This window comes from Pontibacillus litoralis JSM 072002, from assembly GCF_000775615.1.
Classification (GTDB): domain Bacteria; phylum Bacillota; class Bacilli; order Bacillales; family BH030062; genus Pontibacillus; species Pontibacillus litoralis.
The window spans coordinates 173,014-230,684 of the sequence record NZ_AVPG01000002.1 but is presented as its reverse complement, the minus strand read 5'-3'; the positions used below and the strand labels follow the sequence as shown (position 1 = coordinate 230,684).

Genomic DNA, 57,671 nt, shown 5'->3' with positions numbered 1-57,671 from the left:
TAAAACGCTAATATAAATATAAGAAAGTCTGTTTTGAACGGAGGGGATTAACGTGTCATCTGAAGTAGCGATTGATCATCGCCATCAAGCATATGCCCTTCTTAAGGCCGATGCAGAGAAAATTGCAAGACTGATTCGAGTTCAGATGGATAATTTAACTATGCCGCAATGCCCTCTATATGAAGAAGTTCTTGATACTCAGATGTTTGGGTTATCTAGGGAGATTGACTTTGCGGTACGTTTAAACCTTGTTAATGAAGAGGATGGGAAGAAACTTCTAGAAGATTTAGAGCATGAAATGAATGCTTTGCATGAGGCGGCTTCTAATCAATCTTAATGTGTAAACTCAAATTACGCCAATTGGTGATAATTTGAGTTTTTTTACGTACAGGAACACTTTTTGTTTGTTAAAATAGGAGAAGTAACTTATTTCATCTACGTTTTTAAAATAGTAAAATAATAAAGAATCATTATATTTTTTATAGGAAGCAGGAATATGTTACTTTTGTGTAGTAAAGTGATAGAAGTAAGATTTCTTAAATGGAGCTCTATAATCTTACATAAGGATGGACAATATGAAGAAATTTTTTAAAGACTATGATTTTACGTTAATATTTATACCATTGATGTTAACCGCTTTCGGGGTTATGATGATTTATAGTGCATCGATGGTATCAGCCGTCGTTTTGTACGATGTACCGAGCAACTATTTTATGCTTCGGCAAGCGATGTGGTTTGGTTTAGGAATTGTGGCATTTGTGTTAACAATGCTATTTCCATATCAAAAGTATCAAAAATTAGTCCCGCTTATGATACTATTTACTATAATAAGCCTTGTATTGGTTAAATTAATGGGGAATGCTACTGGAAACGCTAGTTCGTGGTTTGAGGTAGGCCCGATTAAAATACAACCTTCTGAGCCAGCAAAGGTATTTTTAATTATTTATTTGGCCTCTGTTTTATCTAAGAAACAAGCTTATATTGATCGTTTTTGGCAAGCGGTCTTACCACCATTAGTTATTACGATAACAATTCTCGCATTAATTGCTGTTCAACCTGACATCGGTACAGCAGGCATTATTTTTGCAATTGCTTGTACAGTTATTTTAAGCTCAGGGATACGAACGAAACATATTGTTTTACTAGCAATCATTGGTATCGTATTTCTTGCTTTTGCGATTCCGAACATGACATCGGTTGAACGAGTTTCGCGTTTCACTGGTGCTTATGCGCCTTTTGAAGATCCAGAAGATGGTGGTTTTCACCTCATTCAATCCTATTTGGCAATTGGAACGGGTGGAATAACAGGGGTTGGCTTGGGACAAGGAGTACAGAAATTAGGGTATTTGCCAGAGCCGCATACAGATTTTATTATGTCGGTTATTGCTGAAGAGCTAGGATTCATTGGTGTTTTGTTTGTGTTAGCCTCATTAACTATTATTGTATTAAGAGGACTTTATGTTGCTAGAAAGTGCAAAGATGCTTTTGGCAGTTTATTAGCGATTGGGATTTCGTCAATGGTTGGTATTCAAGCACTTATTAATTTAGGAGCGATAAGTGGTTTGCTACCTATTACTGGAGTCCCTTTGCCGTTCATTAGTTATGGCGGATCTTCTTTACTTGTTTTGTTAGCTTCAATTGGAATATTGAATAATATTGCTAAACAAGCTAAACTTCAAGAAGATTACACATATATTAAACAAACTTCAAAGAATGCATATTCTGACATTCATGCAGGGAATGCAACACAATCTAAAGGAGGAAGATCATGGGTACAATCAAGAAAATCAATAAAATCCTAGTAGCTAACAGAGGAGAAATTGCTATTCGGGTATTCCGTGCATGTAACGAATTAAATATTCGTACGGTTGCGGTTTATTCAAAGGAAGATACTGGTTCTTTCCATAGGTATAAAGCAGATGAAGCTTACCTTATTGGTGAAGGAAAGAAACCAATCGACGCTTATTTAGACATTGAAGGCATTATCGAATTAGCTAAAAGCGTTGGAGTAGATGCAATCCATCCAGGATATGGTTTCTTGTCAGAAAATATTAATTTTGCTCGACGCTGTGAAGAAGAGGGTATTACATTTATTGGGCCAACCAGTGAACATTTACATATGTTTGGTGATAAGGTTAAAGCTAGATATCAAGCAGTTCAAGCTAATATCCCGGTAATTCCTGGGAGCGATGGACCTGTTTCTAGTTTAGAAGAAGTGAAAGCTTTTGGTCAGCAACACGGATATCCTATCATCATTAAAGCTTCTCTTGGCGGAGGAGGACGGGGTATGCGAATCGTCCGCAGTGAAGAAGCGTTACAAGATTCTTACGATCGTGCTAAATCGGAAGCAAAGGCTGCGTTTGGGGACGATGAAGTATATGTAGAGAAATTAGTAGAAAGCCCTAAGCATATTGAGGTGCAAATTCTTGGAGATGCAGATGGGAACATTGTCCATTTATATGAGCGTGACTGTTCTGTACAACGTCGTCACCAAAAGGTTGTTGAGGTAGCACCAAGTGTATCCTTATCAAATCGTATGCGTGAAGACATTTGTGAAGCAGCAATTCAATTAATGAACAATGTTAATTACTTGAATGCTGGTACAGTGGAGTTTCTCGTTTCTGGTGATGAGTTTTACTTTATTGAAGTGAATCCGCGTGTACAAGTGGAACATACGATTACCGAGTTAATTACTGGTATTGATATTGTTCAATCTCAAATTATGATTGCGGAAGGTCACAACTTATTTGATCAGCCAATCGGTATACCGCATCAAGAACATATTAAAACGCACGGATATGCGATTCAATCAAGGGTTACAACAGAAGATCCATTGAATAACTTTATGCCAGACACAGGAAAAATTATGGCATATCGTTCAGGTGGAGGTTTCGGTGTTCGATTAGATGCCGGTAATGGTTTCCAAGGTGCCGTCATTTCTCCATACTATGACTCATTGCTTGTGAAGGTATCCACATGGGCGCTTAGCTTTGAACAAGCGGCTAATAAAATGGTTCGAAACTTACGTGAATTTCGTATTCGTGGAATCAAAACGAATATACCATTTTTAGAAAATGTTATTCGTCATCCTCAGTTTTTAGCAAGCGAATACAATACGACATTCATCGATCAGTCACCTGAATTATTCGTATTTCCTAAGCGTAAAGACCGAGGAACGAAGATGCTAACATATATTGCTTCTACGACAATAAACGGTTTCCAAGGAGCGGAAAATAAGAAAAAACCTGCTTTAAGTAAACCGCGTATGCCAGAAGTGAAATCGTCCTTAGAAATTCCACAGGGCACAAAGCAATTATTAGATGAAAAAGGACCAGAAGCAGTAGCGGAATGGTTAAAACAACAAAATGAAGTACTTTATACAGATACAACTTTCCGAGATGCGCATCAATCCTTATTAGCAACTCGAGTACGCACAAAAGACTTATTGAACATTGCTGATCCTACTGCAAGACTACTACCAGATCTCTTCTCAGTAGAAATGTGGGGTGGAGCGACGTTTGATGTAGCCTATCGTTTCCTTAAAGAGGATCCATGGCAACGTTTGCTACAGCTTAGAGAAAGAATGCCAAATGTCTTGTTCCAGATGTTATTACGCGCCAGCAATGCAGTAGGCTACAAAAACTATCCAGATAACTTAATTCGTGAATTTGTTGAGAAGAGTAGTCAAGCTGGTATTGATGTATTCCGTATTTTTGATAGTCTAAACTGGGTAAAAGGTATGACATTAGCTATTGATTCTGTTAGAGATAATAATAAAATTGCGGAAGCAACGATGTGTTATACAGGTGATATTCTAGATGCATCGCGTCCAAAGTATGACTTACAATATTATAAAAACTTAGCCAAAGAACTAGAAAATGCTGGTGCTCATATTTTAGGTATTAAAGATATGGCAGGATTAATGAAGCCTGAAGCTGCTTATCAACTAATCTCAACATTAAAAGATTCTGTAGATATTCCAATTCATCTTCATACGCATGATACGAGTGGCAATGGTGTATTTACTTATGCAAGAGCCATTGAGGCAGGAGTAGATGTAGTAGATGTAGCGGCAAGCTCTATGGCAGGCTTAACATCACAACCGAGCGCAACGTCTCTTTACTATGCTTTAGAAGGAAACGAACGCCAGCCTAATTTAGATGTGAAAGCATATGAGCAGTTAGGGTTATACTGGCATGACGTTCGTAAGTTCTACCAAGATTTTGAAAGTGGTATGAACTCACCACATTCTGAAATATATGAGCACGAAATGCCTGGTGGTCAATATAGTAACTTACAACAACAAGCCAAAGCAGTTGGACTAGAAGATCGTTGGGACGAAGTGAAGAAAATGTACCGCCGTGTGAATGATATGTTCGGAGATATCGTTAAAGTAACACCATCTTCTAAAGTTGTTGGAGATATGGCTTTATTTATGGTGCAAAATAATTTAACTGAAGATGATATTTATGAACAAGGAGAAACAATCGACTTCCCAGACTCGGTAATTGAACTTTTTGAAGGGTATTTAGGCCAACCTTATGGTGGTTTCCCTCAAGAATTACAACGAATTATATTAAAAGGACGTAAGCCGATTACAGATCGTCCTGGTGAATTTTTGGATGCTGTTGATTTCAAAGACTTGAAAGAAACATTATTCCATAAATTAAATCGTCAAGTTACGAGCTTTGATATGATAGCATATGCATTGTATCCGAAAGTATTTATGGATTATCATCAAGCTTATGAACAGTATGGTGATATGTCTGTTCTTGACACGTTAACGTATTTTTACGGAATGCGTTTAGGGGAAGAAATTGAAGTAGAAATTGAACAAGGAAAGACACTAATTGTTAAACTTGTTTCGATTGGTGAACCACAATTAGATGGTACACGTGTTGTTTACTTTGAATTGAATGGTCAGCCAAGAGAAGTGATTGTGAAAGATGAAAGTATTAAAGCTTCTATAGAGGCGAGACCAAAAGCTGATAAAAATAATGATCGACATATTGGTGCTACAATGCCTGGTACGGTAGTTAAAGTGATCGCAGAAAAGGGCGAGAAAGTAAAAAAAGGAGATCACATTATGATTACCGAAGCAATGAAAATGGAGACTACAGTTCAAGCTCCATTTGACGGGAAATTAAAGGACATTTACGTTTCAAATGGCGATGCGATACATGTTGGAGACTTACTAATTGAGTTTGAAAAATAATAAGAGATAGAAAAAGAAGGTTAGCGTTGATTTTATAACGCCAACCTTCTTTTTTATATGAATAAAGCACAGCAGTGGTAGCTGTGCTATTTCTAACAAATTCAATAATTAATTTGTTGATGAGTCTTTCTCATACCGTGCACTTCTTGAAGAAAGTAGTATAAAGTAACTAAGCATTCCAAAGAAACAAGCAACAACAAGAGCGTGTAATAAAGCTACAATTAAGTTCTGTCCAGTAAAAATAATCATTGCTCCTAACAATACTTGGAGCAGTAATAATAAGAAACATACTGTCCAGCCGTAACGCATGATTTTACTTGATTTATAATGTTTTAATACGTGGATGAATAAAAAGAGCACCCAAATGAATAATAAACCAGCAACGAGTCGGTGTCCCATTTGTACCCATTGGTGAAAATTGTATTCCCCAAATGCAAACGGATTACTGTTCGTACAAAAAGGCCAACTTCCACAAACTAAGCTTGCTTCGATGTGACGTACTAATGCACCGGTGTACGTAATAGCTAAGGTGTAAATCGCCATGGAGTAAATTTGGATACGCATTGCTCGAGGTATAATTAATGATTTCGCATCAAACTTTTTATCTATCTCAAAGATCAGTAAAGTTAGTAACAAAATAGCTGCGAATGAAATTAAAGAGATACCAAAATGAATGGCTAATACGAAATCTGATTGCCCCCATTTAACTGCAGCAGCTCCTATTAGACCTTGAAGAACTAAAAAGAATATGGATAAAAATGCCAGTAATTTCGTTTCGCGAATATGGCCTATTTTTTTCCACGAAAAGTACGATAGAAGCAGTACTAAAAATCCTACACCACCTGAAACTAGTCTATGGCTTAATTCTATTACTAAACTAAAGGTTATTTCTGAAGGAATCAATTCCCCGTGGCATAAAGGCCAACTATCTCCGCAGCCCATACCAGAGTCCGTCTTGGTAACGAGTGCTCCTCCAATTAACACGAATAGCATGCCAAGTGTAGATAGGATTGCTAGTGTTTTTAATAATTTCATTTCTTCACCTCACTACATTTCCTAGGGCACTATTGTATATCTTAATATATGAACGGAAGTTACGTCCAATTATACATAGTCATGTCACTAATTTGACACAAACTATATATTATCATGGATTTCATGGAATTTCACTATTAGAATAAAAAGTACTTGCATTGTATAATTTTGTTTGCTAGAAATAGAGAAGGGTTAATTTTGGATATAGCAGTCATTCTTTGTAACGTTTGTGAAATATTTTTGAAATTGCAATCTCGTAAATATCGAAAACTTTCACAAATAAAGAACTGTTTTACGCTATAGGTGGATTGTTTTTTTAAATTTCATCTCTATAGTTTGTTGAAAGAATGCTAAATAAAATAGAAAGAAACAGAATTACATGATACAATATTATTTGGTTGTAAATAAAAATTCATAAATTTGTCACATGTTACTCCTCCTTTTATGAAATGTTCATGATGTATAATGATGGTATGCATGCGTTTTCAAAGATTTCGGTAGGGAACGTATTTTGAACGTTCATGGCTATGAATAATAAAGAGGGTAAAGTAAATGCTTACAAGAGCAAAACAGACTTATTGGGGAAGTTAGAGTTATTAACTGATTAATGCTATCAAGATGCTCCTTCATTAGGACAGCTTGATTGTCATAAAATAAAGAAAGAACAGAAAGAGAGGTATCATTTAATGAAAGGATGGATGGGAAAATCTCGCATCGTGTTACTATTTAGTTTTCTGATGCTTTTTCTAGCAGGGTGTGGGGATCCGCAACTTTCTGCCTTACAGCCAAAAGGTGAGGGCGCTCAAGCAAGTTATGATTTAATGATGTTAAGCGTTATTATTATGGCTGGTGTAGGTGCAATTGTAACGATTATATACGTTTTTGTACTAATTCGTTATCGACAAAAAAAAGGCAAGGAAGACTATGTACCTAAGCAAGTAGAAGGTAGTAAATCCTTGGAAATTGTATGGACAGCTATCCCAATAGTTTTACTAATCATTTTAGCTGTACCAACAGTACAAAAGACATTTATGCTTGCTGAAACAACTCCGTCAGAAGAAAATAAAGAAGACGCTGTTGTTGTAGAGGTAACGGGAAATCAATACTGGTGGCATTACAGTTACAAATATAAAGGAGAAGAAATTCAAACAAGTCAAGACCTTTATATTCCTACTGATCAACGTGTTTACTTGAAATTAACTGCCACTGATGTTATTCACTCTTTCTGGGTTCCAACTATTTCAGGAAAGATGGATACAAACCCAGGGCATAATGAAAATGAGATGTTCTTAAATGCATATGAAGAAGGTTTATATTCTGGGAAATGTGCTGAATTGTGTGGTCCATCACACTCCTTAATGGATTTCAAAGTGGTGGCCGTGAGTGCAGAAGAATTTGATCAATGGTTTAATGACATGAAGAACGCAGATCCAGAAGCAACACCTGAAACAGCTAGTGCGCAAGAAGGTAAAGAACTATTTGAAGATCAAAACTGTATTGCTTGTCATGCAATCGGTAATTCTCCAGCAGCGGTAGGTCCGAACTTAACATCCTTTGGTGACCGTGCTGAAATTGCGGGGATTATGGATAATAATAAAGAGAACTTAATTGAATGGTTACAGCATCCAGAGAATGTTAAGCCAGGTAATAAGATGACTGGTAAATATGGAAATACGGAAGCAGAGAAACCATTAACTGATGATGAAGCAAGCAAGATCGCTGATTATTTATTACAATTACAACCTTCAGAAGTAACACCTGAAGATGCGAAGGAAGAAAAATAGAGAGAATAGGGAGGTCGGTATCGTGAGTACAGCTACTGTACAAAAAAGAGGCTTTGGCGCAACTTTGTGGGACTACTTAACCACAGTTGACCACAAGAAAATAGCCATTTTATACTTGGTTGCTGGTGGCTTCTTTTTCTTACTTGGTGGATTAGAGGCATTGATTATCCGTATTCAGTTGATTAAACCAGATAATGAATTTATTTCAGCTGGATTGTACAACCAAATGTTTACAATGCATGGTACAACAATGATATTTTTAGCAGCAATGCCACTTATATTTACCTTAATGAACATTGCGCTACCATTGCAAATAGGTGCTCGAGACGTAGCATTTCCATTCCTTAACTCACTAGGCTTTTGGCTATTTGCTTTTGGTGGAGTATTGCTAAACTTATCTTGGTTTTTTGGTGGAGCACCAGATGCGGGGTGGACAGCATATGCACCACTTTCAGTTCAATCACCGGGTCACGGCATGGATTTTTATGTGATGGGGTTACAAATATCAGGAGCAGGGACGCTTATTGGTGGTATTAACTTCCTTGTTACAATCGTGAATATGCGTGCTCCAGGAATGACTTACATGCGTATGCCAATGTTCACTTGGGCATCTTTTGTAACAAGTATCTTAATTTTATTTGCATTCCCAGCACTAACAGTTGGTTTAATTTTAATGATGTTTGACCGTATGTTTGGAGCAAATTTCTTTGATCCAACAATGGGAGGAAACGTCATCATCTGGGAGCATTTATTCTGGATTTTCGGACACCCAGAAGTATATATTTTAATTCTTCCAGTGTTTGGTCTATTCAGTGACGTAATTTCTACGTTCTCTAAGAAACGTCTATTTGGTTATTCCGCAATGGTATTTGCGACAGTATTAATAGGTTTCTTAGGATTTATGGTATGGGCGCACCACATGTTTACAACTGGATTGGGTGCAGTAGCAAACTCGATCTTTGCGGTTGCGACAATGGCGATTGCAGTACCAACTGGTATAAAAATCTTTAACTGGTTATTTACGATGTGGGGCGGTAATATCCGAATGACTGTGCCAATGCTTTGGGCAGTAGGATTTATACCATCCTTTACAATCGGTGGATTTGGTGGTGTGATGCTAGCCGTTGCTGCTGCTGACTATCAATACCATGATACGTACTTCGTTGTTGGTCACTTCCACTATGTTATTGTTGGTGGTGTAGTGTTTGGTATATTCGCAGGTATCACTTATTGGTGGCCTCTATTGTTCGGTAAAGTACTTAATGAGAAGCTTGGTAAAATCGCGTTTTGGCCATTCTTTATTGGATTCCATATGACGTTCTTTATTCAACACATTCTTGGATTAATGGGAATGCCACGTCGTTATTGGAAGTTCCAGCCGAATGAGAGTTTGGATATAGGTAACTTAGTTAGTACAATTGGTGCCTTTTTAATGGCTATCGGTACAATTGTGTTTATTATCAACATTATCTACACTGCATTGAAAGAAGAGAAGTGTGGAACTGATCCTTGGGATGGACGTACATTAGAGTGGACTGTTCCATCACCACCGCCTTTCTATAACTTTAAGCAAATACCTTTAGTTCGTGGTTTAGATGCACTATGGGTAGAGAAAGTACAAGGAAATGGCGAAATGACTCCTGCTGAACCATTAGGTGATATTCATATGCCGAATAATACGTTTATTCCATTCATGATATCGCTAGGACTGTTTATTGCCGGAATCGGGTTTATTTATCAAGTAGATAATAAACAATGGTTAATTGTTGGTATTGCAGGATTGTTGATTACATTTATTTCTATGTTTGTACGTTCTATGAAAGATGATCTTGGTTATCACGTTCATAAAGAAGATTTAGAAAAGGGGGCTGGTTCTAAATGAGCGCAGAAGAATTAAAGCAGCTTAAACCAGGTCAGGGACCACATGAACCTGAAAAAGCTACCCTTGAAGGTAAAAATAAGTTTTTAGGCTTTTGGTTTTTCCTTGGTGGAGAGACAGTGCTGTTTGCTAGTCTGTTTGGAACGTATTTAGCGTTAAAAAATTCGAATCTAGACGGTCCATCCACTCAAGAATTATTTGGGCTTGAACTTGTGTTTATTATGACGATGATTTTGTTAACAAGCTCGTTAACAAGTGTTTACGCTATGTACCACATGAAGAACTATGACTTTAAGAAGATGATGATATGGTTAGGAATTACCGTTTTATTAGGTCTTTCTTTCCTAAGTCTTGAAGTTTACGAATTCTATGAGTATGTGATGCATGACGGACACACATTTACATCATCAGCCTTTGGCTCCGCATTCTATACGTTAGTAGGTACGCACGGAGCTCACGTTATATTTGGACTATGCTGGATTACGAGCTTGATGATTCGTAATGCGAAGCGAGGCTTAAATCTATACAACGCTCCAAAGTTCTATGTAGCTTCTTTATATTGGCACTTTATTGACGTTGTATGGGTATTCATCTTTACAGTAGTATACTTGATGGGAAAGGTGGGTTAATTCATGGAGAAGTACGCCGGTTCCACATCGTATGAATTTCAAAAAGAGAAAAATAAACAAGATATGAAATTTCAATTGGTTACATTTGCGTGTATGATCGTGTTTACTCTTATTTCCTTTGGATTAGTAATTGCGGAATTCAACCCAATGTTTACCATACCAATTATTTTGTTATTAGCATGTGTTCAAGTTGGTTTTCAACTATATTACTTTATGCATATGAGTCATAAAGGACACAGTTTACCATCGGTGTTTTTATACTCAGGTATATTTGTGGCGTTCATAACAATTCTTGCAATGGTCACTATTGTTTGGTGGTAATAAGATGAGGTCGGAGACTAAGTGCTCCGGCCTTTTCTATTTGCATATCAGCTTTATAAAAAAATAATAAAACGAATTTCTTTGTTATCAAAATATACATACTGAGTTCACAATTTTGTCACAATAAGGTCGTATGTGGATGGTGTCAATTGTATGTATTTCAAACTAAAATAGGTTATAATGAAAAATAGATTGTAAATTTAACACACCTTGGAGTGAGAATTATGTGGTTAGAAATACAAATATTTGGATTTCGTGCTTTGTGGAGTCCATTTTATGCATTGTTTGTTATTGCATTAGGTGTATTATATTATTTATTAACTGGTCCTTGGAGAAAGAAGTTTGGTGATGTGGATCGTCCCACTGTTTCTCAACAGGTGACTTTTTATGCTGGATTAGTATTATTGTATATTATTAAAGGTTCACCAATTGATTTATTAAGTCATATTATGTTTACCGCACATATGATGCAGATGGCATTGTATTATATATTATTCCCAACATTAATTATTAAAGGGATTCCAGAGTGGATGTGGAGAAAATTATTTTCAGCTCCAATTATTGCTCCACTTCTTAATTTGTTGACAAAGCCATTAATATCACTACTTCTTTTTAACGGTTTATTTTCTTTGTATCATTATCCTGCAGTGTTTGATTTCGCGAAAACGAGTGTTGTTGCACATGCTGTAATTACTACAGGTATTTTATTCGCTGCCTTTATCGTTTGGATGCCAATATTCCCACCTATAAAGGAAAAGGATACCATGTCACCAGTTTTTAAGATAGGTTATGTATTTGCAAATGGGGTTTTATTAACTCCAGCTTGTGCATTAATTATTTTTTCTACAGAGCCATTATATAGTACATATACAGATGCTAGTGCATGGATGTCTGCATTGAGCCTATGTGTGCCTGGAGATGTTTTGGGAACGTTATCTTTAAGTGGACCTCAAATATTTTCACCAATGCCTGTTCTTGAAGATCAGCAGCTAGGTGGTATTATTATGAAGGTTACACAAGAAGTTGTTTATGGTATCTATATTGGTATGATATTCTTCCCATGGTTCTTAAAAGAGCAAGATAAGATTGATCCATTACCGGAAGAATCAAACTAATCGATAACCATTATTATAAAGAGAATGAATAGTAAAGTGGGGGAGAAATATGCCATTATTGCCGACGTTAAGTACGTCTTTTATCGTAATAAGTGCTATTCTAGTAGCTATAGGATGGGTGCTAATTGCTCGCGGAAAGGTTCATGCTCATAAGAAAACGATGATTGCTGCTGCAATTAGTGCATTGACGTTTTTTATTATTTATCTTTCAAGAACCATATTTATAGGAAATACGAGCTTTGGTGGACCAGAGCATTTAGAAATTTACTATACAATATTTTTGATTTTCCATATCATTCTTGCTACAGTTGGAGCAGTTTTTGGCCTTGTTACGTTAACTTTGGCATTCAAGCGTAACATTGACAAACATAGAAAGCTTGGACCGATTACGAGTGTCATATGGTTCTTTACCGCTATAACTGGTGTTATGGTATATTTACTGTTATACATCATTTATGAAGGTGGAGAAACGACGAGTATGATTAAAGCTATATTAGGATTTTAAACACCTGTTTAGACAGGTGTTTTTTTTATGGGTGATTGTTTGGATAGGAATAAGGGGGTTAGTGAACGTGAATAGCATTTGCTTGGAGGGATATTGAATGTATATATCGCTGCCGTGGCAAGCGCAATCATACATAGCGTCTGATCACTATTAAAGGAAATAATTAGGGCGACGGATTTCACTAGTAAGCCTAGATGGATTGTTCATTTACATTATTATGTTTCCATCGTCTCGAAAACAAGGATATGCAAAAGAGGGTGTAGAATATTTAATTTAATGAGCTTTTCAACAGGGGTGTGTCCCTTGTATAATCGTAACATATTTTACAAGGAATACGTTATCCTCTTAAGTTTTGAAAAGCAATAGTGTTAAAGAACAGAAAGGAGAGCTCACATGGTAAGAATTGAGCAATGCACTGAAGGTCATTTATCGGAGGAAACACTACAATTAGATTCATACGCCTTTCAAGTGCCCCTAACTGCAGAGAGAAGAGAGGTGACTGACAAGCAACTAGAAATAGAAAACATTTATGGATTATTTAATGAAGATAGTCTTGCAGCCAAATTAAATGTAATTCCTCTGCACCTTTACTTAGGGGGGGATATCATTCCTTTTGGAGGCATTGCATCTGTTGCTACGTGGCCAGAATATCGCCGTAAAGGCTATGTAGCGAAACTATTGCAGCACGCGCTGAAAGAAATGCATAGTAATGGTATGGTATTGTCCCTTCTTCACCCTTTTAACATCGGATTTTATCGTAAATTTGGTTGGGAACTTACGCTTGAAAAGAGAATGATTTGTTTATCTCCTAATCATATACCGTCTGTTAAGCCAAGTGGTTACATCAAGCAGGTTACATATGAAGGAAATAAACAAGAGCTTCATTACTTATATGTGCAGAAGGCTAAGCAGTACGGTCAAATGATCAATCGGACGGAATTTTGGTGGAAGCATCGTATTTTATCAGATAAAGAATTACGTATCATTGTGTCATATAATGACGATAGGCAAAGTGATGGTTACATGTTAACGAAGATTAAAGAAGGTCAGTTATGCATAGAAGAGTTTATTTATACAACAAATGAAGCGTGGCAACGATTGATGATGTGGGTGAAAAATCATGATAGTATGGTTGATAAAGTAAAGATGTTGTTATTACCAGATGATCCATTCGTGTTCTATTTAAATAATCCTCACGTTGAAGAGCAAAGACAGGCGTATTTTATGACTCGTATCGTTGATTTATATGAGTTTCTACGCATCTATCCGTATGCTCTGACTACTGGAGAATATACGATTCATTTACATGTACAAGATGAATATGCATACTGGAACGATGGGAAGTGGACGATACATCTTCAAAATGGAAAAGCACAGGTTGAGAAAGGATGGCAAGCCAAGGCTGATGTAGCTTTAAGTGGAAATATCAACACATTTGCTGCACTTCTACTAAATAGTCAATCAGTTGAACATTTACAACAATTTGGCTATGTACAAGTGGATGGAGATGTACGTATTGTTAAACAATTCATTTGTAATCGGACACCAGCTTTATTAGATTTCTTTTAAAAAGAAACCAAGCTAATCCTTCCTATAAGGGTTAGCTTGGTTTCTGTGTGTCTATATTTTAAAATTAAGCTTGATAATACCAGCCTCTTTTGCGGAATTAAATGCAATGACAAATAATGGTCCAATAAAGAAGCCGAGAATGCCAAAGATTTTTAATCCTAAGTACATCGAAATAAGTGTTGCTAATGGGGATAAGCCGATGTGACTTCCCATAACTTTCGGCTCTACTGTTCGCCTTATCGCTAGTAAGACGATGGCGAGAATGGCTAATTGTGTTCCCATGAATAAATCACCAACAATGAACATGTACACAGACCAAGGACCGATAATGGCAATCGATCCAATAATCGGGATAAAGTCGATTAGCCAAACGATGATGGACATGATTAATGCTACTTCTGGTGCAATGATTAATAAACCGATTAACGTAGCAATAAAAATGATGATACTAACGAGAAATTGAGCCTTCAAAAAGCCCAACACAACATAGGTGAGCCGTGCATTCATAAAGTGAACTTTTTCCGCTGTTTGAACGGTCATATGTTCATATGCTTTCGCTCTTAACCTTGGCATATCTAACATGAACAAAAATAATGCAATTAAATAAATCAAGAAACTAATAAGATAATTTGGAATACTTGAAAAAAATCCCGCAATTTCTGTTAAGTTACTCTTTTCATTAATGGAGTCCTTAAACTGTTCGAGACTAGATTGAAATCCATTTTCTACTTGCTTCACTAATTGGGGAGGAAATTGTTCTTTAAATTGAATGGTATCTTCTTCCCATTCGCTGAAAAAGTCTTCCACTTGAGCAACATAGGAAGGAGCTTTATCTATAAAGGTAGCAATTTGTGAAACAGCCTTTGTGATTAAAAAAGTACCAGCTACTGATAATATAATTAAAAAAGTAATATAGACGAAGATTACAGACAATTTCCGTTTCCATTTCAATCTATGTTGACACAAGCGTACAGCTGGATTTAAGAATAAGGCTGTAATGAATGCTAAAATAATTGGTATAGAAATGGGAATTAAGAAATATGCTGCAATGATTAATATGATGGATATCAATAGTATAATCCATTGTTTTTTGCTAAGATATCTAAACAATTTAGATCAGAAGGCTCCTTTCCAACAACTATCTATTTCAAAATATAGCATGAAGATGGTGCTTTGAACAGATAATAACGTTAAAAATTCCTTATCTTCTATTAGGCTTGTATAGTGGAAGTACTTTATTACTTGTTTTTAATTTCCTTTTGCTATATAGAAGCAGTATCGATAAGTTTGCTTCCTTTTATACTTATGGGGTTGATGAAGGAGAGGTTGGGCATTATGTATAGGGACTTCGAGAGCATGCTTTCTATCGTAAAAGATAAGCGACTGTTGCATTTGAAAGATGAACAGTCGCTTTTTACTAAATTGGGCCTTTTATTTGTTTTCTTCAGGTGGAAAAGTTTTAAGTGCATTAATCTTTTCTAGAACTTCTTTTTGATTATTTAATTCTGCCCATTCTTTTAGTTCCGTTAACACTGCTTGAGAAGGCCTGCTACCAACTTCAAAATCTAATAAGTGGGTTTTTACACGTGCTAGTAGGCCTTTCGCGCGATCAACAGCACTTGTTGGAAATTCTTCGTCGTTATCTCCATATTCTATGCCGTGTGGATAATAATGTGACCCAAGCAAAGGAGACATTAGTTTCATTAAAGCATCTCCGCGATCTACATCGCCTTCTATTGCGTATCCTTGTACACGTACATAAAACGTTAGTCCCTTTGTGTTCGTTTTTAACTTATAATCGTATGTAACACGTTCATAATCCCATTGATCTGCTCTTACAAATCCTGATTTATCCATAATATAATCCAGTTCTTTAAGGTCTAGAGTAGCACCTTCGATACCAATTCCTTCAATTTTCATTATGCTTACACCTCACAAAGATTGTTAATATAACAAGTAAGAAAACGCATTCTATTTACATCATATAAAAAGTTTCGATAAGTTGCAATTGTTTACAGTATAAAACGTAAAAAAAGTAAGTGAAATGTATCGTAACAAAGAATGACATACAAAAAATTACATTCATGAACTCGATGAAATTGGAAATGCTATCGTTATATGGGAAGATATTTTTTCTCTTTGCAAGTCATTAAAAGGAGGAATATGTAAATGAAAGTTGTGAAAGACATGATGACGACGGATATAGAGAGTTGTTCCGTTGATAGCAATGTGTATGAAATAGCAAAGAAGATGTCTGACAAAGAAGTCGGATCGATTCCTATTTGTGATGAGCAAAATCACCTCATTGGCATGGTGACAGATCGAGATTTAGTAGTGAGAGGCTATGCTCAAAAAAAAGCAGGTTCTACTCCAGTTACAGATGTAATGAGTGAAGAACTTGTGACGTGTGAACCGAATACATCCCTAAAAGAAGCAAGCGGAGTCATGTCCGAAAAGCAAATACGTCGTCTTCCTATAGTCGATCAAGGGAAATTAGTCGGTATTGTATCGTTAGGAGACTTATCCTTGGACAAATATTCAAATGAAGCAGCCGGCCATGCATTAGAAGAAATATCAGAACGACCAGAATTACATTAATAAGCATTCACTCTGGCCGAGCAAACTGCCAGAGTGAACTTTTTTTGTGTCAATTGGAGTGCATGTGTTACTAGAATGAATACATAATTGCTAGAATGTCTAATATAATAATAGCATCGGGTAGACAAAGGAGATGGACAATGAAACGATTGATACGGGTGTTGGTCCTTATAATTACAATGATCATAGTATTTCCTTTAGTAGAGCAATATATTCCTTCTTTGATTGAGCAAGGTAGGAACGAAGAAGCGCAGCCTAACAACCAAAAGGAAGTTTCTCATAAAGAACAACAGTTAGACAAGCAACAAGAAGGTTCTATAAACGACGCTTATTCATCTTCTATTATCAAGTTAATGGGACAATCGGAAGAACGTATAATAGAACAGTTCGGTCAACCAGTTCGGCGTGATGAAACGTCCTATGCGTATTCGTGGTGGATCTATAAGTGGGCTGATAATTACATGCAAATAGGAATGCAAGATGGGAAAGTGGTTACAGTTTATCGCATTGGAGAAGATTTAGCCTTACCATCTATTGAAACAGGTGCAAATTTCGTTGATGTATGGGAAACCTTTGATGCTAAACAGTCCCAAGAAGTTGAAATAAACAATAAACGAGGCTCCTTCCAATTACAACTCACCGAACAAGATTTGAAGCAAAGGCCATTGTTACATGTGCAGGAAAACATATATATGCAGTTATATTTTGATACATTAAATGATGCGTTGTCTTCAGTAAGGTTGGTAACAGATGACGTTTTATTACAACATCGTTCCTATGAGATGTATTACCGAGGTACTTTACCTGAAGTGACACCATTGTCTTCGAAAGATTGGATGGAGATAGAAACGAATACGGCTCAACAAGTGTTTGATATTACGAATCACATCCGTAAACGGTGGAAACAGTCACCGCTTAAATGGGATGAACAAGTCGCATCAGTAGCGTTTCAACATAGCAAAGATATGAAACAGAACAATTACTTTTCTCATATTGCGCAAGATGGGAATGGATTAAAAGAACGGTTAGAAAAAGGGGAGGTTCGTTATTTGTCAGCAGGGGAGAATATTGCCGCACAGTATCCAGATGCACCTGCTGTTGTAGAAGGATGGCTAAATAGTGAAGGCCACAGGGAAGCATTGTTGCATGAGTCCTATACGCATTTAGGTGTTGGGGTGTACCGGTATTACTATACGCAAAACTTTATTGAAAAACGAAACTAGTAAAATGTCCAAGCACATGTACATTTCTTCTTCATATAAGTATAGTACGATATGCGTGAAGGGGAGAGAATGCATGAGTGAAGGTAAGTTAGATCCCTCTGTAAAAGAGTTTAAAGCATTTGTTCAACAGCACCCAAAAATGGTAGAAGTAGTTAGGAAGAAAAACGAAACGTGGCAATCTTATTATGAAAAATGGGTGCTACTCGGGGAAGATGACGAGTATTGGAATGACTTTAAAGGAGAAGTTGGGGCGGAGAAGCTTGTAGAAGATAACGCGGAACCTACAAAGCAAACGAATCAACAAGCAGACCAAGATAGCGAAAATCAATTATTCACCCAATTTATGAACCTTATAGAAAATGTTGATTTAAATAAAGTAGAAGGTCATATACATCAATTAAGTAGTGCAATTGACAATGTTCAAGTGTTAGTAAACCAATTTCAAGATATGAAGTCTTCGGGTATAAGCAAACAGCAAAAACGGTCTCCTTTTCAATTTGGTCGAGATTAGGGGAGGGCGAGAGTGATGCAACCTAGAGTATATCAATATTTAGAAAGTAAACCAGAGTTACTTCGTTTTATGCGAATGAATCCTAAGTGGTATCGACGAGTTACTCGAGACCCTAGCGTTTTATCGTTAATAGAACAAGAGTCTAAATATTACTTTGGTCAAACAACACCTCAACGTATGGAAAAAATGACAAATCAATTGCAAATGGTCCAAACGCTTATCCAAATGGCTCAAGCAATGAAAGACTAAACTTACTATTTCAGATTGAATGAAGTATTTGTTATGATATATATGGAGGTGAATCGCATGATAGCTACTACAGAAACTGTAGAAATATTGGACCAATGCGATTTCGTAAGCCAATTCATTATACAGTCAAATGTTTATGAACGATTTTTACAAGCGAAGCAAGCTTTAAATCGAGATAAAGAAGCACAACAGCTAATCGCTGCTTTTCAACAAATAAAAGAGCAATACGAGGATGTGCAACGTTTTGGTCGCTACCATCCAGATTATAACCACATTATGAAATCGGTTCGTGCTAAAAAGCGTGAAGTGGATATGAATGAATGTGTAGCACAATATAAGTTAGCGGAACGAGCATTACAAAGCCTTTTAGATGATATCAGTGAAGCGATAGCTTATAGCGTGAGTCCAAATATTAAAGTACCGAGAGACGGACTTGCGCTAAAAGATACTGGTGGTGGGTGTGGTTGCGGCTCAGGTGGAGGATGTGGCTGCTCGTAGGTTATTTTTCCAATCGAATGCAGTCTGCGCACATGCTACCGTAGCAAAATAATTTTCGCTGTGGAATTAGAAACCGGCATTGGTCAACTATAAGCGTCTCATGCCTTCTGAAAAATACAAGGAAAGTGTGAGGCGTTTATTTTTCTTAGCTTTAGCAGCTCCATGGGTTAACGCTTTTTCTATACACGTTTTTGTAACGTCACGACTATACACTCTTCATATATAAACGGCACACTAGTAATGTGCTTTGTCACGTAACATTTGATTTTCTCGTGATCGTTTAAGCTTTCTAAAAAAATATTCCAAGCTTGGGCTAAATCGGACATGATGATTCTCCTTTGCTGAAACCAGTTGATTTATATTGATGCACGAAAGAAAATTTGCTAAACTTTAGCTTAAAGATGGAGATGAGAGAGGAATACATATGTTTACAAAAAGACAAGGATTAATTGTTTGGTTTCAACATATGAAGCATGTGAGAAATATTAAGCGATACGGTCATTTAGTTTATGTTTCTAAGAAGCACCGTTACGCGATGATTTATGTGAATCAAGACGAAATAGAAAACGTTACACAGAAATTGAACCGTTTACATTATGTTTCTAAAGTGGAGCCTTCTTATAAGCCGTTTATTAAGACGGAATATGAAAATTCTAAACCAGATAAAGCAAAAGAATATGACTACAAATTTGGTAGTTTATAAAAAGCATGGGGCTTCCCCATGCTTTTTATATGATGAGAATGAATTTCGAAATGCAACTATTCTTATTGAAATTTGAACAAATCTATGTGGGTAAGAACCATTGCGTTCAATTCAGAAGAGTTTGAATGTGTTTCTTAAGTAAGTGGGGCAATGTAACGATTCATTCGTAATACACCAATCAAGTGGTTGTAATACAATTCGGTTTCATTAAATATATGGCTTGGTTGGACCGTTAACTCAATGATGTCTTTATCAATACTGGTGGCGAATTTTTTCATTAGTTCGTATCGCTTATTCGCCTTATCGTGAGGAAAAGGGATTCCTTCGCGGCAAATATAGATTGGCTGAAAATCACCTACTGTTGTCGGATGCATGCTAATTGCAAGGGAAGTTCTTTTCTCGTCTTTTATCACGGTATGAAAAGCAAAGATATGCTGAATGCGTTGTGGCATGGATTGAGCAATAGTTAGCAGTTCATAAATATCAGAGTACCCTTCCCCTAATTCAATAAATCGTTGTATCATTATGTTCACCTCTATGCATATTCTCTTTGTTACTGTAGCATGAAGTGGAAGAGATGTGAATGATATGTTCTTTACTTGTCATAATCATTTGTTTTATTAATCCTCAAATTTGTTAAAATAGCATTAGATTAATTAAAGAGAGGTAATGAAATGTTCCGTAGTTTTTTGGTTTGGATGACACCAGTGCTGCTTTTACTAACTTTTCTCCTTACCTATCAATGGAGTTTATTTCAAAGTGGAAGTGCAGCACAGTTGAGTAAGCAACAGCACGACCCTAAAACGGTAGTCGAGGTTACACATCGTAATCATCAATTTTATATTACCCAAACCTTTACTGATTTAAGTGAAAAATCGTATGAAGTTGTTATTCCTAAACAGGCTGAGCACATGCAGTGTAAGTACAATGAAAATGAGGAATGTATAGTAGAAACACAGGAAGACAAGCAGTGGGTTACAATTCGTGAGCAGGAGCAGCTCGAATTAGAATATACAATCGCTGCTCCTGCCGATCAAATGCTGTATACAAATTGGTTTACACATTTGAAGGACGATGGGGAAGATGTCTTGATGGATGTAGAAGTGAATTTTGCTACTGAATCCGGGAAGCCTTCTAAATGGATTGCTCCATCAAACTCAATGGCGTCGATTGAAAAAGAACACATCCAGTTCTTCCAATGGGAAAAAGACAACGTATCTGACATGCCATTGATTCATTTAATAAATGGTAATTATGAGGAATACACGTTCAATGATTTATTCGTTTATGCAAAAGAAGGTTTCTCTGTTCCTTTAGAAGACATTCAATTAGCCAAGGATAAAATTGATGAACCGCTTGTGATGGTATTTGATCCTACTATAGAGTCGCAGGTTGGTGATGGATATATTGTAACACCGAATGCAAATGTACCTAGCATTAAAGCAGATTTGTTAACAAGTCGTCTGCACAATCAATATACCATTACAGACCAAGATAAACATATTCTACATGCTGTGATTCACTTATTCGAACCGAAAGTAGAGGTAAGCGAGAAAAGTAAAGCGATAGCAGAACAAATAAGAAGCACCTTTACCCTAGAACAGGTTAACTTGTGGAAAGAATTGGTGCTAACAACAGAAGGAAAAGGACAGAACTTCCCACATGCCCTTGACCAATCCCTATCTTCTGTGTATGGATACCCAACAACATATTTTCAAACGAGTGGTAAACGAAATGTACCTATTCTTTATTTTTTCGATACGAGACCTCTGTATGTGAATGGGGATGAAGCAAATGTTAAATGGCATTCTGTTCTCTTGAATGAGGAGCGATATTTTCCTCTAGCTGGTCTAGCTGAACTATTTCAATTTGAAGTAGTTGCTATACCTTCAGAATCAGAGTATATCGTTCGAAAGGGTCAAAATAGCTGGCGTTTTAATGTAAATAAAGATACGTTTATATACAATCAAGAGGATTTCGGTATTAAAAAGAAGGGTGTAGTTGAAATAGCAGAAGAAGTATATATCAAGTCTTCACTTATAGAAGACATTTGGGACATTACGGTTTATCATGATGAAATTGGTCTTTATTTAGCCTATAGAAATCAATAAAAAAGCCTGCAGATTTTGACATCTGCAGGCACCTTTTTGGAATAGACGAATGCTATTCCAAAAGGTAAAGGGAGAGGAGAAACCGGAGGAAGAACTTATGGGGAAACGTAAGCCTTCTCCGTCTTCAGAGTAACCAGGGAGACCTGATTGCTCAATAGTATTATGTACATGCAATAGATGAGATATACATAAAAATAGTGGTTTCGATAAATAAATATAATAAATAGAGTCGCACTGCAAAAGGGATTCCTAGAGGAAATAAACATAGAATATTTCCGTTTAGTGCGTTTTATGGTAGGATTATTAACGAAAAAGCACGAATGAGTTAGCCATCAAGACGCTCATCTATAGATGGTGGAATGAAAAGGAACGAGGATAACTTATTTTGCACCTTTTTCTCATAAAGGAAAGGAGGTTTTCTTCCTATGCGCGTAATCTCTGGTGAATTTAAAGGTAGAAAATTAATACCAGTCCCTCATAAACATACACGGCCAACAACGGATAAAGTAAAGGAATCCTTGTTTCAAATGATAGGTCCTTACTTTGAAGGTGGAATTTGTTTGGATTTATTCGCTGGAAGTGGCGGACTAGGGATAGAGAGTCTTAGTCGTGGTGTCGATCAAGGTATTTTCGTTGATAAGCATCCAAAAGCGATTGCGACGATTTATGAAAATGTCAAATCGTTACGTATAGAAGATCGAGTAGAGGTATATCGTACAGATGCTTTTCGTGCATTGAAGGCCGCAGCGAAACGAGGGTTACAATTCAACTATATTTTCTTAGACCCTCCTTACGATAAAATCTCATTTGAGGATTTATTTGAATTCATTGATGCAAATGAATTACTAACAGAAGATGGTGTCTTAGTATGTGAGCATTCTGTTGATCAGATGCTTTCAGAACAAATAGGACCATTTAAGCAACAACGCAGTGAAACATACTCAAGTATTATTACCGTAAGTCTGTATACATATTAAAGTGTATCCGTTTTTCATGATGAAAGGAGATAGTTTGGTGGCTACATTAGCAATTTGTCCTGGTAGTTTTGACCCTGTTACGTATGGTCATTTGGATATTATTGAACGGGCGGCGAAGGTGTTTGATCACGTCGTCGTTACCGTTTTTAACAATAGTGCTAAAAACTCGTTATTTACAGTAGAAGAAAGAAAAGCATTGCTACAACAAGCAACAGAGCAGTATAGTAACGTTTCGATTGATTCAAGTAGTGGCTTGTTAATGAACTATGCAGAAGAGAAAGGAGCTAATGCGATTGTTCGCGGATTACGGGCAGTAAGTGATTTTGAGTATGAAATGCAAATCACCTCTATGAACCGTAAACTTAATGAAGATATTGAAACGTTCTTCGTCATGACAAACAATCAATATTCTTTTTTAAGTTCAAGTACTGTGAAGGAAGTCGCTAGGTTTCATGGTGATGTATCGGAGTTAGTTCCTAAAATCGTTGATAGCGCCTTAAAAGAAAAATACGCAAATATGGCCCGTTGATTTTTTGATCAAGCGGGCTTTTCTTTTTTTATTTAGAAGATGGTTAATGCATAGAGCCCCTGCTTACTTTCTTTTCGAAGGGCGACGTTTCACTTGCGCCCATAGAAGAAAGATACCAATCAATAAGGTGATTAAAGTCAATGGTGGGCCGATACGTGTCATGTGTAGCAATGCATCATTCCATAAATCCCCCTTTTGAAGGAAAGCGGGAATAGCGGTTTGTTCAGCTGTGTTATTCACGTATAATGGTGTGTAAAGCATATAAGTTAATACTACGGCAAATACGCCGTGTAGTAGCCGAGCAATAAAATATGGGGTAAATGGAATATCTGTTTCTGCTAGTATGCTTGCAACTTGTGCCTGAACTGAAAAACCATTGAAAGCTAATATAAAGCTAACGCACATAGCTTGTTGCAATAAATACGTATCTACTTCTGAAGTGAGTTGAGCACCTAATGTAATCTCAAACAAGCCTGATATAAACGGGATAGTAAGGTCAGGAGTTACACCTAACAACTGAAAAAAGATAGCAATACCACTCCCAATCAATGGGGTGACATTAACTAAATATAATAGCTGATTAAGAACAGAAAACAAAATAATAAATCCACCAATAATTAAAAGCGTCTGAATAGAAGAAAGTACTGCATCACCAAATAATTTTCCGAACGGTCTGCCATCCTCGACTCGAGTAGTATGTAACGCTTGCATTGCTCGCTTAACAGAAAAGACAGGCTGAAAACGCTCCTGCTTTCTCTCCTCGTCCTTGCCATAAAATCGCATACATATACCGACAAGAGTATTACCAACATAATGGCTTACAGCTATTAATATGCCGAGTTTTGGATCATTAAAAAAACCAACAGAAATAGCGGCAAAGATGAATAATGGGTTAGAAGCATTCGTAAAAGAGACGAGCCGTTCCGCTTCTATTTTTGTTAATTGGCCTTCCTGCCTTAGTCTTGCAGTAAGCTTAGCGCCAGAAGGATATCCACTAGCCATTCCCATTGCCCAAACGAAGCTACCTGCTCCTGGCACTTTAAAGACGGGTCTCATAATAGGCTCACATAAAATCCCGATGAATCGGACGACGCCAAAACCGATTAACAATTCAGCCGTTACAAAAAACGGTAGTAAAGATGGGAATACAATTTCCCACCACATTTCTAGTCCGCGAATAGATGCTTCATAAGATTGAGCAGGAAAACGGATGAGGGCGATAGCTACAAAGAAAGCGGAACAGGCGAGCATAAATGATTTTATTTGTGATTTCATCGGTTTTGCCCCCTATGAACAATCGACTACTTGTACGTACCGCGTGGCGGTTTGAATTTGTATGTAAAAGATTAAGAAGTACAAGCGTTCTTTACCACTATACGCTCATGTGAAGGGTGATTATGCCATAAAATAATACAAATCGTACAAGAGAGGGGGTATTTTCTTGACTAGGCCCAAAATTGGCATTGCACTTGGTTCAGGTGGGGCGAGAGGTTTTGCCCATTTAGGCGTATTAAACGTATTACAACAAGAAAATATACCAATAGATATGGTAGCAGGAACGAGTATGGGAGCGTTAGTTGGAGCTTTTTATTGTGCAGGACAAGAGATGGAAACGATGTATCGACTAGCTCGTACATTTAAACGAAAATATTACACCGATATTACCGTTCCTAAAATGGGTTTTATTCAAGGGAAGCGTATAAAAGAGTTGATTCGTATGTTTACATTTAATAAACCACTTGAAGCATTAGATATACCCCTTTCTGTAATTGCAACAGACATATATAATGGAGAGAAGGTCGTGTTTACACAAGGAAATGTTGCAGAAGCCGTTCGTGCAAGCATATCCATACCAGGTATATTCGTTCCCGAAAAAGTAGGGAAACGGTTGCTCATTGATGGAGGCGTAGTAGATCGACTGCCAATTTCCACAGTAAAACAAATGGGAGCCGATATCATTATTGCAGTAGATTGCGCTCATTTTCATGCAAATGATGACATCGCTTCTATATTTGATGTCATTATGCAAAGCTTAGATATTATGCAGGATGAATTTATGAACCGCATTCCACTTGATGCCCACGTCGTGATGCGTCCTAATGTAGCACAATTTAGTTCAAGAGCATATACCGGCATTGAAGCCATCATAAAAGAAGGTGAAAAAGAAGCCGCATTACACATCGCAACATTGAAAAACTGTATAGCCAATTGGAAGGAGTCAAACCATGAATCAGAATAAACGTTACCTTATTTTTGGGATAGTTGTGGCATTACTTGTCTTTTTTCTATCCTTTTATCGTTTACCGTATTATATTTATAAACCTGGATCAGCCGATGCATTAAATCCGATAGTACAAGTGGACAATGGGTATGAAAGTGAAGGGGATATGCATTTAGTTACAATTAGAGGGGGGCAAGCGTCAATTGTACAATATGCTGTAGCAAAGCTGATGCCCTACCAAACCATATACCCAAAGAAAGATGTTATTCCAGAAAGTATAAGTGATAACGAATATATGCATATGCAGCTGCAAATGATGGAATCTTCTCAAGAAAAGTCAAAAGTAGTTGCTTACGAAGCTGCTAATAAAGACATTACAATAACTTATGACGGTGTCTATGTCATGAGTGTAGAGGATAGCGCTCCAGCTAACGACGTATTAAAAGTCGGAGACCGTATTATTCAAGTAGATGACCAGCCTATTAAGAAATCAGAAGACCTACTAAATTATGTAGAAGGAAAAAAAGTAGGGGATGCAGTAGAAATAACCTTTGAACGTAAAGACGAGACTAAAACGGAATCCGTTCAAATGGTGAAGCATCCAAACGAAAATAGGGCCATAATTGGTATTACATTAGTGACAGATCGAAACGTAGATGTAGATCCAGGAATAGAATTTACTAGTGGCGAAATAGGTGGACCTAGTGCGGGATTAATGTTTTCTCTTGAAATATATGACCAGTTAACAGAAGAAGATTTAACAAAAGGGAAAGAAATAGCTGGAACAGGTGAGATTTCTTATGAAGGTAACGTTGGCCCAATCGGAGGAATTGATCAAAAAGTGGTAGCTGCTGATAAAGAAGGCGCTGATATATTCTTTGCACCAAATGAAGGCGGGAAGCAAGGTTCAAACTATAATATTGCTGAACAAACCGCGAAAGACATTGAGACTGACATGAAAATTGTTCCTGTAGATACATTTGAAGAGGCGGTGACGTATTTAGAGCAACTTGAATCAAATTAAAATGAAAACCTGCGTACAAACACGTTAGTTTATACGCAGGTTTTCGTTCTTTTAAAGACAATGAGGGATATTAACTTTTTTTGATGTAACTTATTCAGGTGCAACATCAAATATATAGTAATCCGATGTATACATGACAGTTTTTACAATAGTGGTTTTGTTTTCCTTTGTGAAATGTAGTTCGTTGCCTTTTTGTTTATCGAAAGCCCAACCTTTGTTTCCCATATATAGTATGGCCTCTGGAAAGGAATCCTCTTCCTCTGTTTCACTATCTGCTTTGTGAACGGCTATAAAACGAGTATTCTCTTTATTGATTGGAACATAGGTGACATCTTCCAATTGAAGCTGAATAATACCTTTTATAATGGGTAATGGATTTCCTTCCTGAAACAATGTATCAGAAAATTTGACGGCAAAGGCTCCAATGACTAATGAAAAAACAAAAGCAAAAATCAAAAACCATCGGAGTATTTTTTTCACTTTATGTTTCCCCCTAAATACAATTGATTCGCTATCCTACATCATAGACGGATGCACAAGAGGAAAAGTTTCATATTTTGATCAATGCGTCATCAACGGGGGTTGAAATTCCTTTTTACGTATGGATTGTTTCTTGTTAGGTGGAATGATGGCGTAATAACTGTCCATCACCCTTTCTTCTATCGTTAAATAGGGATGGGAATGTTTGTGAATTTGCGTGATTAAAGGAACATCCATCTGTTTTTTTATTTGATGTAAATAGTTCTTTCCGGTAGGCGTCATCCCTAAAACACGAACGTATGGAATTTTATCTATTTCTTTAATCATCTTTAATTCTTCTTTCGTAGTATTGGTTAAGATATTTACCATAATACGTTGTAATCTTGTCCACGTATATCGTTTTGATTTCACTATATTCATCCATTGTGTAAAGGTTTGTGCTTTTAGGATTGTTTGTTTTAACTTGTTCTCTAAGCCTTCTTCCATCCCTTGTATGTGTTTAAGCTCCTGTTTAGACATTGTACTTATGCGATATTGTAAGTATGGAAAGTAACTGTCCCATTCATGCCACATGCCCGCTTCTTGTTTGTATCGATTAAGAAGTTGCACAGAACATTTAGGTAAAGCGCTTTTCGCCTCCTCGAGGATGGCTCCGTTAGAGAAAATAGAGTTACGGATGCTTGTTGCACTAGCGATGTGATGATCAATGTGTGAATCGTGGTAATTGGCGTGTTTTCGTTTAATGGTACATGGTTTGATGTCCACCTTATAATCATGAATCGTTTTCACGTAACTATATCCAAGTATATTGTTTGGTTTCGATAAATCAAAATTAGCATCTTTTATACCAAGTCGTTCGTATGCTAGACGATTGGCTTGAGGGTAAGAGTGTCCAAGTTGCAATGCTTCTTTTACGAATTGATGGTAGTCAGCTTGCCTTTCTTGAATTGTGTCGTACACTGCGTAAAAAGGCTGTATATCACCGTGTTCACTACCAAAGCATATGGATTGTACGCCAATAGCTGCGAGTGTTAGAACGGCTCCTTTCGCGAAATAGTCACTATGCTGCACAGCGAAGACAAAAGGAAGTTCTAATACAAGGTCAATGCCAGATTGCAATGCCATTTTCGTTCGATGCCACTTATCTACAATCGCTGGTTCTCCGCGTTGTAAAAAGTTCCCGCTCATAATAGCCACCATACATGGCGCTTCACTAATTGCTTTTGCTCGTTGGTAATGATGCAGATGACCGTGATGAAAAGGGTTATATTCTACAATTAATCCACTAGCTTTCATATGAATGCCACCTCCTTGTAGATTTTTCATTATGATTCTTTATTATATAAAAAACGACGCCTTCACAACAAGTTGTGGACGTCGTCTTCGCATTATACTCCTACGGAAACAGTTTCTGGGAGAGTGCTTCCTCCATCAAGTACAAGTTGCGTTCCTGTTATGTAGCTAGATTCATCAGAAGCTAGGAAGGCTGCAACTTCACCAATTTCAGTAATCTTTCCAAGGCGCCCAAGAGGAACACCGCTAGCAATACCTGCAATGACTGCATTTGGATCATCTGGGTTGGATTCTTTGGCGATTTGATCAGCCATAGGTGTTTGAATATATCCTGGTAAAATAGCGTTAACTGTTACGTTGTAATGTGCGGTTTCTCTTGCTAAGGCTTTTGTGAAACCGAGAATGGCTGCCTTCGTCGTTGCATAAGCCGTTTCTCCTTCATCAGCCACCATTGTTCCTGTAACAGAAGATAAGTTTACAATTCTGCCTTTTTGTTTTTCCTTCATGTATGGGAGCACAGCTTTTGTTACGTTCCATACCCCGTTAATATTCACATTAAATTGAAAGTCTCTCGTTTCTTCATCCATATCTAAAAAGTTGGCTAGCCGTACTACACCAGCGTTATTGATTAGGGCGTCCACGCGTTGATATTTATCGATTACTTGCTGCACCGCTTTGTCAACGCTTTCTTTGTTGCTAACATCCATTTCCACTGCCATTGCTTCATACCCTTGATTGGTTAATTGTTTAGCTGCTTCATGAACTTCGGTGGAAATATCAGCGAGGATCGTAATAGCACCATGTTTAGCGAGCACTTCTGCAATCCCTTTTCCATTTCCCATTGCTGCGCCAGTAATAATGGCAACTTTATTATTCATTTTCCCCATTTCTATCGCTCCCTTCAATATTATGGATTCTCTTTTATTATAACAGGTTTACATGACATGACGCTCCTTCGAGCAATTGTTCATACAATTTTCATAATTGAAAGAAATTCATTATAATAAAAAATGCTTCTTTATAATGAAATGTAGAATTGAAACATGTTTATGAATGCGGTATAGTAGTTATACTGTAAAGAAAAAATATTGACAAATTGTTTTTTTCCTTTTACAATAACTTTTGTTGCCTTGAGGTGATTTTATGAAATTTCCTTTACAAAGATTGAAGGCCGCTTCTGATCAAAAACCGTTTCCATTTGAAGGTGATGTGGATGTGTCGGAATTAGAACAAATGAACAATGATATCCGTTCGATAGCTCCTGTACATGTGAAAGGGAAAGCGGTAAATCATGGAGAAGAGCTCCAATTTGATTTTACTGTGACTGGTACGATGGTGCTTCCCTGTGCACGTACACTAGCTGATGTTTCGCATCCGTTTTCCTTTCAAACGATGGAAATGTTCTCTCTTTCTCCTTATCATGAAGAAGGAGAAGATGAGATTCATAAAATTCATGGAGAAGTTCTTGACTTAACGCCTTATATAAAGGAAAATGTAATATTGGAAGTCCCTTTGCAAGTTTTCTCTGATGATGAACAAGTGCTGGATCAAGCGCCTATGGAAGGTGAAGGATGGCAGTTTATATCTGAAGTGAAAAAAGAAGATAAGATAGATCCTCGTTTTGCAAAGCTTCAAAACTATTTAAACAATAACAACGAGTAAGAGATCCATCACATAGAGTCTGGATCGTGTATGAAGGGGGTGTAAGACATGGCAGTACCAAAGAGAAGAACGTCTAAAAAGGTGAAAAACCAACGTCGTACTCACAAGAAGTTACACGTACCAGGCATGGTAGAGTGCCAAAACTGCGGTGAATACACTAAGCCACACCATGTTTGCAATTCTTGCGGACAGTACAATGGAAAACAAGTGGTTGAACAATAATATCAAAAAGAAGAGCGTCCATAAGGGGCGTTCTTTTTTTTGTCTGAATGTCATTGTCCACTTTCGTTGCGTGATATAATAAATCAATAACACATATTGTAAAGGAGAATGTACATGTTCCAGACTATTAAGTTACATATACATGAGGAGGGCTACGGAGAGCTTATATTATCCAGGCCAGAGTGTCGTAATGCTGTGTCCTTTCAAATGATAGAGGAACTAACAGAAGCTTTAAAGCAAGCAAAGGAAATGGATTTGCGATGCTTAGTTGTAACTGGACGTGGTCAGAAAGCGTTTTGTGCAGGTGGTGATTTGCGAGATTTTCGTCCGGATTTATCAGAAAGTGAAGCGTTTAAAGCGTTGTATCAAATGAAAGAAGTGTTGTACGAACTTGCACGTTTTCCTGTACCGACCATTGCGATGCTGAATGGGCATGCAGTAGGTGGTGGTAGTGAGTTAGCGACAGCTTGTGACTTTCGATACGGCCAGCAAGAAGCGTCATTTGGTTTTATTCAATCGCATCTAGGCATTATGCCAGGATGGGGTGGCGGTGCTTTGTTATATCATCGTTTTCCTACTTTAATCGCGTATCAAATGCTTATAGAAGCAAAGGCATATAGTGCATCCGAGAGCTTACGGTTAGGGTGGTTACAAGGCGTGTATGAGCATACTTCTTATCAAGAAGAACTAGAGAAGATATTAAAGCCGTTTCTAGGTAAATCTGTCGAGCAGGCAAGAGAATTTAAACAACAATATATTCGATATGAGTTTCCTGTTTCACTTTCTGTTGAGATGGATGAAGAGGTGAGACGTTGCTCAACTTTATGGGGAAATGATAAGCATAAACAAGTTGTGAAAGCTTTTCTCACTAAAGAATAATAGACCATAGACCTGTAAGAAAAGCTTACTCGTTTCGCGTGGCCTACCTTTTGAATGCACGATAGGTTCTATTAGTTATCTCATTCTCATTTCTTAACTTACATTAGAAAAAAGCGTGAGGAAATAGTCTATCTCTCCTACTATGTGCATACATTTTTATTAAATGTGTAATAGGGAGGGATAGGATGAACGCCACTAGGCAAGATGCTTGGACGGACGATGAAGATGTTCTACTTGCGCAAACAGTGTTACGTTATATTCGAATGGGGAGAACACAGTTAGAAGCATTTGAGGAAGTTGCTAAGAAGTTATCAAGAACATCAGCTGCATGTGGATTTCGATGGAATGCAACGGTAAGGAGGCAACACCAACAAGAGGTTGTTCTGGCAAAGTCAGAAAGAAAAAAAGGTGTCCGTCAATTTGGTGAAGAAGATATAAAAGAAAACCATGTGGAAGAGAGCTTTTCCATTGATGACGCTATTTCCTTCTTAGAGAAGATGAAGCAATCTTATACCGTTAATCTTCCGAAATTACAGGAAGAAACATTGCACCAATTACAATCTGAAAACGATGCATTAAAAAAGCAAATTCAAAGATACAAAGATGCTTGGGAAGAAATAGGGAAAGTATGGGAATGGGTTTATTCAGAACAAAAACAAGAAGGCTGATCAAAAGCGATCAGCCTTCTTGTTTTTGTTCTATTGTGGTTTCCGTTAGTTGAATGTTTTGAGGTATGTTCGGTTTTGTTGGCTTTTGATGTACCCCATCTGGAGTCCAAACTAATGGGTTCGTACCTAAATCACGTTGCATATCGTAATTTGCTTTTTCGAAGCCCATCTTTTCCCAAAAGCCTTGAGAGTTAATTAATGGACTCGTTTTAATGGGTAAGTTAAAACTTTTAGCGAAATCAACCAATCTCGTCCCGTATCCGTTACCACGATAATCAGGCAAAACTTCTAACTTCCAAAGTTCTAAATATTGTTGTGGTGGATCGAAGTAGTGATCGTATTGTTTATCGACTTTATACAAGCTCATTCTGCCCACTAAAGCGCTTCCAAAATAAATGCCGAAAAAAGGAGATAGTATGTTGTTCTCCACCATATTACTTTCTAAGTCTTCTAGCATGGACAATTCTTGATTACCATAATGTTTAAACTGTTTAAATTCTTCCAACGTTTTGAAGTTGACTGTTAGACGTTCTACTTTCATAGTATCCATCATCATAGCTTCTGCCCCCTTACTATTCTCTATCTAATTACTATTATAATAGAAAAATTTTCAGAATGAAATGAATTTTGTTAGATGTCTGTGTAATTTTGTGAATTTTATATAATAGGATGAGGTGGGAGGACCATGCCCGCTGAGTTTGCATGTTGAGATTGATTTAATACATGAATAGTGACGAAGTACTGGTTGCTCCCTCCGTTTCGGATTTTTGATACAATATACGAAAGTCTAAGGAGTAAAAGGGTGACGAAGATGAACATAGGAATCATCGGTGGCGGAGCAGTAGGAATGCTATGCGCTTGGTATTTTGGTAAACAAGGGCATAACATCACGATGTACGTTAGAAGGGAAGAACAATGTAAGGAACTTCGTCAACACGGTATGCAAATGAGGGAAGAGCAAACAAGATTGTATCCAACAGTTCATAGAAGCACAAATCTGAAACCTGAAGAGGTATACGTGATTTGTACAAAGCAGCACGCAATAGAACAAATCGTTCATCAATTGTCTCAAACACCGTTTATTTCTCCTCTTCTTTTTTTGCAAAATGGAATGGAGCACGTAAATCATTTCTCTAAATTAAAGAACCCTATTATTGTCGGGGTTGTTGAGCATGGGGCAATGAAACATTCGGATACTTTAATCGGTCATACTGGGCGTGGTATAATTCGGATATCTCCTGTGACGAGTGATGTTCATTCCGCAAAGGAGATAAAGGACGCTCTTCATTATGTAGAATTTCCGGTTCGTCTAGAGGAGAACTGGTATGATATGTTAGCGCGTAAATTAGTCATAAATGCGGTAATCAATCCCATTACAGCCCTTTTTCAAGTGAAAAATGGAGGAATCCTTCAAAATGAACATTTAAACAGCCTTGCCTATTTGCTATGTGAAGAGGCTTGTTCGGTTGTGTCGTTGCCAGTAAATGTGATGTGGGAAGAAGTACAACATATAGCCAAGCAAACAGAAGCTAATGAATCTTCGATGATGAAAGATATCAAAGAAGGAAATAAAACTGAAATTGAAGCAATTAGTGGTTATTTATTGAAACATAGCTCGGAATCAATTCCTTATACGACATGTATGTATAAAAGTGTACGAGCAATAGAGGGAATAAGAAAGGGGGAAGTGAATGAGTAGTATAGTGGTGTACTTGATCGCTATTTGTATTACTTTACCTATACCAATGACCGTAATCGTTTATTGGTTGACAAGAAAAATAACGAACAACAAGAAACGTTCGTTACACGTTACAGTGAACACGACGACCCTTTTTTACATATTGGCTGTTCACTTTACACTGCAAACCATTTTTGAGCAATCATTTCTGTTATATATCCTCTTATTGTTGTTATGTTTATTAAGTTTATTCGTCTATTTACAATGGAAGTATAGAGAAGAAGTTAAAATTAGAAGGGCGTGGAAAGGCTTTTGGCGATTCACCTTTCTATTATTCAGCTTCGCTTATGTATTGTTAACACTCTATGGATTAACGGTTAGAGTCTTAGCATTATAATAAACACAGATAGGATAAGCCTTTTAAGATGAAATATCTAGTGCTTTTCGATACAATACGTAAATGGATACATAGATAAAATGAATAAAGGAGAAGGTTACCCGATGTGGATTCAACCTATACAATTACAGAAACAAAGTGAGCTCATGAAGCAATATCGACAACAAGCGCATGAAGTTCTTGATAAATTTCATTACAATCCGTTTGAATCATCTGATTATCAACAGCGATGCGAAGAGATAAATGAAAGGTCGTATCAACGAGAACGATTAGCCGAACATTTACGCTTCGTTAACGAGCAGTGGGGAGCTTCTGATGATACGTTAGCTAATATTGAACGATTGAAGCAACCTAATAGCGTTGTTGTAGTTGGCGGTCAACAGGCTGGCCTTTTGACGGGGCCTTTATATACGATTCATAAAATTGTTTCGATTCTTGTTATGGCACGAGAGCAGGAAGCTGCATTAGGTGTTCCTGTAATACCGATTTTTTGGATTGCTGGGGAAGACCATGATTATGAGGAGATTAATCATGTGTACATGCCGCAATCTCCCCGCATGAAAAAGTTTCGAATCATGCAGAAGCAACTAACGAAAGCTTCTATATCTGAAGTTGAAATGGATTATGATCATGTAATCACTTGGTTGGATCGTCTTTTTGCACAAATGAAAGAAACGAGTTATACGACTGAAGTATATCAGTTCATTAAGGAAAAGCTAGATCAATCTAATTCATTCGTGGATTTCTTTGCTAAACTAACAACGGCTTTGTTTGCAGAAAAAGGATTAGTGTTGCTTGATGCCCATCATCCGCAATTGCGAACGATGGAATCGGATTACTTCAAACAAATGATTCATCACCAATCCGAAATAAGTAAGGGTGTCGCGGAAGCGTTAAACGAATCTAGCCGGCAAGGATATGTCATCAATCTTGATGTGGATATACAAGATGGGCATTTATTTTACCATCATAATGGTGACCGTATATTATTGGTTCGCAATCAAGATGGATTGTGGGAAGGGAAAAATGGCGAATGCTCCTTTACCCTAGAGGAGATGCTTGATATAGCCGAGCACGAACCGAGTAAATTAAGTAACAACGTCGTTACGCGCCCATTAATGCAAGATTTGCTATTACCTACATTAGCGTTCGTTGGCGGCCCTGGAGAAATAGCGTATTGGTCTGTGTTAAAGCCGGCTTTTGAAAGTGTAGGTGTACAAATGCCTCCAGTTGTCCCTCGAAAGTCGATTACGTTATTAGATCGAAAAAGCGAAAAGTGCTTAAATCGTCATATGATTGATGTAGAAAAGGCTATTTCATTCGGTGTCGCAGAGCAAAAAAATCAATGGATTGCTATGCAAAGTTATCCGCCAATTGAACAGCTTTCTGATGAAGTGAAAAAGGCAATTGAAAGAGCCCACAGACCATTAAAGGAAAAGGCGAAGGAAATACAAGCAGATTTAGGTCAATTAGCAGAAAAGAATTTATTTCATTTATTTCGAGATGTAGAATTTTTGCAAGAACGTATGGAAAGTGCATTACAAGAAAAATATCGTTCGGAATTGGAGATGTTTGATACATTAGATGTTATAGTCAATCCGGAAGACGGGCTACAAGAAAGAATGTGGAATATACTCCCATGGATGAACGAATACGGGTTAGAGTTACCCAATCGACTGTGTGAACAATCATTTGATGTGCATGATTCCCATTACGTCGTCTATCTATAAATAGACTGAAGAGAAAAATCCTGCTATAACGGCAGGATTTTTTTAGTTAGAACAGAATATTTTATGATAAGGTGGAGGAAAGTGGGGGAATGTGGTACTCTAGTGTTAGAAAGTGGGGAGTCTATATGTTTATGGGAGAGTACCAACATAATATAGACGCGAAAGGACGTATCATTGTCCCGGCCAAATTTCGTGAAGGTCTTGGTGAAACGTTTGTTATGACCCGTGGACTTGATCGGTGTTTATTTGCTTATCCACTTTCAGAATGGTCTGTTATAGAAGAGAAATTAAAGAAACTCCCACTGACAAAAAAAGATGCCCGAGCATTCACAAGATTTTTCTTTTCTGGTGCTGTTGAATGTGAAGTAGATAAACAGGGGAGAATAAACCTTCCTACCACTTTATGTGATTATGCCCAGTTAGAGAAAGAATGTGTCGTTATCGGTGTTTCGAACCGAGTAGAGTTTTGGGCGAAAGGGAACTGGAACGAGTACTTTGAAGCTTCTGAAGATTCTTTTGCGGAGATTGCAGAGAATATGATGGATTTTGATATTTAATGAAGTAGGCACAATGAGTAGTAATTTTTCCATAGATAACAGCAACAGCTAGATGCACAACGAAGAGGGTGAAATCATGTTTGAACATATTACAGTTTTAAAGCAAGAAACCGTCGAAGCGTTATCGATTAATCCGAAGGGTATATATGTCGATTGCACGCTCGGTGGTGGTGGTCACGCCGAAGAAATTGTAAAGAGGTTAGATTCAGAAGGTAGGTTGATTGCGTTTGATCAAGACACAACAGCGCTTCAAGCCGCTAAAGAAAGGTTAGCAGCTTATGAAGACAATATTACGTTTGTTCATGCGAATTTCCGTCAATTGTCTGATAAGTTAATGGATTTAGGGATTCAACAAGTCGATGGCATTGTATTTGATTTAGGAGTATCCTCTCCACAATTAGATGTGGAAGAACGAGGGTTTAGTTATCATCAAGATGCTGCATTAGACATGCGGATGAATCAGCAACAAGCATTAAGTGCATATGAAGTAGTGAATGAGTGGAGCTACAACGATTTAGTGAGCATTTTCTTCAAATATGGAGAAGAGAAATTTTCTAAACAAATTGCCCGAGCTATTGAAAAAAAACGAGAGCAAGCCCCTATTGAATCCACATCCCAGTTAGTTGAAGTGATAAAGGAAGCAATCCCTGCACCTGCTAGAAGGAAAGGTGGACATCCTGCTAAGCGTATATTCCAAGCAATTCGAATTGCTGTAAACGACGAATTAGCTGCTTTTGAAGATGCTTTACACCAAGCAGCTCGAGTAGTAGCTTTACACGGGAGAATTGCTGTCATTACATTCCATTCCTTAGAAGATCGCATTTGTAAACAAGCATTTAAAAAATGGAGTAGTAACCCGCCGATACCGAAGGAAATACCAATTATACCAGAGAGTTCAAAGCCTTCATTTGAGCTAGTGAACCGTAAACCAACTATTCCGAGTGAAGAAGAACTTAAAGTAAATCGTCGAGCGCGTTCTTCTAAACTACGAGTTGTAGAAAAAATTCGTCCATGGAAAGAACAATCCTAATTGGAAGAAAGGGGAAAAATGAATGAGTGCAGAAAATGCAAAAAAACTTTACAAAGAGCAACCTGCGGGCAATCTCCAGCAACCTAAAGTAAAGGTCCACGTACATAAGAAAAAGTGGATTTCTACTGGTGAGAAGTTTATGTATTCCATTGTTGGAACTATGGCAATTGCGGCATGTGTGTACGTTGTTTCCTTTGCATCTGCGACAGATCAAGTGAATAGAGACTTGCAGAAATTAGAAGGACAAGTCGACGCGCAGCAGGTAAATGTGCAGAACTTGGAATATGAAGTGAAAGAACTAAGTAAGCCGGAACGTATATTAAGCATTGCAGAAAAGAATGGTTTGGAGATCCAAAAATCTAAAGTGAAATCTGTTGAACTAGGTGGTAGCTAAGGTAAATAAGGAGTAAATAGGTATGAAGAAGAACCAAACGACTCATCGGATGGCAAAAGTGTTAATGCTGTTATTTGCGGTGTTGTTTATCGTTCTTTTTGGCCGATTCTTTTATATTCAAGCAACGGGCGAAGTGCAAGGTGTTGACTTGAATGAATGGGCCGAAAAGAAACGAACCAACAACTATTCTATTGACGCAAAACGGGGGAATATTCTAGATAGAAATGGGATGACACTAGCTTATGACCATCCGACGTATAATATGTATGCGATTGTCGATCCGTCATACTCCAAAAATGTTGAAAAAGATTTGCACGTCGTTGATAAAGAACAAACTGCCGAGCAATTAGCAACTGTGATAGATATGAGTGAAGAAGCTATCTTAAAGCAATTGAATAACGATAAACAACAAGATGGCACACAGAAATTCCAGGTTGAATTTGGTTCTGCTGGTAGAAATTTAACTACAGAGCAGAAGGATAAAGTGGAAGCGATGAAACTTCCAGGTATTCAATTTGAGAAAGAAGAAATTCGCTACTATCCGAACGGTATGTTTGCTTCCCACATTATTGGCTTTGCGCAAAATGATAATAAAGGCAATATTGAAGGTGTAATGGGCATAGAAAAGCAGATGGAGAAAGCCTTGCGAGAGAAGGACGGGCATATCTATTACCAACGAGATAATTACAACATGAAGCTATTAGACCCGAAATCTATTATTACCGAACCTGAAGATGGGATGCACGTGCAATTAACGTTAGACCAAAAGATACAAACTTTTTTAGAAGATGCGTTAAGCAGTGTAGATGAAAAGTATAACCCAAAACAAATCATGGCAGTTGTGATGGATCCAAAAACAGGTGAAGTGCTCGCGTTAGGAAACCGCCCTAGCTTTGACCCGAATGATCGCTCTGGAATCGAAACGTGGTATAACGATATCGTTTCCTATCCAATTGAACCTGGTTCCACGATGAAGATTTTCACTTATGCTGCGGCAATCGATGCCGGAGTCTATAATGGAGAGGAAGCATTTTTATCCGGTCAATACAAATATACAGATAAAGACAGACCTGTTCGAGACCACAATCCAGGAGGATGGGGGAAAATTTCGTACGATGAAGGATTTGAACGATCTTCCAACGTTGCCGTCTCAAAATTGTTGTGGGAAAAGCTGGGTCCGGAAAAGTTTCTTGAATATTATGAGGCATTTAATCTTACGAAAAAAACAGGTATAGACTTACCCGGGGAACGTACTGGAAGGCTTGTTTACAATTATCCTAGTGAACAAGTTTCCTTAGCTTTTGGACAAGGTTCAACGGTAACACCTATCCAACTAATGATGGCAGGGACTGCGGTAGCAAATGAAGGCAAAATGATGAGACCGCATGTTATTTCACAAGTTCAAGACTCAGAGACTGGGAAACCAGTGAAAGAAAAGGAACCAGAAGTTGTCAGCCAACCCATTAAGGCGTCTACATCTAAAAAAGTGCTTGAATTAATGGAGCGAGTTGTGACGGGAGAATATGGTACAGGTAAAATGTACAAATTAGATGAGTATACGGTAGGTGGTAAAACAGGAACCGCCCAAATCCCAAATCCGGAAACTGGGAAATATATGAATGGTCATGGCAACTATTTATATTCATTCTTAGGGATGGCACCTGCTGAGGATCCAGAGCTAATGATGTTTGTCAGTGTGACACAACCGGAACTTACCTTAGATCCTTATGTAAATGGTGCTACACCTGTAGCAGAAATTTTTAATCCTGTGATGGAAAACAGTTTGCGTTATTTGGATATACAGCCAGATAAAGCGAAAGTATCATCGCAAGTATTGTCATCGAAATTGGATGACTTCGTAGGTGCTTCAGTGAAACAAGCTGCTAAAGCGATTAAGAAGTCTGGAGCACAACCGATTATTCTCGGGGACGGAAAAAAAGTACAGCAGATGATACCTGCGCCAGGAACAGAAATATTAAAAAAGGAAAAAGTGTTTTTGCGTACAAGTGATCAAGTGGAAATGCCGGATATGACAGGGTGGTCGAAACGAGATGCGTATCAAGTTGCGTCTCTCCTTGGTTTGAGGATGGAGCAATCTGGGAGCGGATACGTGTATAAACAAAGCATTGAACCTGGTAAGAAAGCGAAGAAGGGAAGTTACATTATGGTGGAGTTAAAAGCCCCGAACGAATATCCACCAAAAAGTAAGCCGCCTGAAAATAACACAGAATAATGATTGTAACTTTAACTATATAATTATACAAGCCAAGCTGCTGGCTACAAGAAAGACAGTGTTCTAATCATTTCTTCCGATTCATACATATAGATACAAGCATAGCATGGACAAAAGGGGAAATGCCATGAAACGAGTATCGAATGTAACGGTAAGGAAACGATTAGTCACTGTTTTTGTTATGGCTATCTTTATTATGGCGGTCATCGCAATCCGTCTAGCATATGTGCAATTTATTATTGGAGATCAATTAATGGAAAAAGCGCAATCGTCTTGGAGTCGAGATATACCTTTTGAACCAGAACGTGGAGAAATTGTGGATCGTAACGGAGTTGTGTTGGCGGAAAATGTATCTGCACCTACTGTGATGGTCGTTCCTAGACAAATAGAAAATCCTGAACAAACAGCGCAGCAGTTAGCAAAAGTGTTAAATATGGATTATAAGAAAGCGTATGAGCATGTAACGAAACAAGTTAGTATAGAACGCATGCATCCAGAAGGTCGGAAAATTTCAGAAGAAAGAGCAAACGCTGTTCGGAATTTGGATTTAGAAGGGGTGTACATTGCGGAGGATTCTAAGCGCCATTATCCTAAAGGGGAATATTTATCACACGTATTAGGATTTAGTGGCATCGATAATCAAGGGTTAATGGGATTAGAATTATATTATGATGATTTTCTAGATGGAGAAAGAGGCCATTTATCATTTTTCTCTGATGCGAAAGGCCACAAAATGCCAAGTATTGCGGACGTGTATGAACCTCCTCAGGACGGGTATAAATTAAAATTAACGACTGATGATCGAGTACAAACGATTATCGAACGAGAATTAGATAACGCTGTGGCGACGTATAACCCTGATGGGGCTATGGCGATTGCTATGGATCCAGATACAGGGGAAATTCTCGGTATGTCTAGCAGGCCGACCTTTCACCCAGAGAATTATCAACACGTTCCACAAGAAGTGTATAATCGCAATTTACCGGTGTGGAGTACATATGAGCCGGGATCAACATTTAAAATTATTACGCTAGCAAGCGCACTTGAAGAAGGCTTGGTTGACTTAGAGGCTGACCATTTCCATGACAGCGGTTCAATTAATGTTGATGGATCAACGTTACGATGCTGGAAAAGAGGAGGACATGGTAGTCAAACCTATTTAGAGGTTGTTCAAAATTCTTGTAACCCTGGTTTTGTTACTCTTGGTGAAAAGTTAGGGAAAGAGCGTTTGTTTTCTTACATTCATGATTTCGGTTTTGGTAAGAAAACGGGTATAGACTTGCAAGGGGAAGGAACAGGGATTCTATTTGATGAAGAGCGGGTTGGCCCTGTTGAACTTGCGACTACCTCTTTTGGGCAAGGAGTATCGGTAACTCCTATTCAACAAGTAACTGCTGTTGCAGCTGCAGTGAATGGAGGGTATATGTACCAACCATTTATCGCCAAAGAATGGATTGATCCTAGGACAGGCGAAGTAATGAAACGGACAGAACCTATTATGAAAGAACGAATCATATCCGAGGAAACAAGTAAGCAAGTTCGGGAAGCTTTGGAAAGTGTTGTTGCACAAGGAACTGGTGGCGGAGCCTATGTGGAAGGGTACCGTGTTGGTGGGAAAACAGGGACAGCACAAAAAGTCGGAGAAGATGGGAAATATATGAGTAACAATCACATTGTTTCTTTTATGGGAGTAGCCCCTAGTGATGACCCTGAAATAGTCGTTTACGTCGCTATTGATAACCCGAAAGATACGGTTCAATTTGGCGGAGTTGTTGCAGCTCCTATTGTTGGGAATATTATTGGGGATAGTTTGCGCGCGCTTGAAGTAAAACCGAGGACAGATGGATTAGAAAAGAAAATACAATGGCCTGATCAACCCCAGGTAGAAGTACCTGATTTAATTGGCCTTGAAAAAGAAGATTTAACAGAGTACATGGTTAATTTATCTCTTGAAACGAGTGGTAAAGGGGAATATGTTGTAGAACAAGCACCACAGCCAGGGGTGAAAGTGGACCAAGGTGCTAAAGTTCGATTATACTTTAGCGATAAAAAACCAAAAAATAAACCAACAGATTAAGGGAATAATCGCAGAGAGTCTCTAATTTTGCTATAATAAGTTGGTGTGAAAACAAATCAATAAGGAGTCACAAAAAAATGAAACTGACAAAACTAATGCAGACTCTACCTGTATATCAAACCATTCAATCAATCGAACATATAGAAGTAAATGGAATTGAAATGGATTCACGTGCGATTCAAAATGGAAATGTATTTATTTGTATTAATGGGTACACGGTCGATGGTCACGATTTTGTAGATCAAGCCATACACAATGGGGCAGTTGCTATCGTTGCAGAGCGTCCTTTACAAGTTTCGGTACCAGTTATTGTTGTGCAAAATAGTGCACGTGCTATGGCCAAACTGGCAAGCTATTTCTATCATCAGCCAACGCAGCAGCTTCACTTAATTGGAGTAACCGGCACTAACGGTAAGACGACTACATCGTATTTAATCGATCGTATTTTTCGGGCTTACAATCAGCGAACAGGCTTGATTGGCACAATACAAATGAACATTGTGGATCAAAGCTATGAGGTGAAAAATACGACACCAGATGCATTATTTTTACAAAGGCATTTCGCTAAAATGGTGGATCATCAAGTGAATACAGCAGTAATGGAAGTATCTTCTCATGCTCTTGATTTAGGTCGTGTTCATGGCTGCGACTTTGATGTAGCTGTATTCACTAATTTATCTCAGGATCATTTAGATTATCATAAAGATATGGATGATTATTTACGTGCTAAATCGTTACTTTTTTCCCAATTAGGCAACCATTATACGGGGAAACCGAAATATGCTGTAGTGAATCGAGATGACTCAGCTAGTGAAGTATTAATAAAAAGCACAGCACACAATGTTGTAACGTATGGATTACATAGCGAAGCAACAGTGAAAGCAGAGCAAGTAAAATTAACAGCAAATGGGACTTCTTTTATACTCGTTGCTAATGATGAACGAATTGCCATCAACAGTAAATTAATTGGTCGATTTAGTGTGTACAACATGCTTGCTGCAGCTAGTGCGGCATGGGTGAGCGGTGTACCGTTATCCACCATTAAAGAAGCGTTGGAGCAAACTACTGGTGTAAGTGGACGGTTTGAGCCAGTGCTATGTGGTCAAGATTTCGGAGTAATTGTTGATTATGCTCATACACCTGACTCATTAGAAAATGTTCTACAAACGATTCAAAGTTTTGTAGAAGGAAAAGCGATTGTTGTTGTTGGTTGTGGAGGAAATCGTGACGCTTCGAAACGCCCACTGATGGCAAATGTAGCGGTACAACATGCAACCAAGGCTATATTTACTTCAGATAATCCACGGAAGGAAGATCCGGTTGCCATATTGAACGATATGGAAGCGGGGGTAGTAGGCCAAGAATATGAAGTCATTGTAGATCGTAGGGAAGCTATTTGTGCTGCTATTCAACAAGCGCAGCCAGGAGATGTGGTACTAATTGCTGGAAAAGGGCATGAAACGTACCAAGAAGTAAACGGAGTAAGATCCCACTTTGATGATCGTGAAGTGGCTACAGAATGTATTGAGGTTAAACAATCAAAGGAGAAATAATGATGAAGTTTACAACTAGTTGGATGACGGAATATTTCCCGAGCTTTAGCGGTGCTGCTGCGGAGGAAATTCCAATCCATCATGTATATACAGATACACGTCAACAAACTGAAAAAGCACTTTTTGTCCCAATTGTTGGAGAGAACTTTGATGGGCATGCATTTTTGCAATCCGCTATTACGAATGGAGCGGTTGCTTCGTTGTGGAAAAAGGATGTGCCTGTACCTGCTTATGTACCGAATGATTTCCCATTATTTATGGTGGAAGATACTATTTCAGCATTGCAACAGTTAGCGCATGCATATCGCCAGGAAGTAAATCCGACTGTCATAGGTGTAACAGGATCAAATGGTAAAACAACCACGAAGGATTTTATCGCTTCTGTTGTGTCTACAACCTATCAAACTCATAAAACAAAAGGGAATTATAATAATCATATAGGAATGCCGTTAACCATACTAGATATGCCGACATCAACACAAATACTTATTCTTGAAATGGGTATGAATCACTTTGGTGAAATTGAGCAACTTTCTCAAATCGCGAATCCCGATATCGCCGTTATTACCAATATCGGGGAATCTCATATCGAGCATTTAGGTTCCCGAGAAGGGATTGCCCAAGCAAAATCGGAAATATTGGCAGGGCTCAAGGAAGACGGTCTTATGATAATGGACGGAGATGAAGCATTACTAGCCCCTCTTCATAGCCGAAAAGCCGTTACGTCAATTGGTTTCGGCTCAAATAATCGTTACGTGCTTTCCAATGTAACGTCAAATGAACAAGGTGCGCAGTTTACGTTAAGTGAGCAAGGTTCATTTGAAATACCGTTACTAGGAAGACATAATGTTAAAAATGCAAGCTATGCGATTGTTATTGCGAATCACTTAACGATTAGCAAGGAATCTATTCAAGATGGTCTTGCTGCGTTAAAGTTAACAGGCATGCGCTTAGAAAAAATAACAGGCCATAATGACGTTTTATTAATCAATGATGCGTATAATGCTTCACCTACATCAATGAAAGCGTCGATTGAAGTAGTAAAAGAATTACCGAATTATTCACGAAAGATTTTGGTGTTAGGGGATATATTAGAATTAGGAACTCAATCAGAATCGTTGCACCGTTCTGTGGCAGAAACGATTACAGAACCAATTAACATGGTAATTGCTATTGGAAACACTGCGCCAGTCATCGTGGAAGAAATAAATAAACATGTACCAACAATAGAAACGTATGCTTTTCGTTCTAAAGAAGATGCTTGTAAACTTTTGCAAGACCACTTATCAAAAGAAACAGTTATTTTATTCAAAGCATCAAGAGGCATGGCTTTAGAAACATTGCTACCATCATTAACAGAACAATAATGTTTATGCGGACGGTTTATACGTTTGAAGGAGGAGAACAATGAACGAATCAGTATTATTAATAACGATGGCAATTGCCTTTTTAATTACCGTCCTCATCTCACCTATTTTTATACCATTTTTAAAAAGGTTGAAATTTGGTCAATCGATTCGAGATGAAGGTCCTAAATCCCATATGAAGAAATCAGGTACACCTACAATGGGTGGATTGATGATTTTAGTATCTGTAAGTATTACGACGCTAATTATGACAGCGAAATTCAACCCTAATCCTATTAGCTTTGAAGTATATTTAATGTTGTTCGTTTTTATTGGCTACGGTTTATTAGGGTTTTTGGATGATTTTATCAAAGTTGCGATGAAGAGGAATCTAGGCTTAACGTCTAAACAAAAAATGTTAGGGCAAATTGTAATAGCAGCAGTTTTCTACCTTATTCTTATTCGTCATGATTTTCCGACATACATTGATCTTCCATTTACTGGTCAAAGTATTGATTTAGGTTGGGGATATGCTATCTTTATTTTATTTATGCTTGTTGGTTCCTCTAATGCTGTCAACTTAACAGACGGTTTAGACGGTTTATTAGCAGGAACAGCAGCGATTGCGTTTGGTGCTTTTGCTATCCTAGCTTGGCAAGGACAACCGCAATTTGAAATCGGTATTTTTGCACTAGCTATTGTAGGATCTTTATTAGGATTTCTAGTATTTAACGCCCATCCTGCTAAAGTGTTCATGGGTGATACAGGTTCCTTAGCATTAGGTGGGGCCATTGCTTCTATTGCTATTTTGACAAAAATGGAAATTATGCTCGTCATTATAGGTGGTGTATTCGTTATTGAAACACTATCCGTTATTATTCAAGTTATTTCCTTTAAAACGAGAGGGAAACGAGTATTCAAAATGAGTCCTATTCACCACCACTATGAATTAATTGGGTGGTCTGAATGGAGAGTTGTGACAACGTTTTGGCTTGTTGGATTATTATTTGCAGCACTTGGCATATATATTGAGGTGTGGATCAATTGAAAACTTTAACACAATTTCCGTATAACAACGTTTTAGTAATAGGACTAGCAAAATCTGGGGAAGCGGCGGCTACATTGTTGCACAACAGTGGCGTACGTGTGCGAGTCAATGATCGCAAGCCACTTGAAGAAAATCCACAAGCGCAAAAGCTACAAGCGATGGGAATAGAAGTCATTACAGGCTCCCATCCAATCACTGCGCTAGATGATATGGAATACGTCGTAAAGAATCCGGGAATCCCGTATGATAATGAATTAATTCAAGTTGCAATTGATCGCGGCCTCCCGGTGGTTACAGAAGTAGAATTAGCTTATATGCTTATGCAAGACCACTTAATCGGCATAACGGGTTCTAATGGAAAGACAACGACAACGACGCTCGTATATGAAATGTTAAAAGCAAGTGGCAAGTCTACCCATATTGCAGGGAATATTGGAAATGTAGCTTCGCACGTTGCTCAAACAACAGAACAAGAAGATGTGATGGTGCTTGAACTTTCCTCCTTTCAATTAATAGGGACGGAAACATTTAAGCCTCATATTGCTGTGTTCTTAAACTTATATGAAGCGCATTTAGATTACCACAAAACGATGGATCATTATAGTTATTCCAAAGCACGTCTATTTGCTAATCAAACAGAAGACGATTATCTCGTTTATAATAAAGATCAATCGGTTGTGCAGCAATTAGTAACAACTGCCAAGAGTATTCTTGTCCCATTCTCTCAAAAGGAGAAGCTTAACAATGGTGTATGGAAAGATGGACAGTATTTATATTTTAAATCAGAACCGATTATAGAATTGCAGAGAATTATGTTAGAAGGAAAACATAACCTAGAGAACATTATGGCGGCTGTTGCTGCTGCGTTATTAAGTGGCGCTACCGTTGAAGGAATACGACACGTACTAACGACATTCGCAGGTGTTAAGCACCGCATGCAATTTGTTAAAGAAGTACATGGAAGAAGATTCTTTAATGATTCCAAAGCAACAAACTTATTAGCAACTCAAAATGCTCTGCAATCTTTTACACAGCCTACAATTTTATTAGCCGGTGGGTTAGAGCGTGGAAATGCATTAGATGATTTAGCGCCTTTTTTGCGTAATGTGAAGGCGATGATTTTATTTGGTGAAACTGCCCCTAAATTCAAGCAATTAGCTATTCAAAATGGAATAGACACTTATGAATTAGTGGATAATGTTAAACAAGCAGCCGAACGAGCATATCACCTTTCGGAAGAAGGAGATGTTATATTGCTATCCCCAGCGTGTGCGAGTTGGGATCAATATCGCACATTCGAGGAAAGAGGGGACATGTTTATGGATGCGGTGCATACATTAAAGTAGGGGGCTTGTTTTCATTATAGTAACGATATAGCCCCCGCATTCCGATAAGCGGAATAAAGGGGGTTATTTATGTCTCGCTCAATTAATGGAAAACAAACACCTGATTTTATGTTGATGATTGTAATTTTTAGTTTACTATTGATAGGTGTCATAATGGTATATAGTGCTTCTGCAATTTGGGCTGACTATAAATTTGATGATTCTTTCTTTTTTGCGAAAAGGCAGTTACTATTTGCTAGTGTCGGTATCGTATCCATGTTTGTCATTATGAACGTGCCTTATTTAGCATGGAAGAACATTTCTAAATGGGTGTTGTTAAGTTGCTTTCTCTTACTTATAGCTGTATTAATTCCTGGTATTGGGATGGTAAGAGGAGGCGCGCAAAGCTGGATAGGGGTTGGTGCATTTAGTATACAGCCTTCTGAATTTATGAAATTAGGGTTAATTATTTTCTTAGCTAAATATTTATCAGAGAATCAACGGAACATTACTACGTTTCGCAAAGGGTTCGCTCCATCCATTACCTTGGTATTTGTAGCGTTTGGTTTAATCATGCTGCAACCCGATTTAGGGACAGGGGTTGTGTTAGTAGGCACATGTATGTTAATGATATACGTTGCAGGCGCCAGAATAATCCATTTCTCAGGTCTTGTGTTAATTGGTGTTATAGGCTTTGTTGGTTTGATTGCTTCTGCGCCTTATCGCATGCAACGAATCACGGCATTTTTAAATCCGTGGGAAGACCCTTTAGGTGCAGGATTTCAAATCATTCAGTCCCTGTATGCCATTGGTCCTGGAGGTTTGATGGGCCTTGGACTCGGACAAAGTTTGCAGAAATTCTTTTACTTACCAGAACCTCAGACGGATTTTATATTTGCTATCCTTGCAGAAGAGTTAGGTTTTATTGGTGGGACGTTCGTTATTTTATTGTTTTTCCTGCTTCTATGGCGCGGCATTCGGATTGCTTTGAGTGCTCCCGATACGTTTGGTAGTTTGTTGTCGCTAGGTATTGTCGGTATGATTAGCATTCAAGTTATGATTAATTTAAGTGTTGTTACAGGATTAATGCCTGTTACGGGGATTACGTTGCCATTTTTAAGTTATGGTGGATCCTCTCTCACATTAACACTTTGTTCGGTCGGAATTTTATTGAATATAAGCCGTTATGCCCGTTTGTAATCACCAGAACAAGAAAGTAACCCGAGATGCAACTTATCACGGGCTTTTTCATTTTCTTATTTAGAGTGTATCTAGGAGAGGATTACTTTCTAGTTTATTGCACTTGATGATGAGTAAGGATGGAGTTAGTGCTTTTTATCTATTTAATTGGTCCTTGAATTCCAATCGGAAGGTATCCAATGGGAAATGAAAATGTGACTATGAAGAAGGATAGCTTTCCTTTAATCCTCTCTGAAGCTCATTTCAGGACAACTTGAAGTGAAAATAGAAACCGAAGTAGAATTGTATCAAATTAGGTAACGCTGCTTGAGAACTGTACCTTAAAATGTGATATAATTCAAGTGTGCACAAGGATGACATGCTTCGTATGCCATTTTACTTGTGTAATAACGATTGGCTGGTAGGGGAACAATTTTATGTCAGAAAAAAAGAAAATTGTATCAATAGAAGATCGCATACCAAAATTAAAAGAGGCGAGAAGAAAAAAGGCGAATAGAAGGTTAATCATGTATTTGTCTTTTTTCTTTTTGCTTATATTACTAATCATATATTTGCAATCACCTTTAAGCAATGTACAAGAAGTAAAAGTATCTGGCACGCTGCACCTTAAAGAAGAAGCTGTTATAAAGGAAAGTGGAATTACGACTTCAGATAACTTTTGGAAAGTGAATCGACAGGAAGTTGCTTCAACGTTAAAAGAGCATACAGAAATTAAGAGTGTACGAGTAGACAAGCAATTTCCGGCAACGATTATGCTGCACATAGAAGAAGAAGACCGGGTTGGATATGTACAGAAGAACGGTGGTTTTTATCCGATTTTATCGACAGGGGAGCAGCTTACATCATACAAAACGGAAACTCCAAGTGGTGATGCACCTATATTAATTGGTTGGAAGAAGCAAAAGTATGTAGAACAAATGACGAAAGAATTACAACAATTACCTGAAAGTATAGCGCAGTTAATTTCTGAAATTCATTGGAAGCCAACAGATCAAAACCCGTATAAAATTCACCTTTATATGAATGATGGGTATGAGGTTATTGCCACGATTCGCAATTTTTCTGAAAAAATGCAAGCATACCCTTCCATTGTTTCACAGTTGGATTCCTCACAAAAAGGAGTCATTCATATTGATGTAGGTGCCTACTTTGAGGAGTACCCTTCAAAAAAGAATGAGAAAGAAGGGAATAGTGAAGATGAATAAATCAAGTATGAAAATCATCTTCTCCTTCGTACTCCTACTCTCGGGCTTTCTAATTGCATTTAGCTACCAACAAACGAAAGACAATCCTGAAGTGATTCAATTAACAGACCAACAATTAGAGAAAGATTTCTATTACCGTCAACAGTTAATTGATATAGAGAAAGAAAACAAGGAGTTAAGAGGAGAAGTAGAAGAAAAGAAGGTAAAAATTCAATCTTTAGAAGACGATTTAGCTAACCAAGAGCAGAAGGTAGCGGATTATGTAGAAGAAAAGAAGAAATTACAAAAGTTAACAGGCGATGTTTCAGTAAAAGGCCAAGGGGTGGAGGTCACATTAAGTGATGCTGATTACGTGCCGACTGATGAAAATGTAAATCAATATATTGTACACGAAAGTCACATTTTTAAAGTTGTTAACGAAATGTTATCATCAGGAGCCAATGCAATAGCCATTAATGGACAAAGGATTTATCGAGATAGCTATATCGCTTGTACTGGTCCAGTCGTTACAGTTGACGGTATACAGCATCCTGCCCCTTTTGTCATAACTGCTATTGGAGATCCGGAAGTTATGGAGCCTAGTTTGGAATTAACTCACGGCGTTGTGGATCAATTAGTGAACGATAACGTACAAGTAGCTGTGAAGCAACGACAGAACATCTCGATGGATGCGAATGTAAGCGGGGAGGGGTGACACAAGTGAATGGAAAGAATAAGCTCACTCTTTCCTTTATTTTTGCTTTAGTAGGGTTTATGATTGCGATTCAGTTTCAAACGACACAAAATCCAGAAGAAAGAGACACTCGAGATTTATGGGAGGTAAGAACAGAAATACAAGAGCAACAAAAAATACAACAGGAATTATACAGTGAATTAGAAGATTTAGATGTTATGTTGAACCAATACGAGGGTAAATCAGAAACAGAACAAATTGATGCATTAAAGAAATCGATTCAAATGTTAGAAAAAGAAGCGGGCTTAACGGAAGTATCGGGAAAAGGAATAGCTATTCATGTGAAGCCAATGTTTCAAGAGATGAATATGCCACAAACGTATCCAACACTTGCCCCTGGGCTTTTACAAAGGCTCATAAATGAATTAAATAACTATGGAGCGAAGGAAATTGCTATTGGTAACGAAAGAATTACGAATCTCACTCCAATTCGTGATGTAAATGGATACACATATGTGAATAACCATCCGTTACCTTCCCTTCCGGTTCAGATTAAAGTATTAACGGATAATCCACAAAAATTACAGGAATATATGAAGGTTAGTCAATCACGTGATGAGTTTGCTATTGAGAACTTAGAACTTTCATTTGAATTAAGAGAGCAATTAACTTTGCCTGCATATGAAGAAGTACCACCACTAAACGATATAAAGATTGATGAAAATGTAGAGACAGGTGAGTCATAATGTGGTTTCCATTTCTATTTTTGCTCGTTGGGATTGTGTTAGGGTTATTGACAGATATACGCGTACCTGACGAATATACCAATTATTTTTCTATTGCAGTACTAGCAGCGCTAGATACGTTATTGGGAGGACTTCGAGCGCATTTAGAAGAACAGTTTGATCAAAAAGTGTTTGTATCAGGTTTTTTCTTTAATGTTGGGCTAGCTGCTTTCCTAGCCTTTTTAGGTGTTCAACTGGGAATTGACTTGTATCTAGCAGCAGTATTTGCCTTTGGCGTAAGATTATTTCAAAATATCGCGTTAATTCGTAGGTTTCTTATTGAAAAAGATAGAATAAAAAAGCATAATGAAAAAAACGATGAAAATAAAAGGATATTACCATAATTTCGTTGAATTTAAAAATGAATAGCTACTAAATTACATAAACACGCTCTTACTATATAAACATCCTCTCACATGTGTATACATATGAAGAAGATGTACAAATCATTCGTTTATATACACTCGATGTATAGTATAGTGTTAGATAGTAGTAATGTGGAAAATAAACATCGTAATTTAGAGTCCTTTAGCTTAGGAGGTGCCTTGAATTTGAACAACAACGACATACTCGTCAGCCTTGATATAGGTACATCACAAATTAAAATAATTATTGGAGAAGTAACGAAAGACGCTTTAAATATAATTGGAGTTGGGACTGCAAGCTCTAATGGTATGAAAAAGGGTGCCATTGTCGATATTGATCAGACTGTACATTCTATACGAAGTGCTGTAGAACAAGCAGAGCGAATGGTCGGAATGAATATTGATAAAGTAGTTGTCGGTATAAATGGTAACCACGTACAATTGCAGCCTTGTCATGGCATTGTTGCTGTACAAAGTGAGAATCGAGAAATTACGGATGAAGATATTACACGTGTCATTGATGCGGCACAAGTAGTATCTATCCCACCAGAACGAGAAATTATTGATGTCGTACCGATGCAATTTATTGTAGATGAATTAGATGAAATAACAGACCCTCGCGGAATGATTGGTGTACGTTTAGAAATGGAAGGCACAATCATTACGTGTTCGAAAACCGTTTTAACAAATGCATTAAAATGTGTGGAATTAGCAGGCTTAGAAATCGTCGATGTTTGCTTATTACCACTTGCCGCAGGCTCTGTTGCACTATCGAAAGATGAGAAGAATTTAGGTGTTGCGCTAATTGATGTTGGTAGTGGCTGTACAACAATATCAGTATTTGAGAATGGTGTGTTGCAAGCGACTAGCGTAATTCCTCTCGGAGGAGACAATATTACGAAGGATTTATCCATTGGGTTACGCACATCAACAGAGGAAGCAGAAGAAATTAAGCACAACTATGGTCATGCATTTTTTGACCATGCTCAAGAGGATGAAACATTTGAAGTTTCTATTATTGGTAGTAACCAGAAACAAACGTTTAATCAGCTTCAAATATCTGATATGATTGAAGCACGGTTAGAAGAAGTATATGCGTACGCTGAACAAGAAATGCGCCGAATGGGCTATAAACAATTAGCTGGAGGCTATGTGTTAACAGGAGGAACGGTTAACATGCCTGGCTGTTTAGAATTGGCTCAAGACGTTTTTCAAGCAAATGTTCGCATCGCAATTCCGGATTATATAGGTGTCCGTGAACCGCAGTATACAGCGGCTATCGGCATATTGAAATTTGCCTATCATAATGCGAAAATACAAGGTAAAGATATTTTTCCAAATGTACAACTAGAACACGCTGAACAAAACACCGTTAAGAAACAACAACGTGAGAAAGTAAATAAAACGACGCAAAAGGAAAAGCAAAAAAAGGAATCAAGTTTCTCGAATATACTTAAGTATTTCTTTGATTAAAAGGCGTTCCCTTTGATCGTTCACGTTATAGAGAAAGAATCTTGTAATCTTGCAAAGTGGGAGGAACCTTAGATGTTAGATTTTGATACGAGTATGGATCAATTAGCTACGATAAAAGTAATTGGATGTGGAGGCGGAGGTAGTAATGCTGTAAACCGCATGATTGAACACGGTGTTCAAGGTGTAGAGTTTATTGCTGTAAATACAGACGCTCAAGCGCTAAATCTTTCTAAAGCAGAAGTAAAAATGCAAATTGGTTCAAAATTAACGAGAGGATTAGGAGCTGGTGCTAATCCGGAAGTAGGAAGAAAGGCTGCGGAAGAAAGTAAAGAGCAGTTAGAAGAAGCATTGCAAGGTGCGGACATGGTCTTTGTAACAGCTGGTATGGGAGGGGGTACTGGTACAGGTGCCGCTCCTGTTATTGCACAAGTTGCGAAAGAGATTGGAGCATTAACAGTGGGCGTTGTTACTCGTCCATTTAGCTTTGAAGGACGTAAACGCTCTACACAAGCTGGAGGCGGTATTGAGGCGCTAAAAAGCAATGTAGACACGCTTATCGTTATCCCAAACGATCGCTTACTTGAAATTGTTGACAAAAATACGCCGATGTTAGAAGCTTTCCGAGAAGCTGATAACGTATTGCGTCAAGGTGTGCAAGGGATTTCGGACTTAATTGCTACACCAGGATTAATTAACGTTGACTTTGCCGATGTGAAAACGATTATGTCTGATAAAGGATCTGCGTTAATGGGAATTGGGATTGCAACGGGAGAAAGTCGTGCTACAGAAGCGGCGAAAAAGGCTATTTCATCCCCATTACTGGAGACGTCAATTGATGGAGCTCATGGCGTACTTATGAATATTACAGGTGGCATGAATTTAAGTCTGTATGAAGTGCAGGAAGCGGCTGATATTGTAACATCTGCCGCAGATCAAGAAGTGAACGTTATATTCGGTTCTGTCATCAACGAGAATTTGAAAGACGAAATCGTTGTAACCATTATTGCAACAGGTTTTGATGAAACGCAACTGCAACAAAGCAAACCGAAAAATCGCCCAGCTTTACATTCGCAAAACCAAGAGAAAAAACGCTCAGAACCACAACAGTCGCAACAACCAGTAAGAGAGGTGCCTGTTTCTAATCACCAGGAAGCACCGCAACAAGATGAAGATACGTTAGATATTCCTACCTTTCTACGCAACAGAAATCGCAGAAGGTAACAAAGTTATAGAGAGTTTCTACTTCCGTGTAGAAACTCTCTTTTTTAGTTGTAGGAAGAGTTAATTTCATAATAATAGACTATTTCAACCAATTTCAACAAAAATTTTGAATGCATATATTGATTATTGTTCGAATATTTAAATAAAAAACGCATGCCGTTCTAGCGAGAAAGCATGCGTATGAGACCACGCTTGTAGCGAAGCACGCGAGAAAGCTCAGGAGACATGTCCGCGGAAAGCGTCTCCAGAAAAGGAAATAGCTTATTAGATTTATAAGGTTATTTGCATTTTGATTTTGATTTGGGAACGTATGTAAACGAAACTTGTCTTAATTTCATGTATATTCGTAGGTTTCTTATAACATGAAATGACAGACTTCTATTTCCCCCTCCGTTATACTAAATTCCAATAGAGTGAACTATCATCCTTGTAGAAAGGAAGAAGTATATGACCATTTATTTAGACGCAATATGGTTGTTGAATTTTTTTCTTGACTGGATGATATTAATGCTTACTCATAGTTTTGCGAAGTCGCAAAGTGGTCGCTCTCGTCTACTTATAGGAGCAATCGTTGCATCCTTACTCGTACCTATCCAGTTATTCTATCCACACTCATTTTGGACAACTCCTTTAGGGAAAGGTCTATATTCTATTTTCATTGTCTTCACTGCATTTGGATGGTGCAATATACGTTTGTTTTTTAGACAGTGGTTGATGTTTTATTTCGTTTCTTTTGCCATTGGTGGCGGGTTGTTTGGCATTTATTTTATGTTAAATAAACAAGTGGACGTTTCAACAGGAATGGTTGTGACGCATCAAACTGGCTTTGGAGATGGTGTGAGTTGGTTATTTGTTACAATTGGATTTCCGATTGTGTGGTACTTTACGAAACGAAGACTTGACAAACTTGTTGTTCAAAAAATGAAGTATGATGAAATGGTTACGGTAACGATCAGTATAAATGATAAAGCATATGATGCGACTGCTTTCATTGATAGTGGTAATCAGCTTACAGATCCGATAACAAATCAGCCGGTTGTCATTTGTAGTGAATCCTATATGAAACAATGGTTTTCGGAGAAGGAATGGTTGGCATTTCAAGAAGCACAGGAAGCTCTAAACTTTGATCACCTACCAGATAGATGGTATGACAAGTGTAGCATTGTACCTTTCCAAGGAGTAGGAGGAACGAGCTCGTTTTTGCTTGTTATTAAACCGGATTGGATTCATATTCACTTAAGCAATCAGATGTTAACGGTTAATCGCGTGTTGATTGGGTTACAATTCGGTACATTATCGCCCGACGATAGTTACCAATGTTTAATGCACCCTCATTTGTTAAAAGAATATGTCGTTCATTCTGCTTAGTAGTACATAAAATAAAGGAGGAATTTGATGAAGAAATGGCGGCTGCGAGTGCAGCTATGGTGGTATCGACTCCTTATTAAGTTTGGTTGGAAAAAAGAAGAAATCTATTATATAGGGGGAAGTGAAGCATTACCACCCCCATTGTCGAAGGAAGAAGAACAGCAATTATTAATCCGTTTACCTAAAGGGGATAAAGCGGCTAGGGCAATGCTTATTGAGCGCAACCTTCGCCTTGTTGTGTACATCGCTAGAAAATTTGAGAATACGGGGATAAACATTGAAGACTTAATTAGCATAGGTACGATTGGATTAATCAAAGCAGTTAATACCTTTAATCCAGAGAAAAAAATTAAATTAGCGACATACGCCTCACGCTGTATTGAAAATGAGATATTAATGTATTTAAGACGAAATAATAAAATTCGAAGTGAAGTGTCCTTTGATGAGCCGTTAAACATTGATTGGGATGGGAATGAATTGTTGTTATCAGACGTTTTAGGAACAGATGATGATATTATTACGAGAGATTTAGAATCGAGCGTTGATAAAAAACTCTTACAAAAAGCTTTAGAACAATTAAATGAGCGTGAGAAGCACATTATGGAACTACGCTTCGGTTTAATTGGCGAAGAGGAACGAACGCAAAAGGACGTAGCAGATATGTTAGGGATATCCCAATCTTATATATCAAGGTTAGAGAAGAAGATTATTCGAAGACTAAAAAAAGAATTTAATAAAATGGTTTAGCAGGAGAAGCTCATCGAAAATGGGCTTCTTTTTTTTGCGTTGAAAAGGGTTGTAGTATCAATGTTTTCGATACTTATCCCAATCGTAGCTCGTGTTTTCTCTGCATAAAGATATCTTCTCGAGGAGATACTGTACTTTGACAGTAGCTCCAATGAGGAGGGTTTATAGTGACACGACATAAAGTTGAGATTTGCGGAGTCGATACAGCAAAATTGCCAGTATTGAAAAATGACGAAATGAGAAAATTGTTTAAACAGATGCAAGATGGAGACATAGAGGCACGTGAAATATTAGTCAACGGTAATCTTCGTCTCGTGCTTAGCGTTATTCAGCGGTTTAACAATCGTGGAGAATATGTCGATGATTTATTTCAAGTAGGGTGTATAGGCTTAATGAAGTCAATTGATAATTTTGATTTAAGCCAGAATGTCAAGTTTTCTACTTATGCGGTTCCAATGATCATTGGAGAGATACGTCGATATTTACGTGATAATAATCCAATTCGAGTATCTCGGTCTTTACGAGATATTGCGTATAAAGCATTACAAGCACGAGAGAAGCTGATGAATAAAACGTCTAAAGAGCCTACCCCTGTTGAAATTGCAGAAGAGATGGGAGTACCACACGCAGATGTCGTGTTTGCTTTAGATGCTATTCAAGACCCTGTCTCTTTATTTGAGCCGATTTACAATGATGGTGGGGACCCGATATTTGTTATGGACCAACTAAGTGATGATAATAATAAGGATACGATTTGGATTGATGAAATAGCTTTAAAAGAAGGGATGAGGAGACTTAATGAACGTGAGAAAATGATCCTTAACAAACGTTTCTTTCAAGGGATGACACAAATGGAGGTGGCGAATGAGATCGGGATTTCTCAAGCACAAGTGTCTCGCCTTGAAAAAGGAGCAATAAAGGAAATGAATAAACAAATGTATGAATAATGACGTTACCATGCTTAAACTGTATACGTAGTTATGTTAGATACAATGATGGTCTGTTCTTAGGAGCAGGCTTTTCTTGTTGTTACTTTCTAAATGGATGAAAACTATTTCACAATTGTGCATACATTTAGAGAAAGGGGGGAGTAAGAATGGTGACAATTTCTCAATTAGAAGTGAAAGAAGTTATTTCTGTTGAAAACGGTCAGAAGCTTGGTCAATTAACAGACTTAGAAATTAATGTGGATCAAGGGCGCATTACTGCTATTGTTTTAGGCAATAAAGGAAAAATGATGGGAATGATGAGCAAAAATGAAGAGTTAGTAGTGCCTTGGAGTGATATTTTAACGATTGGAGAAGATGTTATTCTTGTCAAAAAAAGCCCAAATCCTGCTTTACATCCACCAAATAGCTAATAATAA

57 protein-coding genes and 1 pseudogene are annotated in these 57,671 nt (G+C 37.8%); 48 read left to right on the top strand and 10 right to left on the bottom strand.

The genetic code is table 11. The features are described 5' to 3' along the window. The first annotated feature begins 52 nt into the window (after positions 1-52). From N784_RS03455 to pyc, 3 genes are all read left to right on the top strand, one after another. Entirely contained in the window at positions 53-337 is a 285-nt protein-coding gene (locus N784_RS03455) for a YlaN family protein (protein WP_036832273.1), read from the top strand. Between the two features lie 238 nt (positions 338-575). Continuing rightward, positions 576-1,802 carry a putative lipid II flippase FtsW gene (ftsW, locus tag N784_RS03450; RefSeq protein ID WP_036832271.1) on the top strand — a complete coding sequence of 409 codons (1,227 nt, stop codon included), beginning with the start codon at positions 576-578 and terminating at the stop codon, positions 1,800-1,802. Continuing rightward, positions 1,769-5,215 carry a pyruvate carboxylase gene (pyc, locus tag N784_RS03445; RefSeq protein WP_036832269.1) on the top strand — a complete coding sequence of 1,149 codons (3,447 nt, stop codon included), beginning with the start codon at positions 1,769-1,771 and terminating at the stop codon, positions 5,213-5,215. The genes ftsW and pyc overlap by 34 nt, the downstream gene beginning before the upstream one ends. Positions 5,216-5,323: 108 nt before the next feature. Here pyc and N784_RS03440 read toward each other — a convergent pair whose 3' ends face one another. Then, positions 5,324-6,250 (bottom strand): COX15/CtaA family protein, encoded by a 927-nt coding sequence (locus tag N784_RS03440; protein ID WP_036832267.1) that lies wholly within the window; start codon positions 6,248-6,250, stop codon positions 5,324-5,326. 686 nt (positions 6,251-6,936) lie between these two features. Here N784_RS03440 and coxB point away from each other — a divergent pair. The 7 genes from coxB to N784_RS03405 all read left to right on the top strand — a co-directional run bounded on the left by coxB (position 6,937) and on the right by N784_RS03405 (position 14,052). Further along, the gene (gene coxB, locus N784_RS03435) at positions 6,937-8,034 is read left to right on the top strand and encodes a cytochrome c oxidase subunit II (RefSeq protein WP_036832263.1); all 1,098 of its coding nucleotides are present in this window, start codon (positions 6,937-6,939) and stop codon (positions 8,032-8,034) included. A gap of 22 nt (positions 8,035-8,056) precedes the next feature. After that, positions 8,057-9,916, top strand: coding sequence for a cytochrome c oxidase subunit I (ctaD, locus tag N784_RS03430; RefSeq protein ID WP_036832260.1), 1,860 nt, complete (start codon positions 8,057-8,059; stop codon positions 9,914-9,916). Next, positions 9,913-10,542, top strand: coding sequence for a cytochrome (ubi)quinol oxidase subunit III (locus N784_RS03425; RefSeq protein WP_036832256.1), 630 nt, complete (start codon positions 9,913-9,915; stop codon positions 10,540-10,542). Before ctaD ends, N784_RS03425 begins: the two co-directional genes overlap by 4 nt. A gap of 3 nt (positions 10,543-10,545) precedes the next feature. Further along, a complete protein-coding gene (gene ctaF / locus N784_RS03420) occupies positions 10,546-10,863 on the top strand; it encodes a cytochrome c oxidase subunit IVB (RefSeq protein ID WP_036832253.1) in 318 nt (105 codons plus the stop codon). A 224-nt stretch (positions 10,864-11,087) separates the two neighbouring features. After that, positions 11,088-11,978 (top strand): cytochrome c oxidase assembly factor CtaG, encoded by an 891-nt coding sequence (ctaG, locus tag N784_RS03415; protein ID WP_036832250.1) that lies wholly within the window; start codon positions 11,088-11,090, stop codon positions 11,976-11,978. Between the two features lie 49 nt (positions 11,979-12,027). Further along, a complete protein-coding gene (locus tag N784_RS03410) occupies positions 12,028-12,483 on the top strand; it encodes a DUF420 domain-containing protein (protein WP_036832248.1) in 456 nt (151 codons plus the stop codon). A 393-nt stretch (positions 12,484-12,876) separates the two neighbouring features. After that, positions 12,877-14,052 carry a GNAT family N-acetyltransferase gene (locus tag N784_RS03405; protein ID WP_036832246.1) on the top strand — a complete coding sequence of 392 codons (1,176 nt, stop codon included), beginning with the start codon at positions 12,877-12,879 and terminating at the stop codon, positions 14,050-14,052. 51 nt (positions 14,053-14,103) lie between these two features. Here N784_RS03405 and ytvI read toward each other — a convergent pair whose 3' ends face one another. Together ytvI and N784_RS03395 are read right to left on the bottom strand one after the other, a co-directional pair. Continuing rightward, complete coding sequence (ytvI, locus tag N784_RS03400) at positions 14,104-15,162, bottom strand: sporulation integral membrane protein YtvI (RefSeq protein WP_036832243.1); 1,059 nt, start codon at positions 15,160-15,162, stop codon at positions 14,104-14,106. A 459-nt stretch (positions 15,163-15,621) separates the two neighbouring features. Continuing rightward, a pseudogene (locus N784_RS03395) lies at positions 15,622-15,972 on the bottom strand (YugN family protein); the annotation flags it as partial. Between the two features lie 249 nt (positions 15,973-16,221). On the opposite strand from N784_RS03395, the gene N784_RS03390 reads away from it, so the two are divergent. The 5 genes from N784_RS03390 (at position 16,222) to N784_RS03370 (ending at position 19,131) form a co-directional block, all read left to right on the top strand. After that, positions 16,222-16,650 (top strand): CBS domain-containing protein, encoded by a 429-nt coding sequence (locus N784_RS03390; RefSeq protein ID WP_036832236.1) that lies wholly within the window; start codon positions 16,222-16,224, stop codon positions 16,648-16,650. Positions 16,651-16,790: 140 nt separating this feature from the next. Beyond that, the gene (locus tag N784_RS03385) at positions 16,791-17,873 is read left to right on the top strand and encodes a CAP domain-containing protein (protein ID WP_036832234.1); all 1,083 of its coding nucleotides are present in this window, start codon (positions 16,791-16,793) and stop codon (positions 17,871-17,873) included. A 73-nt stretch (positions 17,874-17,946) separates the two neighbouring features. Then, positions 17,947-18,384, top strand: a complete 438-nt coding sequence (ylbD, locus tag N784_RS03380) for a spore coat protein YlbD (RefSeq protein WP_036832230.1) — start codon at positions 17,947-17,949, stop codon at positions 18,382-18,384. A 15-nt stretch (positions 18,385-18,399) separates the two neighbouring features. Beyond that, positions 18,400-18,633 (top strand): YlbE-like family protein, encoded by a 234-nt coding sequence (locus N784_RS03375; RefSeq protein ID WP_036832227.1) that lies wholly within the window; start codon positions 18,400-18,402, stop codon positions 18,631-18,633. A gap of 57 nt (positions 18,634-18,690) precedes the next feature. Next, complete coding sequence (locus N784_RS03370) at positions 18,691-19,131, top strand: YlbF family regulator (protein WP_036832225.1); 441 nt, start codon at positions 18,691-18,693, stop codon at positions 19,129-19,131. A gap of 179 nt (positions 19,132-19,310) precedes the next feature. Here the strand turns inward: N784_RS03370 and N784_RS16525 are convergent, their stop codons facing one another. After that, positions 19,311-19,457: a hypothetical protein gene (locus N784_RS16525; RefSeq protein WP_156965156.1), complete on the bottom strand. Its 147-nt coding sequence runs from the start codon at positions 19,455-19,457 to the stop codon at positions 19,311-19,313. A gap of 98 nt (positions 19,458-19,555) precedes the next feature. Here N784_RS16525 and N784_RS03365 point away from each other — a divergent pair, with 98 nt between their 5' ends. Beyond that, entirely contained in the window at positions 19,556-19,834 is a 279-nt protein-coding gene (locus N784_RS03365; protein WP_036832223.1) for a YlbG family protein, read from the top strand. A gap of 134 nt (positions 19,835-19,968) precedes the next feature. On the opposite strand, the gene N784_RS03360 is transcribed toward N784_RS03365, so the two are convergent. Further along, a complete protein-coding gene (locus N784_RS03360) occupies positions 19,969-20,358 on the bottom strand; it encodes a DUF7147 family protein (protein WP_036832221.1) in 390 nt (129 codons plus the stop codon). A gap of 150 nt (positions 20,359-20,508) precedes the next feature. Here N784_RS03360 and N784_RS03355 point away from each other — a divergent pair, with 150 nt between their 5' ends. The 3 genes from N784_RS03355 to coaD all read left to right on the top strand — a co-directional run bounded on the left by N784_RS03355 (position 20,509) and on the right by coaD (position 23,451). Beyond that, positions 20,509-21,945: a hypothetical protein gene (locus tag N784_RS03355; protein WP_036832219.1), complete on the top strand. Its 1,437-nt coding sequence runs from the start codon at positions 20,509-20,511 to the stop codon at positions 21,943-21,945. A gap of 425 nt (positions 21,946-22,370) precedes the next feature. Then, positions 22,371-22,922, top strand: a complete 552-nt coding sequence (gene rsmD / locus N784_RS03350) for a 16S rRNA (guanine(966)-N(2))-methyltransferase RsmD (protein WP_036832217.1) — start codon at positions 22,371-22,373, stop codon at positions 22,920-22,922. 37 nt (positions 22,923-22,959) lie between these two features. Continuing rightward, positions 22,960-23,451 carry a pantetheine-phosphate adenylyltransferase gene (coaD, locus tag N784_RS03345; protein WP_036832215.1) on the top strand — a complete coding sequence of 164 codons (492 nt, stop codon included), beginning with the start codon at positions 22,960-22,962 and terminating at the stop codon, positions 23,449-23,451. A 63-nt stretch (positions 23,452-23,514) separates the two neighbouring features. Here the strand turns inward: coaD and ylbJ are convergent, their stop codons facing one another. Further along, a complete protein-coding gene (gene ylbJ, locus N784_RS03340) occupies positions 23,515-24,726 on the bottom strand; it encodes a sporulation integral membrane protein YlbJ (RefSeq protein WP_036832213.1) in 1,212 nt (403 codons plus the stop codon). Positions 24,727-24,892: 166 nt separating this feature from the next. On the opposite strand from ylbJ, the gene N784_RS03335 reads away from it, so the two are divergent. Together N784_RS03335 and N784_RS03330 are read left to right on the top strand one after the other, a co-directional pair. Then, positions 24,893-25,690: a patatin-like phospholipase family protein gene (locus tag N784_RS03335; RefSeq protein ID WP_036832211.1), complete on the top strand. Its 798-nt coding sequence runs from the start codon at positions 24,893-24,895 to the stop codon at positions 25,688-25,690. Further along, the gene (locus N784_RS03330) at positions 25,677-26,696 is read left to right on the top strand and encodes a SepM family pheromone-processing serine protease (RefSeq protein ID WP_036832208.1); all 1,020 of its coding nucleotides are present in this window, start codon (positions 25,677-25,679) and stop codon (positions 26,694-26,696) included. Before N784_RS03335 ends, N784_RS03330 begins: the two co-directional genes overlap by 14 nt. Positions 26,697-26,786: 90 nt before the next feature. Here the strand turns inward: N784_RS03330 and N784_RS03325 are convergent, their stop codons facing one another. The 3 genes from N784_RS03325 to ucpA all read right to left on the bottom strand — a co-directional run bounded on the left by N784_RS03325 (position 26,787) and on the right by ucpA (position 29,356). Further along, complete coding sequence (locus N784_RS03325) at positions 26,787-27,176, bottom strand: hypothetical protein (RefSeq protein ID WP_036832205.1); 390 nt, start codon at positions 27,174-27,176, stop codon at positions 26,787-26,789. Between the two features lie 81 nt (positions 27,177-27,257). Next, positions 27,258-28,472 carry a nucleotidyltransferase gene (locus N784_RS03320; protein WP_036832201.1) on the bottom strand — a complete coding sequence of 405 codons (1,215 nt, stop codon included), beginning with the start codon at positions 28,470-28,472 and terminating at the stop codon, positions 27,258-27,260. A gap of 92 nt (positions 28,473-28,564) precedes the next feature. Continuing rightward, the gene (gene ucpA, locus N784_RS03315; protein ID WP_036832199.1) at positions 28,565-29,356 is read right to left on the bottom strand and encodes an SDR family oxidoreductase UcpA; all 792 of its coding nucleotides are present in this window, start codon (positions 29,354-29,356) and stop codon (positions 28,565-28,567) included. 256 nt (positions 29,357-29,612) lie between these two features. Here ucpA and N784_RS03310 point away from each other — a divergent pair, with 256 nt between their 5' ends. The 4 genes from N784_RS03310 (at position 29,613) to N784_RS03295 (ending at position 31,900) form a co-directional block, all read left to right on the top strand. Beyond that, positions 29,613-30,131 carry a YceD family protein gene (locus tag N784_RS03310; RefSeq protein ID WP_036832196.1) on the top strand — a complete coding sequence of 173 codons (519 nt, stop codon included), beginning with the start codon at positions 29,613-29,615 and terminating at the stop codon, positions 30,129-30,131. Positions 30,132-30,179: 48 nt separating this feature from the next. After that, complete coding sequence (gene rpmF, locus N784_RS03305) at positions 30,180-30,353, top strand: 50S ribosomal protein L32 (protein ID WP_036832193.1); 174 nt, start codon at positions 30,180-30,182, stop codon at positions 30,351-30,353. A gap of 114 nt (positions 30,354-30,467) precedes the next feature. Beyond that, positions 30,468-31,232: an enoyl-CoA hydratase/isomerase family protein gene (locus N784_RS03300; protein WP_036832190.1), complete on the top strand. Its 765-nt coding sequence runs from the start codon at positions 30,468-30,470 to the stop codon at positions 31,230-31,232. Positions 31,233-31,417: 185 nt separating this feature from the next. Continuing rightward, complete coding sequence (locus N784_RS03295) at positions 31,418-31,900, top strand: RsfA family transcriptional regulator (protein ID WP_036832187.1); 483 nt, start codon at positions 31,418-31,420, stop codon at positions 31,898-31,900. 10 nt (positions 31,901-31,910) lie between these two features. On the opposite strand, the gene N784_RS03290 is transcribed toward N784_RS03295, so the two are convergent. Further along, positions 31,911-32,450: an N-acetyltransferase gene (locus tag N784_RS03290; protein WP_084600111.1), complete on the bottom strand. Its 540-nt coding sequence runs from the start codon at positions 32,448-32,450 to the stop codon at positions 31,911-31,913. A gap of 261 nt (positions 32,451-32,711) precedes the next feature. On the opposite strand from N784_RS03290, the gene N784_RS03285 reads away from it, so the two are divergent. The 23 genes from N784_RS03285 to N784_RS03175 all read left to right on the top strand — a co-directional run bounded on the left by N784_RS03285 (position 32,712) and on the right by N784_RS03175 (position 57,665). After that, positions 32,712-33,599: a 2-dehydropantoate 2-reductase gene (locus tag N784_RS03285; protein WP_232305964.1), complete on the top strand. Its 888-nt coding sequence runs from the start codon at positions 32,712-32,714 to the stop codon at positions 33,597-33,599. Continuing rightward, positions 33,592-33,975, top strand: coding sequence for a DUF3397 domain-containing protein (locus N784_RS03280; protein ID WP_036832182.1), 384 nt, complete (start codon positions 33,592-33,594; stop codon positions 33,973-33,975). The genes N784_RS03285 and N784_RS03280 overlap by 8 nt, the downstream gene beginning before the upstream one ends. 80 nt (positions 33,976-34,055) lie before the next feature. Next, entirely contained in the window at positions 34,056-35,705 is a 1,650-nt protein-coding gene (gene bshC / locus N784_RS03275; protein WP_084600106.1) for a bacillithiol biosynthesis cysteine-adding enzyme BshC, read from the top strand. A gap of 125 nt (positions 35,706-35,830) precedes the next feature. Next, positions 35,831-36,262 (top strand): division/cell wall cluster transcriptional repressor MraZ, encoded by a 432-nt coding sequence (gene mraZ, locus N784_RS03270; RefSeq protein ID WP_036832339.1) that lies wholly within the window; start codon positions 35,831-35,833, stop codon positions 36,260-36,262. Positions 36,263-36,338: 76 nt separating this feature from the next. Further along, on the top strand, positions 36,339-37,292 hold the full coding sequence (gene rsmH, locus N784_RS03265; protein WP_036832177.1) for a 16S rRNA (cytosine(1402)-N(4))-methyltransferase RsmH: 954 nt from the start codon (positions 36,339-36,341) through the stop codon (positions 37,290-37,292). Positions 37,293-37,314: 22 nt separating this feature from the next. Continuing rightward, positions 37,315-37,686 (top strand): cell division protein FtsL, encoded by a 372-nt coding sequence (gene ftsL, locus N784_RS03260; RefSeq protein WP_036832175.1) that lies wholly within the window; start codon positions 37,315-37,317, stop codon positions 37,684-37,686. A gap of 22 nt (positions 37,687-37,708) precedes the next feature. Further along, on the top strand, positions 37,709-39,919 hold the full coding sequence (locus N784_RS03255; protein WP_052127103.1) for a penicillin-binding protein: 2,211 nt from the start codon (positions 37,709-37,711) through the stop codon (positions 39,917-39,919). Positions 39,920-40,046: 127 nt separating this feature from the next. Next, positions 40,047-41,996: a stage V sporulation protein D gene (locus N784_RS03250; protein ID WP_036832172.1), complete on the top strand. Its 1,950-nt coding sequence runs from the start codon at positions 40,047-40,049 to the stop codon at positions 41,994-41,996. Between the two features lie 77 nt (positions 41,997-42,073). Next, positions 42,074-43,549, top strand: coding sequence for a UDP-N-acetylmuramoyl-L-alanyl-D-glutamate--2,6-diaminopimelate ligase (locus N784_RS03245; RefSeq protein WP_036832169.1), 1,476 nt, complete (start codon positions 42,074-42,076; stop codon positions 43,547-43,549). Between the two features lie 2 nt (positions 43,550-43,551). Next, on the top strand, positions 43,552-44,916 hold the full coding sequence (locus N784_RS03240) for a UDP-N-acetylmuramoyl-tripeptide--D-alanyl-D-alanine ligase (protein ID WP_036832166.1): 1,365 nt from the start codon (positions 43,552-43,554) through the stop codon (positions 44,914-44,916). 40 nt (positions 44,917-44,956) lie between these two features. Beyond that, positions 44,957-45,943 (top strand): phospho-N-acetylmuramoyl-pentapeptide-transferase, encoded by a 987-nt coding sequence (mraY, locus tag N784_RS03235; RefSeq protein ID WP_036832164.1) that lies wholly within the window; start codon positions 44,957-44,959, stop codon positions 45,941-45,943. Further along, entirely contained in the window at positions 45,940-47,289 is a 1,350-nt protein-coding gene (gene murD / locus N784_RS03230; protein ID WP_036832162.1) for a UDP-N-acetylmuramoyl-L-alanine--D-glutamate ligase, read from the top strand. Before mraY ends, murD begins: the two co-directional genes overlap by 4 nt. A 69-nt stretch (positions 47,290-47,358) precedes the next feature. After that, positions 47,359-48,468 carry a stage V sporulation protein E gene (spoVE, locus tag N784_RS03225; protein ID WP_036832160.1) on the top strand — a complete coding sequence of 370 codons (1,110 nt, stop codon included), beginning with the start codon at positions 47,359-47,361 and terminating at the stop codon, positions 48,466-48,468. A gap of 416 nt (positions 48,469-48,884) precedes the next feature. Next, positions 48,885-49,673 carry a cell division protein FtsQ/DivIB gene (locus tag N784_RS03220; RefSeq protein WP_036832157.1) on the top strand — a complete coding sequence of 263 codons (789 nt, stop codon included), beginning with the start codon at positions 48,885-48,887 and terminating at the stop codon, positions 49,671-49,673. Then, positions 49,666-50,367 carry a DUF881 domain-containing protein gene (locus tag N784_RS03215; RefSeq protein WP_036832154.1) on the top strand — a complete coding sequence of 234 codons (702 nt, stop codon included), beginning with the start codon at positions 49,666-49,668 and terminating at the stop codon, positions 50,365-50,367. The genes N784_RS03220 and N784_RS03215 overlap by 8 nt, the downstream gene beginning before the upstream one ends. Before the next feature lie 5 nt (positions 50,368-50,372). Continuing rightward, positions 50,373-51,092 (top strand): DUF881 domain-containing protein, encoded by a 720-nt coding sequence (locus N784_RS03210; protein WP_036832153.1) that lies wholly within the window; start codon positions 50,373-50,375, stop codon positions 51,090-51,092. Then, positions 51,092-51,475, top strand: coding sequence for a small basic family protein (locus N784_RS03205; RefSeq protein WP_036832152.1), 384 nt, complete (start codon positions 51,092-51,094; stop codon positions 51,473-51,475). Before N784_RS03210 ends, N784_RS03205 begins: the two co-directional genes overlap by 1 nt. A gap of 207 nt (positions 51,476-51,682) precedes the next feature. Continuing rightward, a complete protein-coding gene (ftsA, locus tag N784_RS03200) occupies positions 51,683-52,969 on the top strand; it encodes a cell division protein FtsA (protein WP_036832151.1) in 1,287 nt (428 codons plus the stop codon). 72 nt (positions 52,970-53,041) lie between these two features. Then, positions 53,042-54,190 (top strand): cell division protein FtsZ, encoded by a 1,149-nt coding sequence (ftsZ, locus tag N784_RS03195; protein ID WP_036832149.1) that lies wholly within the window; start codon positions 53,042-53,044, stop codon positions 54,188-54,190. A 447-nt stretch (positions 54,191-54,637) separates the two neighbouring features. Next, positions 54,638-55,558 carry a sigma-E processing peptidase SpoIIGA gene (gene spoIIGA / locus N784_RS03190; protein WP_036832147.1) on the top strand — a complete coding sequence of 307 codons (921 nt, stop codon included), beginning with the start codon at positions 54,638-54,640 and terminating at the stop codon, positions 55,556-55,558. Between the two features lie 27 nt (positions 55,559-55,585). Continuing rightward, positions 55,586-56,305 carry an RNA polymerase sporulation sigma factor SigE gene (gene sigE / locus N784_RS03185; protein ID WP_036832145.1) on the top strand — a complete coding sequence of 240 codons (720 nt, stop codon included), beginning with the start codon at positions 55,586-55,588 and terminating at the stop codon, positions 56,303-56,305. A 167-nt stretch (positions 56,306-56,472) separates the two neighbouring features. Further along, a complete protein-coding gene (sigG, locus tag N784_RS03180) occupies positions 56,473-57,252 on the top strand; it encodes an RNA polymerase sporulation sigma factor SigG (RefSeq protein ID WP_036832143.1) in 780 nt (259 codons plus the stop codon). Positions 57,253-57,401: 149 nt separating this feature from the next. Further along, positions 57,402-57,665, top strand: a complete 264-nt coding sequence (locus N784_RS03175) for a YlmC/YmxH family sporulation protein (RefSeq protein ID WP_036832140.1) — start codon at positions 57,402-57,404, stop codon at positions 57,663-57,665. Positions 57,666-57,671: the final 6 nt, after the last annotated feature.

What these genes read in the sequence shown, in the direction of transcription:
- ucpA (WP_036832199.1), bottom strand. Translation starts at nt 29,356, where the DNA reads ATGGGGAAAATGAATAATAAAGTTGCCATTATTACTGGCGCAGCAATG.
- spoIIGA (WP_036832147.1), top strand. Translation starts at nt 54,638, where the DNA reads ATGACCATTTATTTAGACGCAATATGGTTGTTGAATTTTTTTCTTGAC.
- ylbD (WP_036832230.1), top strand. Translation starts at nt 17,947, where the DNA reads ATGAGTGAAGGTAAGTTAGATCCCTCTGTAAAAGAGTTTAAAGCATTT.
- N784_RS03290 (WP_084600111.1), bottom strand. Translation starts at nt 32,450, where the DNA reads ATGGATACTATGAAAGTAGAACGTCTAACAGTCAACTTCAAAACGTTG.
- N784_RS03280 (WP_036832182.1), top strand. Translation starts at nt 33,592, where the DNA reads ATGAGTAGTATAGTGGTGTACTTGATCGCTATTTGTATTACTTTACCT.
- N784_RS03320 (WP_036832201.1), bottom strand. Translation starts at nt 28,472, where the DNA reads ATGAAAGCTAGTGGATTAATTGTAGAATATAACCCTTTTCATCACGGT.
- N784_RS03250 (WP_036832172.1), top strand. Translation starts at nt 40,047, where the DNA reads ATGAAACGAGTATCGAATGTAACGGTAAGGAAACGATTAGTCACTGTT.
- pyc (WP_036832269.1), top strand. Translation starts at nt 1,769, where the DNA reads ATGGGTACAATCAAGAAAATCAATAAAATCCTAGTAGCTAACAGAGGA.
- spoVE (WP_036832160.1), top strand. Translation starts at nt 47,359, where the DNA reads ATGTCTCGCTCAATTAATGGAAAACAAACACCTGATTTTATGTTGATG.
- coxB (WP_036832263.1), top strand. Translation starts at nt 6,937, where the DNA reads ATGAAAGGATGGATGGGAAAATCTCGCATCGTGTTACTATTTAGTTTT.
- rpmF (WP_036832193.1), top strand. Translation starts at nt 30,180, where the DNA reads ATGGCAGTACCAAAGAGAAGAACGTCTAAAAAGGTGAAAAACCAACGT.
- sigE (WP_036832145.1), top strand. Translation starts at nt 55,586, where the DNA reads ATGAAGAAATGGCGGCTGCGAGTGCAGCTATGGTGGTATCGACTCCTT.
- ftsW (WP_036832271.1), top strand. Translation starts at nt 576, where the DNA reads ATGAAGAAATTTTTTAAAGACTATGATTTTACGTTAATATTTATACCA.
- N784_RS03255 (WP_052127103.1), top strand. Translation starts at nt 37,709, where the DNA reads ATGAAGAAGAACCAAACGACTCATCGGATGGCAAAAGTGTTAATGCTG.
- mraZ (WP_036832339.1), top strand. Translation starts at nt 35,831, where the DNA reads ATGTTTATGGGAGAGTACCAACATAATATAGACGCGAAAGGACGTATC.
- N784_RS03330 (WP_036832208.1), top strand. Translation starts at nt 25,677, where the DNA reads ATGAATCAGAATAAACGTTACCTTATTTTTGGGATAGTTGTGGCATTA.
- N784_RS03375 (WP_036832227.1), top strand. Translation starts at nt 18,400, where the DNA reads ATGCAACCTAGAGTATATCAATATTTAGAAAGTAAACCAGAGTTACTT.
- N784_RS03365 (WP_036832223.1), top strand. Translation starts at nt 19,556, where the DNA reads ATGTTTACAAAAAGACAAGGATTAATTGTTTGGTTTCAACATATGAAG.
- ftsL (WP_036832175.1), top strand. Translation starts at nt 37,315, where the DNA reads ATGAGTGCAGAAAATGCAAAAAAACTTTACAAAGAGCAACCTGCGGGC.
- N784_RS03440 (WP_036832267.1), bottom strand. Translation starts at nt 6,250, where the DNA reads ATGAAATTATTAAAAACACTAGCAATCCTATCTACACTTGGCATGCTA.
- N784_RS03285 (WP_232305964.1), top strand. Translation starts at nt 32,712, where the DNA reads ATGAACATAGGAATCATCGGTGGCGGAGCAGTAGGAATGCTATGCGCT.
- N784_RS03175 (WP_036832140.1), top strand. Translation starts at nt 57,402, where the DNA reads ATGGTGACAATTTCTCAATTAGAAGTGAAAGAAGTTATTTCTGTTGAA.
- N784_RS03360 (WP_036832221.1), bottom strand. Translation starts at nt 20,358, where the DNA reads ATGATACAACGATTTATTGAATTAGGGGAAGGGTACTCTGATATTTAT.
- mraY (WP_036832164.1), top strand. Translation starts at nt 44,957, where the DNA reads ATGAACGAATCAGTATTATTAATAACGATGGCAATTGCCTTTTTAATT.
- N784_RS03370 (WP_036832225.1), top strand. Translation starts at nt 18,691, where the DNA reads ATGATAGCTACTACAGAAACTGTAGAAATATTGGACCAATGCGATTTC.
- N784_RS03385 (WP_036832234.1), top strand. Translation starts at nt 16,791, where the DNA reads ATGAAACGATTGATACGGGTGTTGGTCCTTATAATTACAATGATCATA.
- N784_RS03390 (WP_036832236.1), top strand. Translation starts at nt 16,222, where the DNA reads ATGAAAGTTGTGAAAGACATGATGACGACGGATATAGAGAGTTGTTCC.
- N784_RS03245 (WP_036832169.1), top strand. Translation starts at nt 42,074, where the DNA reads ATGAAACTGACAAAACTAATGCAGACTCTACCTGTATATCAAACCATT.
- ftsZ (WP_036832149.1), top strand. Translation starts at nt 53,042, where the DNA reads ATGTTAGATTTTGATACGAGTATGGATCAATTAGCTACGATAAAAGTA.
- N784_RS03240 (WP_036832166.1), top strand. Translation starts at nt 43,552, where the DNA reads ATGAAGTTTACAACTAGTTGGATGACGGAATATTTCCCGAGCTTTAGC.
- N784_RS03425 (WP_036832256.1), top strand. Translation starts at nt 9,913, where the DNA reads ATGAGCGCAGAAGAATTAAAGCAGCTTAAACCAGGTCAGGGACCACAT.
- N784_RS03405 (WP_036832246.1), top strand. Translation starts at nt 12,877, where the DNA reads ATGGTAAGAATTGAGCAATGCACTGAAGGTCATTTATCGGAGGAAACA.
- bshC (WP_084600106.1), top strand. Translation starts at nt 34,056, where the DNA reads ATGAATAAAGGAGAAGGTTACCCGATGTGGATTCAACCTATACAATTA.
- N784_RS03215 (WP_036832154.1), top strand. Translation starts at nt 49,666, where the DNA reads ATGAATAAATCAAGTATGAAAATCATCTTCTCCTTCGTACTCCTACTC.
- rsmD (WP_036832217.1), top strand. Translation starts at nt 22,371, where the DNA reads ATGCGCGTAATCTCTGGTGAATTTAAAGGTAGAAAATTAATACCAGTC.
- N784_RS16525 (WP_156965156.1), bottom strand. Translation starts at nt 19,457, where the DNA reads ATGTCCGATTTAGCCCAAGCTTGGAATATTTTTTTAGAAAGCTTAAAC.
- N784_RS03295 (WP_036832187.1), top strand. Translation starts at nt 31,418, where the DNA reads ATGAACGCCACTAGGCAAGATGCTTGGACGGACGATGAAGATGTTCTA.
- N784_RS03205 (WP_036832152.1), top strand. Translation starts at nt 51,092, where the DNA reads ATGTGGTTTCCATTTCTATTTTTGCTCGTTGGGATTGTGTTAGGGTTA.
- ctaF (WP_036832253.1), top strand. Translation starts at nt 10,546, where the DNA reads ATGGAGAAGTACGCCGGTTCCACATCGTATGAATTTCAAAAAGAGAAA.
- N784_RS03220 (WP_036832157.1), top strand. Translation starts at nt 48,885, where the DNA reads ATGTCAGAAAAAAAGAAAATTGTATCAATAGAAGATCGCATACCAAAA.
- ylbJ (WP_036832213.1), bottom strand. Translation starts at nt 24,726, where the DNA reads ATGAAATCACAAATAAAATCATTTATGCTCGCCTGTTCCGCTTTCTTT.
- N784_RS03310 (WP_036832196.1), top strand. Translation starts at nt 29,613, where the DNA reads ATGAAATTTCCTTTACAAAGATTGAAGGCCGCTTCTGATCAAAAACCG.
- ctaG (WP_036832250.1), top strand. Translation starts at nt 11,088, where the DNA reads ATGTGGTTAGAAATACAAATATTTGGATTTCGTGCTTTGTGGAGTCCA.
- N784_RS03410 (WP_036832248.1), top strand. Translation starts at nt 12,028, where the DNA reads ATGCCATTATTGCCGACGTTAAGTACGTCTTTTATCGTAATAAGTGCT.
- N784_RS03355 (WP_036832219.1), top strand. Translation starts at nt 20,509, where the DNA reads ATGTTCCGTAGTTTTTTGGTTTGGATGACACCAGTGCTGCTTTTACTA.
- N784_RS03300 (WP_036832190.1), top strand. Translation starts at nt 30,468, where the DNA reads ATGTTCCAGACTATTAAGTTACATATACATGAGGAGGGCTACGGAGAG.
- rsmH (WP_036832177.1), top strand. Translation starts at nt 36,339, where the DNA reads ATGTTTGAACATATTACAGTTTTAAAGCAAGAAACCGTCGAAGCGTTA.